The following is a 56,024-nucleotide window of genomic DNA, read 5'->3' on the forward strand; positions in this document are numbered from 1 at the left end:
GCCAGGACATCGGTGTTCCTGATGCCGCCAGCCTGAAGAAACTGATGCTGGAGAATGATATAGAGGCGCCGAAAGGCGATTCTGGCTCATTGGTGATGTTCGAGTGCAATACGCTGCACGGCTCCAATATCAATATGTCCTGCTGGCCGAGAAGCAATCTGTTCTTCGTCTATAACAGTGTCGAGAATACCCTCCACGATCCCTACTGCGGCAACAAGCCTCGCCCCGAGTTCCTGGCCACGCGCAAGGACTACAGCCCGCTCACACCTGTCGAAGGAAAGCGTCAGGAAGAGTGAGAGCCGACGCCACCTACCTCTCCGCCATCACAGGCACTGTCACGCGCTTACCTGGCCATCGTCGCTGGGGCTCGAGATCTTCCAGCAGCAAACGCCACCTTGATACACAAGGTGGCATTTTCGTCGGTGTTGGTGGAGGCGGCGGGAATCGACCCCCGGGTCTGTAGAGAGCGCCGACCTCGCCCTTGGCTCACCTTTGACCTTTGTATCTTCCGGGTACAAAAAAGCCACCTTCAGATGAGGTGGCTTTTTCGTCGGTGTTGGTGGAGGCGGCTGGGATCGAACCCCTGGGTCTGTAGAGAGCGCCGACCTCGCCCTGGGGTCGTGGACCTTGCAGACACAAAAAAACCTCCACAAGGGAGGTTCTTTCGTCGGTGTTGGTGGAGGCGGCGGGAATCGAAGCCCGGGGCTGTAGAGAGCGCCGACTTCGCCCTAGAGGCTTCTTTATCCAGGGGGCTGAAACGAAAAATGCCACCTTTGGGAAGGTGGCATCTTTCTGGTGTTGGTGGAGGCGGCGGGAATCGAACCCGCGTCCGCCGACACTCGCCCATTGGCTCTACATGCTTAGTTCCGTCATTTGATTTAACGCCTCGGGCTCCGACGGGCAGGATCCCGAAACGCGATTCCTCGAAAGTTTAGCGATTGACGAGAGGACAGCGCCAACCGCGATCTCACCTATCTTGGCTCGTAGCCCATTGGCAACGGATGAGCACGTCGCCGCCGGGTAGGACTAGAAGCTAGCAGTTTTTACGCTGCCAGCGCGCCCTGAGCGTAGTTTTCGTCGTTTGCGACTATTTAATCGTGATGTTGGATTTACGAGATACATCACGCTCTCGGCATGCACCTCAGGGGTTGTCATCAGCGTCGAAACCATGTCGCCCCCGTAACGCCCCGCCAGTGTACCAAAGATCCGGCGGTCTGTACTACATCTGACGGCTCAGGCGCGGTTTTGTTCCCGCATGACGCGGCCCTTCTGACGCTGCCAGTCGCGATCCTTCTCGGTGGCGCGCTTGTCGTGGAGCTTCTTGCCCGTCACCAGCGCCAGCTCACACTTCACCCGGCTGCCTTTCCAGTACAGCTTCAGCGGCACACAGGTGTGCCCCTTGTCCTGGGTGCGCGAGAAGATCTTGGCGATCTCCTTGCGGTGAAGCAGCAGCTTGCGCGTGCGCGTGGGGTCCGCCACCTCGTGGGTGCTGGTGGTGTTGAGCGGCATGATATGGCTGCCGAGCAACCAGGCCTCGCCGTTCTTCACCAGAATGTAGGTGTCGGTGAGCTGGGCCTTGCCGGCACGCAGGCTCTTGACCTCCCATCCCGCCAGCACCAGCCCGGCCTCGAAGGACTCGTCGATATGGTATTCGAAGCGCGCCTTCTTGTTCTGGGCGATGGTGTTGTTGCCGGGACCCTTGTCCTTTCCCTTCTTGCTGGCCATGGAACCTCTTGATGTCTGAATCGGTCGTGGAAGCGGTGTCGTAACCGATGCGGCCCGATGTGTAGCCTTCCGGGGCGACGCCAGGCGGTTGCCACGGCGGCGCTGCCCGTCGGTCCCCCTTTCGGCTGTCTCTAGTTCTGCCGGGGAAGCGTGCTACCATTTGAGGCCGAAATAACCGCTCATGATACGCCCTGGGCTTCTGGAAGTCAGCGGAGAGGTCAATGCCAACCGTCAATCGGTCCGCCATGGTGCGGCACACCCCCAAGCAGATGTTCGATCTGGTCAACGATTTCGAGCGCTATCCGGAGTTTCTGCCGGGCTGTCGTCGCGCGCGGCTGCTGGAGAAGGACGAATCGCACCTGATCGGCGAAATGACCCTGGGGCGGGCCGGCATCGAGCAGACCATCGTCACCCGAAATGACCTGCACGAGCCTGACCGTATCGAGCTGTCGCTGGTAAAGGGGCCGTTCAAGCGACTGGACGGACGCTGGAAATTCATCACCATGGGCGAGAACGTGTGCAAGGTCAGCCTGGAGATGGACTTCGAGTTCTCCAGCCGGCTGCTCGGCATGGCCTTTGGCAAGGTCTTCCAGCAGATCGCGGGCCAGCAGGTTGATGCCTTCACGCGGCGTGCCGATGAGCTCTATGGCCGCTGACAGCGCGAGACCCTCGGCTCCTCGTGTCGAGCCGGCACCCGCTGATCACTCGGCGGGGCCAGATATAAAGGAAGACGCAAGCGACGAGGTGCTTCGCGTGGAAGTGGCCTTTGCCTTGCCGCACAAGCAACGTCTTGTCGCGCTGCGCGTCGCCAAGGGCACGACCGCCAGCGAAGCGCTGGCGTTGGCCGACCTGCCGTCGCTGTTTCCCGAGCTGCCTGTGGAAACCTTCAGCGAGGCCAGTCTCGGTATCTTCGGCAAGGCGTTGAAAGAACCCTCACGGCAGATACTACGTGACGGTGATCGCGTAGAGGTCTATCGACCGTTGAAGATCGATCCCAAGGCGGCGAGGGCAGAGAGGGCGGCTCGTAGCCGCTCTTCCTCCTAGGGGCCCTGGGCGGCCGGGGCAGGTGCGTCGCCGTCTGAGCGACGGCGCTGCGCATGGAAGCGCCTAGGTGTAGAGCCCACCAGGCGTAGAACCAACCAGGGTGGCCGTTGTGGCCACCCTGATGCGTGTTCTCGCTGGCGCCAACGGCTTACTCGCGCTCGGGATCCACGGTGCGGTTGTAGATCGGCTCGATATTGGCTTCGCCCTCGGGGTTATCGTCGCCGCCGCCGCTGGTGGGGCCTACGCCGTAGCTATGCTTGCCTGCCACGTCCGGGTTCATGCTGAAGTCGCCTTCCCGGTCGATATTGACCAGGTTGTTGCCGGCGAAGGTAAGGGTGACGCGTCTTTGCATCACGTCACCGTAAGCTTCGTCGAGACGGTAGACGTAGTCCCACTGGTCGGCGCTGAACGGGGCCTCCAGCAGCGGCGAGCCCATGAGGTTGATGACCTCCTGTCGGGACATGCCGGGGCGCAGCTGTTCGACCATGCTGTTGGTCACCAGGTTGCCCTGTGCCAGGTCGCGCTTGTACACGCTGAAGTAGGTGCAGCCGCTGGTCAGCGCCAGGGCCAGTGAAAGGGTGACAATTCCGGTCAACTTTTGCATTTGCGCCTGTTCTTCACTATCGTGGGGTCGGTCGATCATACCCGACCCTACCTGATACTGCGAAGAGCAACCATGGCCGACAAGAACCATGAATTGCGCAAGGCTGGACTGAAAGTCACTCTGCCGCGCGTAAAGATCCTGCAGATCCTCGAATCTGCCACCGATCAGCACCACCTCAGCGCCGAGGATGTGTACAAGACGCTTCTCGAAGCGGGCGAAGACGTGGGCCTGGCGACGGTGTATCGCGTGCTGACTCAGTTCGAGTCGGCGGGCCTGGTGATCCGACACAATTTCGACGGTGGCCATGCGGTCTTCGAGCTCTCTCAGGAAGAGCATCACGACCATATGGTGTGCCTGGAAAGCGGTGAGATCATCGAGTTCTTCGACGAGACCATCGAGCGTCGTCAGCAGGAGATCGCCGAAGAGCACGGTTTCGAGCTCGTCGATCACGCGCTGGTCCTCTACGTCAGACCCAAGGGTTCCAAGGCGACGCGCCAGGAAGGCATCGCCAAGAAGTAACGGGTCCCTCTGCGCGTAGCGCTGAGCAAGAGCCTCTGCCCCCCCCCCCGGGGCGGAGGCTTTCTCGTGTCTGGAAGATACGATCAGCGCTGTGCGGTCAGTGGATAGACAAAAGCGCCACGTCCCCGTCAGTTGGGGGGCGTGGCGCTTGCGTTGTTGGCTCACTGTAAAATGCTGCTTTTTCTTGCGGACTGCTCGTCAGTATCGCTTTTTTGTGCTGTTTGGGTTCGCCAGGCCTAGTGGTGCGCCCGCTGGCTTGCGTCGAGCATCTCGCGGGCATGGGCCAGGGTCTGGTCCGAGAGTTTGACGCCGCCGAGCATGCGCGCCAGCTCGCCGACCCGCCCGGCTTCGTCCAGATGCGCCATGCGGGTGCGGGTGGAATCCTTGCGCGCCTTCTTCTCGATGTGCAGATGGTGGTGGGCCTGGGCGGCGACCTGGGGCAAGTGGGTCACCGTTAGTACCTGGCCACCCTGGCCCAGTCGCTTGAGCAGCTGGCCGACGATCTCGGCGGTGGCACCGGATACCCCGACGTCGACCTCATCGAACACCAGGCTGGGGATGGTGGAGTGCTGGGCGGCGATCACCTGGATGGCCAGGCTGATACGCGACAGCTCGCCACCGGAGGCTACCTTGGCCAGCGGGCGTGGCGGCTGGCCGGGGTTGGCGGCGATCAGGAAGCGCACCCGGTCCATGCCCTCTGGGGTAGCGGCATCGCGCCGACTGACGTCGACCTCGAAGCGGGCCTTGCCCATGGCCAGAAACGCCAGTTGCTGCTGGACTTCCTTGCCGAAACGCTTGGCGGCCTTGTGGCGAGCGGCGCTGACGGTCTCTGCCAGGGCACGCCATTCTGCCTTGAGGGCGTCGGCCTTCTCGGTCAGCGCCTCGAGGTCCTCGTCACCGCCCTCCAGTCCCTGAAGTTCTGCCGTCAGGCGCTGGTGCAGGGCGACGATCTCGTCGGGCAGTACATGGTGCTTGCGAGCGATGCGATGAGCCTCGCCCAGGCGCTGTTCTACCCAGGCCAGGCGCTCCGGGTCCAGCTCCACGTCGGCGACCACCTGATGCAGTTCGCGGCCGGCTTCCTCGAGCTGAATGCTGGCGTCACCGAGCAAGGCGATGGCGTTGGCCAGGGCTCCCTTGTCGCTGCCGGGCAGGGCGGCCAGGCGCTGGCTTGTCTGGTGGAGCAGGGGCAGGGCGCCGCCTTCCTCGCCATCGCAGCAGTCGAGGGCGAACTGGGTCTCCGCCAGGCGCGATTCGGCGTGGGCCAGCAGCTCCTGTTCACGTTCGAGCTGTTCGAGCTCGTCTTCGCCCAGGCCGAGTTGGTCGAGTTCTTCCACCTGATAGCGCAACAGCTGGCGACGGGCGCGGATTTCATCGCCGTCGTCGGCCAGCCGTTTCAGTTGTCGCCGGGTGGACTGCCACTCCCGATAGAGCTCGGCCAGTCGGCTCACCGATTCACGGTGGCCGGCCAGGTCGTCGAGCAGGCGCAGGTGGGTGTCCTCGGCCAGCAGGGCCTGGTGGGCGTGCTGGCCGTGGATCTCGATCAGGGTCTCGCCCAGCGACTTGAGGTCGGCGATGGTGGCTGGCTGGCCGTTGATCCAGGCCTTGGAGCGACCGCTTTTAGTGACCACGCGACGCAGCAGGCAGTCGTCATCGGGCAGTTCTCGGTTGGCAAGCCAGGCCCGGGCGTTGGGCAGATTGGCAATGTCGAAGCGCGCGCTCAGGTCGGCTCTGGACTGGCCGTGGCGCACGCTGCCGGCGTCGGCGCGTTCGCCGAGACACAGGCCCAGGGCGCCAAGCAGGATCGACTTGCCGGCGCCGGTCTCGCCGGTGATGGCAGTCATGCCGCCCTCGAGCTCGAGTTCGAGGTGGTCGACGATGGCGAAGTCCTGGATCGAGAGTTCGGTCAGCATGCGTGCCTCCTGGTGGCGTCATCGAGCGGTGCGACGGTCAGTGCAAGGGTGGCGGTCGTACAGGGCGATGGGTGCGGCAATCGCACGCGCAATCGCTAGAGCATCGATATGGCGCAATGGGTGGGGGTTGTCATTACTGTTTATCCATCCATGTGGTGTCTGTTTATACAGTAGTCCAGGCGCGCCCTCAATGCATCCTTGCGCAGCAACTTCAGTGGTTGCGGGTCAGCGCTGCGGCAAATCCTGGGCCTGCCGGGGAAAGTCTGATCAGGATCTGCGTCTTTCCCCTTGAGATTGTTGTGGCCAACCCCATATACCTCTGCAACCTCTGGTCCCCGGACCAGCCACTGTAAAGGCGGTGCTACCGCAATTGTTGGACTTCTTCAGGAGGCTGCACATGGCCAAAGATCCCCAGACCCCGTTGGATGACGAACTCGCTCGCCAGGAGCAGGAAGGCGAGCCGGAGCAGGCGGTCGATGCTGCCGAGGCCGTCGAGGGCGAACTCGAGGACATCGTCGATCAGGCTGAGGATGAGGCACAGGCCGAGGCCGTGGAAGGCGGTGACAACCCCGAGGCCGAGGTGCTGGCGGCCCGCGTCGAGGAGCTCGAGCAGAGCGTGACCGAGGCCAAGGACCAGGCCCTGCGTGCCGCCGCCGAGGCGCAGAACGTGCGCAGGCGGGCGGAAGCCGAGGCCGAGAAGGCGCGCAAGTTTGCGCTGGAGAAGTTCATCAAGGACCTGCTTCCGGTGGTCGACAGCCTGGAAAAGGCGCTTGAGGCCATGGGTGAGGACGCCTCCGAGGTGCATCGCGAGGGTGTCTCCATGACCCTGAAGATGCAGCTCGACGTACTGGCCAAGTTCGGCGTCGAGATCGTCGAGCCCCAGGGCGAGCCGTTCGACCCGCAGTACCACGAGGCCATGGCCATGGTGCCGAACCCCGAGGTCGACCCCAACACCGTCATCGACGTGATGCAGAAGGGCTACGTGCTCAACGGACGCCTGGTGCGCCCGGCGATGGTGGTAGTGAGCCAGACGGCCGGCTGAAACATCCGGCCCACGGGGCCTGACCGATACGGGTTGTCGACAGGAGTTGAACATGGGGCCTTGAAATCGGCGGAGACGCCCCCCAGATAGTCGGCAACCCCGCGGTGAACGCCGCAAGCCAAACTTCAGTTACGCAAGACACGAATTCGAGGATTTCCTATGGGACGCATCATCGGCATTGACCTTGGTACCACCAACTCCTGTCTGGCCGTGCTCGACGGCGACAGCGCCAAGGTAATCGAGAACGCAGAAGGCGCACGTACCACCCCGTCCATCATCGCCTACACCGATGATGGCGAGACCCTGGTGGGTCAGGCGGCCAAGCGTCAGGCGGTGACCAACCCGGAAAACACCCTGTACGCGATCAAGCGCCTGATCGGCCGTCGCTTCAAGGACGACGTCGTCCAGAAGGACATCAAGATGGTGCCCTACACCATCACCGAAGCCGACAACGGCGACGCCTGGGTCGAGGTCAAGGGCAAGAAGCTGGCACCGCCCCAGGTCAGCGCTGAAGTGCTGAAGAAGATGAAGAAGACCGCCGAGGACTACCTGGGCGAAGAAGTGACCGAGGCGGTCATCACCGTGCCGGCCTACTTCAACGACAGCCAGCGTCAGGCCACCAAGGACGCGGGTCGCATCGCCGGTCTCGAGGTCAAGCGCATCATCAACGAGCCGACCGCGGCTGCCCTTGCCTATGGCATGGACAAGTCACGCGGTGACAAGACCATCGCGGTCTACGACCTGGGTGGCGGTACCTTCGATATCTCCATCATCGAAGTGGCCGACGTCGACGGCGAGACGCAGTTCGAGGTGCTGGCCACCAACGGCGACACCTTCCTGGGTGGTGAGGACTTCGACCTCAAGCTGATCAACTACCTGGTCGACCAGTTCAAGGCCGACAGCGGTATCGACCTGTCCGGCGACAACCTGGCCATGCAGCGCCTGAAGGAAGCCGCCGAGAAGGCCAAGATCGAGCTGTCCAGCGCCCAGCAGACCGACGTCAACCTGCCTTACATCACCGCCGACAACACCGGTCCCAAGCACCTCAACGTCAAGGTGACCCGGGCTAAGCTTGAGTCGCTGGTGGAAGAGCTGGTGAGCCGTTCACTGGCGCCGTGCAAGACCGCACTGTCCGACGCCGGCCTGTCCGCCTCCGAGATCGACGACGTCATCCTGGTCGGTGGCCAGACCCGTATGCCGATGGTTCAGGCCAAGGTCGCCGAGTTCTTCGGCAAGGACGCCCGCAAGGACGTCAACCCGGACGAAGCCGTGGCCGTGGGTGCTGCGATCCAGGGCGGCGTGCTTGGCGGTGACGTCAAGGACGTGCTGCTGCTGGACGTGACCCCGCTGACACTGGGTATCGAGACCCTGGGTGGCGTGATGACGCCGCTGATCGAGAAGAACACCACCATCCCGACCAAGAAGACCCAGGTGTTCTCCACCGCGGACGACAACCAGACCGCCGTGACCATTCACGTGCTGCAGGGTGAGCGCAAGCAGTCCAGCGGCAACAAGTCGCTCGGTCGCTTCGACCTGTCGGACATTCCGCCGGCGCCGCGCGGTGTGCCGCAGATCGAGGTCGCCTTCGACCTGGACGCCAACGGTATCCTCAACGTGTCCGCCAAGGACAAGGCCACCGGCAAGGAACAGTCCATCGTCATCAAGGCCTCCAGCGGCCTGTCCGACGACGAGATCGAGCAGATGGTCCGCGACGCCGAGGCCCACGCCGACGAGGACAAGAAGTTCGAGGAACTGGTGGCGCTGCGCAACCAGGCCGACGGCATGATCCACGCCTCTCGCAAGACCCTCGATGAAGCCGGCGACAAGGCCTCCGAGGAAGAGAAGCAGGCCATCGAGAGCGCCATCAAGGAGCTCGAGGAAGCGCTGCAGGGCGACGACAAGGATGCCATCCAGGCCAAGCTCGACGCCCTGACCGAGGCCTCCGGCAACCTGGCGCAGAAGATGTACGCCGAGCAGGCGGACGCTGGCCAGCAGGCGGGTGACGCCGACGCTGGCGCCAAGAAGGAAGATGACGTGGTCGACGCCGAGTACGAAGAAGTCAACGACGACCAGAAAAAGCAGTAACCACGACATCTGAACCTCGGATGACGCCAACGCGGGAGCCGGACTCCCGCGTTGGTGTTGCTGAGCGTCGCGACGGAGGCGGACAGACCCATGTCCAAGAGAGACTACTACGAGGTACTAGGTGTCGAGCGCGGTGCCGATCAGAAGGACATCAAGAAGGCCTATCGGCGCCTGGCACAGAAGTACCACCCGGACCGTAACCCGGACGATGACACCTCAGCGGAAAAATTCCGTGAAGTGTCCGAGGCCTACGAGGTCCTGACCGACAGCGAGAAGCGTGCGGCCTACGACCAGTTTGGCCATGCCGGCGTCGACGGCCAGGGCGGTGGTGGCTTTGGCGGCGCCGGGGCTGGCGGCTTCAGTGACATCTTCGGTGATGTCTTCGGTGACATCTTCGGCGGTGGCGGCGGACGTCGTAACCCCAATGCGCCCCAGCGGGGCAGCGACCTGCGCTACAACCTCGAGCTTGACCTCGAGAGCGCGGTGGCCGGCACCAGTGTCGACATCCGTGTGCCGCGTCACATCGAATGTGAGCGCTGCGACGGCGAAGGTGCCGAGCCGGGTTCCACCAAGGAAACCTGCCCGACCTGTCACGGACACGGTCAGGTGCGCATGCAGCAGGGCTTCTTTGCCGTGCAGCAGACCTGCCCGACCTGTCACGGCAGCGGCCAGCACATCAAGGTGCCGTGCCACGCCTGTCATGGCGAAGGTCGCGTGCGCGAGACCCGCACCCTTTCGGTGAAGATTCCGGCCGGCGTCGATTCCGGCGATCGCATTCGTCTCAATGGCGAGGGCGAAGCCGGTATCAACGGCGGTCCGCCCGGGGACCTGTATGTGCAGGTCGCGATCAAGCCGCACCATATCTTCGAGCGCGAAGGGCGTCACCTGCAGTGTGAGGTACCGATCAACTTCGTCGACGCCGCCCTTGGCGGTGAGCTCGAAGTGCCGACGCTGGATGGTCGGGTGAAGCTGAAGATTCCGGCGGAAACCCAGACCGGCAAGCTGTTCCGGCTGCGCGGCAAGGGTGTCAAGCCGGTGCGCGGCGGCCCCGCCGGCGATCTGTTGTGCCGGGTGGTGGTGGAAACCCCGGTCAAGCTCAGCGAGGAACAGAAGGATCTGCTGCGCAAGTTCCAGGACAGCCTGGGTGGCAGCAACGCCCAGCACTCGCCGAAGAAGTCGAGCTTCTTCGACGGGGTGAAGAAGTTCTTCGAGGATATGAAGCTGTAAGTCGCGTACCCTCGGGCCAGGAGTAATCCTGCGCCGACCAGGGCTTAGTGACGATGATCGACCCCCGACGCCTGGCGCCGGGGGTCGATTTTTTTGTCGGCAGCACAAGGGCTGTCAGCGGGGCGTCGCGCTCGGGTGGTTCTCGTGGGCGCTTTTGCTGGGCGGCTTGATTGGGTGGGGCAGGGCTTGTGGACAGCGCGGCTCTTCTGAACAGGGACGATGATCATGAGTGATAGGGATAGGCCCTTGGCGGGCATCTTGCTGCGCATCGCCTCCGGGGTGCTGTTCGCTGCCATGCTGGTCTGCGTGAAGTGGGTGAGCGACGAGGTGCCCTTGGGCCAGGTAGTGTTCTATCGCTCCGCCTTTGCGCTGTTGCCGATCGTGCTGTTTCTGGCCTGGCGTCGAGAGTTTCCGGCGGGGCTGGCGACCCGTCGCCCCTTGGGCCATCTGTTGCGCTCGAGCCTCGGCGCCGCTTCGATGTTTGCCACCTTTGCGGCCCTGGCGCGTCTGCCCGTAGCCGAAGCCACCCTGCTGGCGCAGCTGGCACCGGTACTGATGGCGATCGGCGGCGTGGTGTTGCTGGGCGAGCGCCTTACCCCGTCGCGGGCGCTGGCACTTGTGCTCGCCTTGGGCGGGGTGGCGGTGCTGGTGGTGCCGGATATCGGTAACGCCGACAAGGCCGGGCAGTTGTCGGGCTACGCGCTCGGTGTGCTGGGGGCGTCGTTGACCGCTGCGGCGCTGGTCACGGTGCGGCGCATCTCGCGCACCGAGGGCGCCGGTGCCATCGCCTTCTACTTCGTGCTGGCCTGCACCCTGGCGGGGCTTGCGACTCTGCCGATGGGCTGGGTGGCGCTGCCGACCCAGACGCTGACGCTGCTGATCCTGGCCGGGTTGCTGGGCGGCGCGGCGCACATCTGCATGACCTTGGCGCTGCGCTTTGCCGAGGTGTCGAGGCTTGCCCCCTTCGAGTACATCGCCCTGGTGTGGCCGGTACTGGCCGATCTCTGGCTGTTTGGCCAGCCGTTGTCGAGCGGCTTTCTGCTGGCGCTACCTCTGCTGCTCGGCGGTGCCGCCCTGGCCGCCATGGAAGGTCGTCGCCTGGGGTGGCCGCGCCGGCGCTCGCCGCCCGGGAACGGCTAGGCCTGCGTGGGTACGATGAACAGCAACACGCCGTTGCCTGATGCTGAGGATGCTTAGGCGATATTATTCTGCGATACATTCGCATTCGCAAAAAACGGTGAAAAGTATGGTGGAATCCCGAGCCTTCGTCGAGACCGCATCAGGGCAACGCTTGATCAATCGCCTGTGCAAGCACTGGGCCCACAAGCTCGAGGTGGATGCCGAGAGCGGTCACGTGGTGTTCCCAGGCGGCGAGTGCTGGATGAAGGCGTCCGACTCGCAGCTCAGCGTCGACCTCCAGGCCGAGGACGCCGAGCGGCTGGAGCGCCTCAAGGACGTAGTGGCCAGCCACCTGGAGCGGATGGCGGGCAAGGAGCCGCTCAGCGTCGTCTGGCAGTGAGTTTGGCTGGACGCGATCGGCGCTATAGCCAGCCGGTGCGACGGAAGCGTCGGTAGAGCGCGCCACAGCACAGCACCATCATCCCCAGCGCCAGCGGATAGCCCAGCCGCCAGTCCAGTTCGGGCATATGGGTGAAGTTCATCCCCCAGATGCCGGCGAGGATGGTCGCCACCGCGAAGATCGCCGCCCAGGAGGCCAGGCGCTTGTGCACCTCGCTCTCGTCGATGGCCACCATCGACAGGTTGACCTGGATGGCGGTAATGATGGTTTCGCGAATGGTGTCGATGGCCGCCTCGATACGATGCAGGTGGTCGTAGACGTCGCGGAAGTAGTCCTGGGTCTCGTAGCACAGCGCCGGGACGCGTCCGCCGAACAGATGGGAGCTGGCTTCGGCCAGTGGGGTCACCGCGTGCTTGACGCACATGGTGCGGCGCTTGAGCTGATACAGTCGCTCCAGGCTGGCGCGGGCGCTGCCGCGCACGAAGATCTGGTCCTCGATGCTTTCCAGTTCGGCCTCGAGTTCTTCGAGTACCGGAAAGTAGCGGTCCACGACCACGTCCATCAGCGCATAGAGCACGAAGGCCGGCCCCTGCTTGAGCAGTTCGGGCTCGCGCTCGCAGCGGGCGCGCACGTCGGTGAATCCACGCCCGGAGTGCTGACGTACCGACAGTACATAGCCGGGACCGGCAAAGATGGCCAGCTGGCCATGCTGCACCTCGCCCTGATTGACGCTGATCACTTGGGTGACGACGAACAGAGCGTCGCCGTATTCCTCCACCTTGGGGCGCTGTTCGCCGACCAGGGCATCCTCCACGGCCAGTTCATGCAGCGCGAAGATGTCCTGAAAGGTGGAGAGCTCCTCGGCGTCCGGGTCGTGCAGCGCCACCCAGACAAAGCAGTTCGAGCGCGAGCGGTAGTCATCGATCTCGCCTCTGTCGATGTTGCAAAGACGCCGTCCTTCTTCATACGCCACGCAGTTGACGATCATCGTTGTCCCCTTGCGGTTGTTATCGTGGTTCTGAGGAAAAGGTAGACGCTACGTCGCGGTTGCCGACTGCATGTTGCGCCCAGGCGACCATCGCTGTTCGGCGTTGTGGGCATGAGGGGCTTGGCATTTTGCGTCGGAATAACTATCTTCAAGTGAAGATACTTTTCTTGGAGATAAGTGATATGCAGGTTCCGTCCTCCGGGCCGAACGATGCCATCGATCGACTGATGGCGGAGTGGTGCAGGGTTCTCCCGGATCGCGACCCTGGCGACATGGGCATCTTTACCCGGCTGTATCGCGTGCTGAAGCATGTCGACCGTCGGGTTCAGGCGGTATTCCGGCAGCACGGCTTGAAGGAAGGCGAGTTTGACCTGCTGGCGACCCTCTACCGGCGCGACGTGCACGAGGGGCTGACACCGAACGCCCTGTGCGAGGCGGTGGTGCTGAGTTCAGGGGCCATGACCCACCGCCTCGATCGGCTCGCCAGTCGTGGCCTGGTGGAGCGTGTTGCCAACCCTGAAGATCGTCGCAGTGTACTGATTCGTCTCAGTGAGTCGGGAAAGGCCATGATGCCGGCGCTGCTGGACGCCTACCTGGCTGAACTCGCTTCGATGCGCGCCACCCTGGCAGATGATCAGGCGGCAGGCCTGGCGGCTGGTCTACGCCAGTTGCTGTTGGCGCTGGAAGGGGAGGTCAGCCGTGATGACGACTGATTGCCGGGTGTCCAGCGATAGCAGTGTGTGGTGGGCCCACGCCGGGATGCTGGTGTGGGCGACGCTGGTGGGGCTGTCCTTTCCGGCGGTGGGGATGTTGAGTGAAGGGCTTCCGCCACTGTCGCTGACCGCACTGCGCTTCGTGATTGCCGCTCTGGCGGTGTTGCCGCTGGTGTGGGGTGCGCCTGGTCTCCGGCCGAGTCTGGCCGGGCTCGGGCTCTATGGGTTGATGGGGCTCTGTCTGGCGAGCTTCTTCGGCACCATGTTCTGGGCGGCGCACCTGACCACGGCGCTGTCCATGGCCACGCTGTTCGTCAGCGTGCCGCTGCTGGCCTACGGCCTGGGCCGGCTGGTGGGGGTCGAGCATCGAGCCCTGGCGCTGCTGGCCTTGCTGGTACTTGGCGCCGTCGGCGCCGTGGGGCTGGCCTGGGCCGAGGCCGGTGGCTCCTTTGCCCGGATGCAATTCGGCGTGGGTGAAGCCGCCTTCTTCGCTGGTTGCATCGCCTCGGCGATGTATCCGGTGTTGTCCAAATTGGGGTTGGCGAAGGGCTGGCTATCTGAACACGCGGGGGTGCGTACCCTGTGGAGCCTGGTGATGGGGGCACTGCTGATCGGGTTTTCGGGTCTGGTCTTCGGGGATCCGGCCGCGCTGGGCCGAATGACGCTGTTCGATCTGGCGGTGGTGGCCTATCTCGGGCTCTTCTCCAGCGGAATGACCTTCTGGCTGCAGCAGCGGGCGACCGCCATCCTGACCCCGGCGGCGGTTACCGCCTACGGCTATCTGGTGCCCTTTGTGTCGATGCTGTTGCTGTTTGCCCAGGCGCCTGAACGCCTTGCACTCGAATGGCTGCCGGGCAGTCTGCTGGTCGTGCTGGCCATCGCGCTGCTGCTGCGGCGGGACGTCAAGCTGCGCAGCCAGGCGTGAGCAGGCGAGTTTTACTCAGACATCTTTGCATCATTGGGCAAAGAGGTGGGCGGTGTACGGATTTGGCTTAGTGCGGTGTGGTGGTGGTTATATGAAGCTGTAAAGGTGGGGCAAAGGCGCATCAATGCCAAGGAGCCCCCCATGCCGTCAGCCAGCCCCCTTCTCGGCGCACAAGCCGTTTCCCCTTGTCAGCAGCCTGGCGACCGCGGCCTTGCCAACGACGTCTTCTCCGAGGCGCTGAGCGAGCGCTATGACCAGCTGGCCCGCGACGAGCGATACGGCACCTTCACCGGTTCCGTTCTTCACTATCTCAATCTGGAAGAAGATCTGGTCGGCAAGCGTCTTCTTGATGTGGGCTGTGGCAACGGAGCGCTGGCGGCCGAACTCAAGGGCAAGGGTGCGCAAGAGGTGCTGGGTATCGACATCAGTCCCTCCCAGGTCGCGCTGGCCAGCCGGCGCCACCAGGCACCGGGCCTCGGCTTTCGGGTCGAGGACGCCTATCGCAAGCTTGTTCTGCCGGAGGCGCCCTTCGATACCCTGGTCAGTGTCTTCGCCTTCCACTTCATCCAGCATCAGGCCATGCTCACCCGTGCTTGCCGAAACCTGTTCGAGGCGCTCAAGCCCGGTGGCCTGCTGGTGTGGCTCGATATCACCCACGACTATGTGCTTGACCCGGCGCGTATGGATCGCCTCGAGGCGTTGACCAGCTATCGCTACGACCCAGGCGTCGCCCCGGGTGAGCGGCCCCGGCCCTGGAGTCTGGTGCCTGGTCAGGTGCGCGCCGGTGACGACGTCTTGCCGGTGGACCACGTCGCGATCCCCGGGCGTACCGTGGTCAAGACGCTGCAGTCGGTCGGCTTCTCCCGGGTCAGGCGCGAGCCGCTGCGCTTCACCGATGCTGAGTCGGCCTGGCTGTGGGGCCCTGACGGGTTCAATCACCACCTGTTGGTGGCCCGCCGCTGATCAGCGGGCAGTGACATCACCGGCCGTTGGCACGGGCAGATCCAGTGTCGAGAGAGAGCGCCTTATCGGTCAGTCGAAAGCAGGCGAGCAGGTTGCGCTGCAGGGCGCTGAAGTTGTCGTCGCTGACCATCAGCAACTCACCACCGGGCAATCGCGCCAGCCCCTCCATATTGTCGACGCGCCAGCCTTCTCCGGCCGACAGGCTGGCCAGGCGTGTCACCCGTACCTGCGGCGGTGGCAGCAGCTCCACCAGGCTTAAGCTGATGGTCAGCGGACGTGGCGGGGAAAAGGCGCGTTCCAGCGCCAGCAGCCGCGGTGGCGAATTGGTGACGGTGTCGCCCAGCGCCAGCAGCTCGGTCAGGGCGCTGTCGGCCGGTGAGGCCAGTGGGTAATGCCACCGGCGCGTGTCGCTACCGTCCTCTGCCAGGCTGAACAGAAGGGTGTGCCTGACGCCATCTTGCGCGTTCATGTCGTCGGGGGGTGACTCCAGGCCCGCCACCAGCCCGATGCCCGGCACTCGGGCCAGCGCTTCCAGGCTTTCGTTATCACCGGCGTTGTGGCTGGCCGTGGAGCGCAGTGGTTCGCCTTTCGGCATCCCGTCGAGAGCGAAACGCTGCACGCGATGATCCTGCTCGAAGCCGATCAGTAGTTCGGTGTTGCCGGTGACGCCATCATCGGCGCCCGCCAGCACCAGCGACTCGGCGTCTGCGGCCTTGCCTTCCAGCGGCGTACCGTCCTGCGCCTTCAATCGGTGGCTGGCGAGTGGGCGCAGGTCCACCAGCCGGCCATCTTCAAGTACTGGCCTTGCCTGGTGTACGCGCCCGCGATCGGATACCAGGTGCAGCAGGTTGTCGTCTGTGTCCCAGGCCATGGCCGAGAGACCACCCAGGGGAACGCTGGTGTTGTTTTCGGTGGGACGCCACTGGCTCGGTAGTGCCAGGGTGCCGCACATGCTCAGCCCCGGCTGGGCGGGGGCCTCGCCCTGCAAGCTGGTCGGCTTGACCTGGGCGGTGCAGCCGCCAAGCCACAGGGACGCTGCCAGCGTGCTGATAAGGGGCAATCGGAGCATTTTTCTGAACGGCATGGGGCGGTCCTGTCGGGCGGGAATGTCAGCGTGAAGGCCAGGGCGAGGCAAGAGGGAGCGACGTTGGTATACTGCGCCGAATCCCTTTACATTTTGGCGTATCTACGTTGATCCGCCTGTCTGTTCGAACTCTCGTTTCTCCAGGAGATTGCATGAGCCGTACCGCCCCCCGTATCGCCATCGTCGGCGTCGCCGGCCGCATGGGCCGCACCCTGGTCAACGCCGTGATGCAGGACGACGACGCCGTCCTCGCCGGCGGCATCGTCGAGCCGGGCAGTTCGCTGGCTGGCGCCGATCTGGGCGAGCTGGCCGGCGTCGGCCGCCAGGGCGTGGCGGCGGTGGACTCCCTCGAGGCCATCGTCGATGACTTCGACGTGCTGATCGATTTCACCGCGCCCAAGGTGACCCTGGCCAACCTGGCTTTCTGTGCCGAGCATGGCAAGGCCATCGTCATCGGCACCACCGGCCTGTCCGATGACGAGCAGGCCGAGCTCGACGATTATGCCGAGCGAGTGCCCACGGTGTTTGCGCCCAACATGAGCGTCGGCGTCAATCTGACCCTGAAGCTTCTGGAGACTGCAGCGAAGGCGCTGGGCGACGAGGGCTATGATATCGAGGTCATCGAGTCCCACCATCGTCACAAGGTCGATGCGCCGTCCGGTACCGCCCTGCGCATGGGCGAGGTGGTCGCCGGGGCGCTGGATCGCAACCTCAAGGAGCACGGGGTGTTCGAGCGGGTAGGCCAGTGCGGTCCTCGCGATCCCAAGGAAATCGGCTTCGCCACGGTGCGTGCCGGCGATATCGTCGGGGAGCACACCGTGATGTTCGCTACCGAAGGCGAGCGCATCGAGATCACCCACAAGGCGTCCAGCCGCATGACCTTCGCCCGGGGCGCGGTGCGCGCAGCACGCTGGGTCGCCGAGCGTGAGGCGGGACGCTACGGCATGTCCGACGTGCTGGGCCTGGACTGAGGTTTGTAGGCCTCTGGCGGCGTCGGGGTGCGGTGTTGCCCATGGCAAAGTGCTTGCTCCGGGGTAGTCAGCCCGGCCCAGATGCTGTAACATTCCAAAAATTTTGGCCGGGCCGGGCATGAAAGTGTCGCGTCGAGAGCGTTCAGTACGTCTCTCGCAGCATAGGTGCCGGCTCTGCATTCCGAGCGAATGACAACAAGCGGGATGAAACCGGTCAAACACCGGGTTTCGTCCCGCTTTTTTACGGCCCGGCTCCTTGTGTGCTTGACGCACGATGGGCCGGGTCGGTGCCGAATGGCCTGGCGACAGGTCGCCGACGCCGGCGAGCGTATGGCGGCGGTCGTAGATACCTTGACGAGCTTTGGGAGGACGTAGCGTTGAACAAACCCGCAATCTTGGCCCTGGAAGATGGCAGCGTATTCCACGGCACGGCCATTGGCGCTGATGGGCAGACCAGTGGTGAGGTGGTGTTCAATACGGCCATGACCGGCTATCAGGAAATTTTGACCGACCCCTCCTATTCCCGACAGATCGTCACCCTCACCTATCCCCATATCGGCAATACCGGCATCAATCCCGAGGACGTCGAGTCCGCCAGCATCGCCGCCGCGGGCCTCGTCATCCGCGATCTGCCGCTCGTCGCCAGCAACTTCCGATCTACCCAGAGCCTCTCGGACTATCTCGCCAGCCAGAACGTGGTGGGCATCGCCGATATCGATACCCGCCGGCTGACTCGAATCCTGCGCGACAAGGGTGCCCAGAACGGTGCCATCGTGGCAGGCGACGAGGCCCTGGGTGACGACGCCGAAGCGCGCGCCCTGGAAGCCGCCCGCGCCTTCCCCGGGCTCAAGGGCATGGACCTGGCCAAGGTGGTGTCCTGCAGCGAGCGCTACGTCTGGAACGAGGGCGAGTGGACGCTGGGCAAGGGCTACGCCGATACCGAAGGGGCCGAGCGGCCCTTCCATGTGGTGGCCTACGACTACGGCGTCAAGTTCAACATCCTGCGCATGCTGGCGAGTCGCGGCTGCAAGCTGACCGTGGTGCCGGCCCAGACCCCGGCGTCCGAGGTGCTGGCGCTCGACCCCGACGGCGTCTTTCTGTCCAACGGACCCGGCGATCCCGAGCCGTGTGACTACGCCATCGACGCCATCCGCGAGATCCTCGAGACCGAAGTGCCGGTGTTCGGCATCTGCCTGGGCCACCAGTTGCTGGCGCTGGCCAGCGGTGCCACTACGGTCAAGATGAATCACGGCCACCACGGCGCCAACCATCCGGTGCAGGATCTGGACAGCGGCCACGTGATGATCACCAGCCAGAACCACGGCTTTGCCGCCGACGAGACCACGCTGCCGGATAACCTGCGCGCCACCCACCGCTCGCTGTTCGACGGCACCCTGCAGGGGATCGAGCGTACCGACCGTCCGGCGTTCAGCTTCCAGGGCCACCCCGAAGCGAGCCCCGGCCCCCGCGATGTGGCGCCGCTGTTCGACCGCTTCATCGACATGATGCGCAGCCGTCGCTAAGGCGCCGACACAGACTCCGGTTCATCGTCCAATTTTCTTGCGGGGAGCACCATGCCCAAGCGTACAGACCTGAAAAGCATCCTTATCATCGGCGCTGGCCCCATCGTCATCGGCCAGGCCTGCGAGTTCGACTATTCCGGCGCCCAGGCCTGCAAGGCGCTGCGCGAAGAGGGTTTTCGCGTCATCCTGGTCAACTCCAACCCGGCCACCATCATGACCGATCCGGCCATGGCGGATGCCACCTACATCGAGCCGATCACCTGGCAGGCGGTGGAGAAGATCATCGAGGCCGAGCGTCCCGACGCCGTGCTGCCGACCATGGGCGGCCAGACCGCGCTGAACTGCGCGCTGGATCTCGATCGCCACGGCGTACTGGAAAAGTACGGCGTGGAGATGATCGGCGCCAACGCCGACACCATCGACAAGGCCGAGGACCGCGATCGCTTCGACAAGGCGATGAAGAACATCGGTCTCGAGTGCCCCAAGGCCAAGGTCGCCCACAGCATGGATGAGGCCTGGGAGATCCAGGGAGAGCTGGGCTTCCCGGTGATCATCCGGCCGTCCTTCACCATGGGTGGCTCCGGTGGCGGCGTGGCCTACAACAAGGAAGAGTTCAAGGAGATCTGTGGGCGCGGCTTCGAGCTTTCGCCGACCCACGAGCTGCTGATCGACGAGTCGTTGCTGGGCTGGAAGGAATACGAGATGGAGGTCGTTCGTGACAAGAACGACAACTGCATCATCGTCTGTGCCATCGAGAACTTCGACCCCATGGGCGTGCACACCGGTGACTCCATCACCGTGGCGCCGGCCCAGACGCTGACCGACAAGGAATACCAGATCATGCGCGACGCATCCCTTGCGGTGCTGCGTGAGATCGGTGTCGAGACCGGTGGCTCCAACGTCCAGTTCGGCGTGGACCCCGAGACCGGCCGCATGGTGGTCATCGAGATGAACCCGCGGGTGTCGCGTTCCTCCGCCCTGGCCTCCAAGGCCACCGGCTTCCCGATCGCCAAGATCGCCGCCAAGCTGGCGGTGGGCTACACCCTGGACGAGCTGCAGAACGACATCACCGGCGGTCGCACCCCGGCGTCCTTCGAGCCGTCCATCGACTACGTCGTCACCAAGATTCCGCGCTTCACCTTCGAGAAGTTCCCCCAGGCCAACGACCGTCTGACCACCCAGATGAAGTCGGTGGGCGAGGTCATGGCCATCGGCCGCACCTTCCAGGAGTCGCTGCAGAAGGCGCTGCGTGGCATGGAGACCGGCAACGACGGTCTCGATCCCATCGTCACCGAGTTCAGCGACGAGAACATGGCGCTGATCAAGGGCGAGCTGCAGGCCGCCGGCGCCGAGCGTATCTTCTTCATCGCCGATGCCATGCGCTCCGGCATGTCGGTGGCAGAAGTGTTCGAGCTGACCAACATCGACCCCTGGTTCCTGGTGCAGCTCGAGGATCTGGTCAAGATCGAGCAGGATCTGTCCAGCCGTCCGCTGTCGTCGCTGGACGCGCGCGAACTCTATCGTCTCAAGCGCAAGGGCTTTGGCGATGCTCGCCTGGCCAAGGTGCTGGGCGTGTCCGAGGACGATGTGCGCAGGGCGCGCCATGACGCCGGTATCCGTCCGGTCTACAAGCGCGTCGACACCTGCGCCGCCGAGTTCGCCTCCGACACCGCCTACATGTACTCCACCTACGAGGAGGAGTGCGAGGCCGAGGTCAGCGATCGTAAGAAGATCATGGTGCTGGGCGGTGGCCCCAACCGTATCGGTCAGGGCATCGAGTTCGACTACTGCTGCGTCCACGCCGCCTTCGCCATGCGCGACGACGGCTACGAGACCATCATGGTCAACTGCAACCCGGAGACCGTGTCCACCGACTACGACACCTCCGATCGTCTGTACTTCGAGCCGGTGACCCTGGAGGACGTGCTCGAGATCGCCGACAAGGAGAAGCCGGTCGGGGTGATCGTGCAGTTCGGCGGTCAGACGCCGCTGAAGCTTGCACGTGCGCTCGAGGCCGCCGGTGTGCCGATCATCGGTACCACCCCGGACGCCATCGACCGCGCCGAGGATCGCGAGCGCTTCCAGCAGATGATCGACAAGCTGGGCCTCAAGCAGCCGCCCAACGCCACCGCCAGAAGCTTTGACGAGGCCTTCAGCAAGGCCGAGGCGATCGGCTACCCGCTGGTGGTGCGCCCGAGCTACGTGCTCGGTGGGCGCGCCATGGAAATCGTCTATGACGCCAGCGAGCTGGAGAACTACATGACCCACGCGGTCAAGGTCTCCAACGACTCGCCGGTGCTGCTCGATCACTTCCTGAGCGCCGCCATCGAGATCGACATCGACGCGGTGTCCGACGGTGAGCAGGTGGTGATCGGCGGTATCATGCAGCACGTCGAACAGGCTGGTGTGCACTCAGGCGACTCCGCCTGTGCGCTGCCGCCGTACTCGCTGCCGGCGGAAGTGCAGGACGAGATGCGCGAGCAGGTCAAGCGCATGGCCGTGGAGCTTGGCGTGAAGGGCCTGATGAACGTCCAGCTGGCCTGGCAGGACGGCGAGATCTACGTCATCGAGGTCAACCCGCGCGCCTCGCGCACCGTGCCCTTCGTGTCCAAGTGCATCGGTACCTCGCTGGCCCAGGTGGCGGCCCGTTGCATGGCCGGCGTCAGCCTCAAGGAGCAGGGCTTCGAGCGCGAGATCGTGCCGCACTTCTACAGCGTCAAGGAGGCGGTGTTCCCGTTCAACAAGTTCCCTGGCGTCGACCCGATCCTGTCGCCGGAGATGAAGTCCACCGGCGAGGTAATGGGGTCCGGCGACACCTTCGCGGAGGCCTTCTACAAGGCCCAGCTCGGTGCAGGTGAGGCGATTCCGGCGCTGACCGGCGATCGCAAGGCGTTCCTGTCGGTTCGCGAGCCGGACAAGGCGGGTGTTATCGAAGTGGCGCGTTCTCTGGTAACATTGGGCTTCACACTCTGTGCGACCCGAGGAACGGCGGCAGCCCTTGAACAGGCTGGTCTGCCCGTCGAGGTCGTCAACAAGGTTTACGAAGGCCGGCCACACATCGTCGATTCCATCAAGAACGACGAGATCGCCTATATCGTCAATACCACCGAGGGCCGCCAGGCCATCAATGACTCCTCGGTGATCCGCCGCACCGCACTCGCCCGCAAGGTTCCCTATGCCACGACGCTGGCAGGGGCCAGTGCCGTTTGTTTGGCGCTCGAGTACGGCAATGCCGTGACCGTGCGGCGGCTACAGGAACTGCATGCAGGAGCGAATACATGAACAAGGTCCCGATGACCGTCGCCGGTGAGCAACGCCTGCGTGAAGAGCTCGAACAGCTCAAGAGCGAGGCTCGCCCGACAGTGATCGCTGCCATCGCCGAAGCGCGTGAGCACGGCGACCTCAAGGAGAACGCCGAGTACCACGCCGCGCGTGAGCAGCAGGGCTTCATCGAGGGGCGTATCCAGGAGATCGAGGGCAAGCTGTCCAACGCCCAGGTCATCGACGTCACCAAGCTGCCCAAGACCGGCAAGGTGATCTTCGGCGTGACCGTCGAGCTTCTGAATCTGGATACCGACGAAGAGGTGACCTACCGCATCGTCGGTGAGGACGAGGCCGACATCAAGCAGCGTCGCATCTCGGTCACCTCGCCCATCGCCCGTGCCTTGATCGGCAAGGAAGAGGGTGAGGTCGTGCTGGTCCGCACCCCCGGTGGTGAGGTCGAGTACGAGATCACCGGCGTCGAGCACATCTAGACCCGGCTCCTTCGATCCAGACGACACCGCCCCGCCAGGATTCCTGGCGGGGCGGTGTCTTTTCTGGCGACTGGCTCGTCGGCGCCCGGTGGTGGCGCAGCGACGCCGGTGCGTCAGTGGCGGCCGTGGTGGTTCTCGAAGCGCGTGATGTTGGACAGCTTCGGGTTGGCCTTGGGGTTCTTGCGGTACAGCAGGGCCACCTTGCCGATCTTCTGGATCAGCTCGGAGCGGCTCTGGGCGACGAGTTCGTCGAGCACTGCGGTGCGGTCGTCGCGGTCGGGGATCGCGAGCTTCACCTTGACCAGTTCGTGGTCGTTCAGGGCTCGTTCGAGCTCGGCCAGCATGCCCTCGGAAATACCGTTCTCCGAGGCCGTCACCACCGGGTCAAGGTGGTGGCCGATGCTGCGCATTGCTTTCTTTTGTGCCTGTGACAAGCTCATGGTATCTTGCTTCATTCCGTTTTGGCCGTAGGGCGCGTGACAGCACATGGTACGGGGATTCCCCGTGCGGTGAAAGCGCTTGTGCATGACAATCTCCAGGCAGCCGTTCGCCGGCGGTGGCAAAGCCGCTCGATGCGTCGTGCAGCCCGCCCCTCGGTTCCTGCGGCGAGCCTCCCCGCCACGCGGTTCGGCTCCGGCGGCCATGCCGGGTGTCCGCAGCAAATGCACTTCGAGCAACGCCCGTCCGGCAATTGTTCAGGAAATCTTCTTTCAGGTGGCTCAGTGGCAGCATCCCGTCCCCCCTCCGGTAAAAAACCCTCATCCGGCAAGAGCAGCGCGAGCAAGACCAGCGCCAGCTGGTTGAAGGAACACTTCGATGATCGCTACGTTCAGCAGAGCTGGCAGGACGGCTACCGTTCCCGGGCCAGCTATAAGCTGGTGGAGCTGGACGACAAGGACAAGCTGTTCAAGCCGGGCATGACCGTCATCGATCTGGGTGCGGCGCCAGGCGGCTGGAGCCAGATCGCCGCAGAGCGTGTCGGTGACGCCGGCGTGGTCATCGCCTCGGACATCCTCGAGATGGACGCCCTGGCCGGGGTCGACTTCGTACAGGGTGACTTTACCGAGGAAAGCGTGCTGGAAGAGGTGCTGGCAAGGCTCGGTGATCGCCCGGTGGACCTTGTGATGTCGGACATGGCCCCCAATATGAGTGGTATGGCGGCCATCGATCAGCCCCAGGCAATGTACCTGGTGGAGCTGGCGCTCGACCTGGCTCGTCAGACGCTGCGTCCCGGGGGTACCTTCCTGGCCAAGGTGTTCCAGGGCGAAGGCTTCGACGAATATCTCAAGGAGCTGCGCGGCGCCTTTCAAAAGGTGGTGACGCGCAAGCCGGGGGCATCGCGGGCACGCTCCCGCGAGGTCTACCTGCTGGCCCAGGGATTCAAGGGCTGAGCTTCGGCGCCGGTCGACGTCTGATAGACCGTGCCTACCGGAGCGATACCGGCAAAAGTGGCCTGGCTGTGCCAGTCTTGAGGCATGGTACAGGCAGGAAAGGACACATGATGGCGTGCGATGGCCTGCCAGGCAGTCATCGCATCGACATTTTTTCGGCATTTTCCGAGGGTGAGTCCCGGCGGAAGGGGCGCTTGCGCCGCTTCGTTGGATCCGATCAGGCTGGCTGAACCAGGCCGGGTCATGTAGTGTCGAACCCTTAGGCACCTAGGCCGACAGATTCTTGCAATTGAGGGTGGTCCCTTGAACGACATGGCGAAGAACCTGATTCTGTGGTTGGTCATCGCGGCGGTGCTGCTGACGGTGTTCAACAACTTCAGCGTCGAGAACGCACCCAACCAGATGAACTACTCCCAGTTCGTCGAACAGGTGCAAAACGAGCAGGTACGCAGTGTAACCATCGACGGTTACACGATCAGCGGTGAGCGCAACGATGGCTCCAGCTTCCAGACCATCCGCCCCTCGGCGGAGGACCCGAAGCTGATGGACGATCTGTTGTCCAACAATGTCACCGTAGTGGGCAAGAAGCCGGAACAGCAGAGTCTGTGGACGCGACTATTGATCGCGAGCTTCCCGATTCTGCTGATCCTGGCCATCTTCATGTTCTTCATGCGCCAGATGCAGGGCGGTGGTGCCGGCAAGGGCGGCCCCATGAGCTTCGGCAAGTCCAAGGCCAAACTGCTGTCCCAGGATCAGATCAAGACCACCTTCGCCGACGTGGCGGGGTGTGACGAGGCCAAGGAGGAAGTCGAGGAACTGGTCGACTTCCTGCGTGATCCGACCAAGTTCCAGCGGCTGGGTGGCACCATCCCCCGCGGTGTCTTGATGGTCGGGCCTCCCGGTACCGGCAAGACCCTGCTGGCGAAGTCCATCGCCGGCGAGGCCAAGGTGCCGTTCTTCTCGATCTCGGGCTCTGACTTCGTAGAGATGTTCGTCGGTGTGGGTGCATCCCGTGTGCGCGACATGTTCGAGCAGGCCAAGAAGCAGGCACCCTGCATCATCTTCATCGACGAGATCGACGCCGTGGGTCGTTCGCGCGGCGCCGGCATGGGCGGCGGCAACGACGAGCGCGAGCAGACGCTGAACCAGCTGCTGGTCGAGATGGACGGCTTCGAGGCCAATGAAGGCATCATCGTCATCGCCGCCACCAACCGTCCCGACGTGCTCGACCCTGCGCTGCTGCGCCCGGGCCGCTTCGACCGTCAGGTGGTGGTGCCGCTTCCCGATATCCGTGGTCGCGAGCATATCCTCAACGTGCACCTGCGCAAGGTGCCGCTGGCCGATGACGTCAAGCCGACCTTCATTGCCCGTGGTACCCCTGGCTTCTCCGGTGCCGACCTGGCCAACCTGGTCAACGAGGCCGCGCTGTTTGCCGCTCGTCGCAACAAGCGTCTGGTCGGCATGGAAGAGCTTGAGCTGGCCAAGGACAAGATCATGATGGGGGCTGAGCGCCGCTCCATGGTCATGACCGAGAAGGAAAAGCTCAACACCGCCTACCACGAGTCGGGCCACGCCATCATCGGTCTGGTGATGCCGGAGCATGACCCGGTCTACAAGGTGACCATCATTCCGCGTGGCCGCGCCCTGGGTGTGACCATGTTCCTGCCGGAGCAGGATCGCTACAGCCTGTCGCGCCAGCAGATCATCAGTCAGATCTGTTCGCTGTTCGGCGGCCGCATCGCCGAGGAGATGACGCTGGGGCCGAACGGTGTCACCACCGGCGCCTCCAACGACATCAAGCGTGCCACCGAGCTTGCCCACAACATGGTGGCGAAGTGGGGCCTGTCCGAGGAGATGGGGCCGATCATGTACGACGAGGACGAGTCTCACCAGTTCCTCGGCGGCCCGGGCCAGGGCGGTGGCAAGCTGAAGTCGGGCGAAACCACCTCGCGTCTGGACAAGGAAGTGCGCAAGATCATCGACGGCTGCTACGAGCAGGCGCGTCAGATCCTCGAGGACAATCGCGACAAGCTCGACGCCATGGCCGAAGCGCTGATGCAGTACGAGACCATCGACGCGGATCAGCTCAAGGACATCATGGACGGACGCGATCCACGTCCGCCCAAGGACTGGGATGAGCCCGGTTCCGGCGGTGGTTCCCCGGTCACCGGTGATCCCGAGCCGTCGAAGGAGCCGGAGTCCAGCGCCGACACCAACGACGGGGACGAGGAAGAGGATGACAAAGGCTCCGGCCGTCGCCCCTCCGACCCCCTTGGCGGCCCCGCCGGTAGCTGACGGCCCGCCCGCTCACAGAGGCGCCCCGCGGGGCGCCTCTGGCGTTGCATGACCCGCCTCTCGTATTAGTATTCTTTGGTGAATACCCAGATTTTCCCAGGACATCCTCTTCGATGGACGCTCGTTACCCCGCTGTACTGCCCTGTGGTCGACACCGCCTCGATCTGACCTTTCCCCGCATCATGGGGATCCTCAACGTCACTCCCGACTCCTTTTCCGACGGTGGCCATCACGTGGTCATCGACGACGCCCTGCGCCATGCCGAACAGATGCTCGCCGAGGGTGCCGCCATCATCGACGTGGGCGGCGAGTCCACGCGACCTGGTGCGACGCCGGTCACCGCGCAGCAGGAGCTCGACCGGGTGATCCCGGTGGTCGAGGCGCTGGTACGGGAGCTGGATGCCCTGGTGTCGGTGGATACCTCGACGCCGGAGGTCATGCGCGAAAGCGCCCAGGCCGGGGCTGGCATGATCAATGATGTGCGCAACCTGCGTCGTGAGGGCGCCGTCGCGGCGGCGACCGGCACCGGGCTGCCGGTGGTGCTGATGCACATGCTCGGCGAGCCGGGCGACATGCAGGACGCGCCCCGTTATGACAGGCCGGTGGAGGAAGAGGTGGCAGACTTTCTCGAAAGGCGCATCGCCGAGTGCGAGGTCGCCGGTCTCAAGCGAGAACGGCTGTTGCTTGACCCAGGTTTTGGCTTCGCCAAGACCGTGGAGCATAATCTTCGCCTATTGCATCGCCTGGAGCGCCTCGAAGCCCTGGGGCTCCCGCTGCTGGTGGGGATGTCGCGCAAGAGCATGATCGGCAAGGTGCTCGACCGTGCGGTCGAGGAGCGCCTGTCCGGCGGTCTGGCCTTGTCGGCACTGGCGGTGGAGCGAGGCGCACGGATACTACGCGTTCACGATGTGGGGCCCCATGTGGACGCGGTGAACATGACCTGGGCCGTTCTCGAGGAAGGAGAACACCATGGCTAGACGCTATTTTGGCACGGATGGCATTCGCGGCACTGTCGGTCAGGCGCCGATCACGCCGGACTTCATGCTCAAGCTGGGCTGGGCCACTGGCCGCGTGCTCGAGCCGCGCCGTCAGCGGGCGCGGGTGCTGATCGGCAAGGACACTCGTATCTCCGGCTACATGTTCGAGTCGGCCCTCGAGGCGGGGCTGTCGGCGGCGGGCGTAGACGTCATGCTGCTCGGTCCGATGCCGACGCCGGGTATCGCCTACCTGACGCGGACCTTTCGCGCCGATGCGGGCATCGTCATCTCCGCTTCCCACAACGCCTACCAGGACAACGGCATCAAGTTCTTCTCGGCCGAGGGTGCCAAGCTGGGTGATGAGATCGAGGAGCGCATCGAGCGCGCACTGGATGAGACCCTGACCACGGTGTCACCGGGGGAGCTGGGCAAGGCCAGCCGGGTCGACGACGCCGCCGGGCGCTATATCGAGTTCTGCAAGTCGACGATCCCTGACCGGGTCAACCTGCACGGCCTGCGTATCGTGCTGGACTGCGCCCATGGCGCGACGTATCACATCGCGCCGGCGGTGTTCAAGGAGCTCGGGGCCAAGGTCAGCCTGGTCGGGGCCGAGCCCGACGGCCTCAATATCAACCAGGAGGTGGGCTCGACCCATCCCGCGGCGCTGCGCGCGGCAGTGATTCAGCAAGGCGCCGATCTGGGTATCGCCTTCGATGGCGACGGCGATCGCGTGCTGATGGTGGACGCCGACGGTCACGAGATCGACGGTGACGACATGCTCTACCTGATCGCCAAGGACCGTCACGAGCGTGGCGAGTTGGGCGGTGGCGTGGTCGGTACCCTGATGAGCAACTTCGGGCTGGCCGCCGCGCTGGAGTCCATGGGCGTGCCCTTCGAACGTGCCAAGGTCGGCGATCGCTACGTGATGGAGCGCCTGGCCGCCAACGACTGGCAGCTGGGTGGCGAGTCCTCGGGGCATATCGTCTGTCGCCACGTGCAGACCACCGGCGATGGTATCGTCTCGGCGCTGCAGGTGCTGTCCTACATGGTGCGTGAGGAAAAGCCGCTGTCACGTCTGCTGCACGGCTTCGAGAAGGCGCCTCAGTCGCTGGTCAACGTGCGCCTGTCGGCGGGCGTCGACGCCAAGGCGGTGATGGCCGACCCGAGTCTCGAACAGGCCACCCGTGCGGTCGAGGCCGAGCTTGGCGATGAGGGCCGCGTGCTGCTGCGCCCCTCGGGTACCGAGCCGCTGATTCGCGTCATGGTCGAGGGGCGCCCTCATCTGGATGTCGAAGGGCTGGCCAGGCGTCTGGCCGATGACGTGCGTGAGCTGGTCGGCTGAACCCTGATCTCACCGCCCGGTTTCGCGGTGCCATGACGCGAGGCCTGGTGGACCCTGATGCCGGCGAGAGCGTCTTGTCGGCTTGCTCCAGCGCGGGACCGAAGGCTTCGATCCCGCGGCAAATCTTGTCTTGACAGGGCCGCTCCTATACCATTTCGGCCCACCTTGAAAGAGGATGTTCCATGCGTGCACCGCTGATCGCCGGCAACTGGAAGATGAATGGCTCGCTGAGCCTGATCGATACCTTCGCCGAGGCGCTGTCCGGCGCTGAATTGCCGCAGGCGGTGACGCTGGCCCTGGCGGTTCCCTTTCCCTATGTCGGGGTGGCCAGGGAACGGTTGCCGCAGAGCGTCAGGCTGGCCGGCCAGACCCTGAGCGACCAGCCGAGCGGAGCCTTCACCGGCGAGGTGAGCGGCGCCATGCTTGCAGACGTCGGCGCCGACATGGTGCTGGTCGGACACTCCGAGCGGCGCACCCTGTTCGGTGAAGACGACGCGGCGGTGCTGGCACGGGTGCAGGCCGCGCTGGGTCAGGGGCTGACGCCGGTGCTGTGCCTGGGGGAAACCCTGGAAGAGCGCGACGCCGAGCGTACCGAGGCGGTGGTGCTCGGTCAGCTCGAGGCGGTGATGGAAGCCCTCGACGGTGACGAGCGCGCGCGCCTGGTATTGGCCTACGAGCCGGTCTGGGCGATCGGCACCGGTCGTACCGCAACGCCTGAGCAGGCGCAGCAGGTGCATGCGGCGATTCGTGCACGACTCGAACGTTACGATGGCGCCCTGGCGGCGTCCATGCAGGTTCTCTACGGCGGCAGCATGAAGCCCGACAACGCGGCGGAATTGCTGGCCCAACCGGACATCGACGGCGGCCTGATCGGCGGAGCATCGCTGAAGGTCGACGATTTTCTAGCCATTTGTCAGTCAGCAGGTTGAATCCATGCAAGTTGCCATTCTCATGATCCATGTGGCGATCGCCATCGCCCTGGTCGTTCTTATCCTGCTGCAGCAGGGCAAGGGCGCCGATGCCGGCGCCTCCTTCGGTGGCGGTGCCTCCCAGACCGTCTTCGGTTCCCGTGGCAGCGGCAGTTTCCTGTCCAAGGCGACCGGGGCGCTGGCGGCGTGTTTCTTCGCCACTTCCCTGACCCTGGCCTACTTCGCCTCCGAAGCGGGCAATTCCGCGCCAGAAGCGGGTATTCCCGACGCCGAGGTGATCGAGCAGCAGAACAGCGCGCCGACCCTGGATGACGAAAGCACCCAGAACAGTGCGCCTGCGCTTGAGGAAGAAAGTCAGGAAAATTCTGCGCCTACGCTTGACGAAGGTTCAAGCGACGTGGATAATGCAGCGCCAGTGCTGGAGGACAGCCAAGGCTGATCTCCGGAACTCCCCTAGCCGAAGTGGTGGAATTGGTAGACACGCTATCTTGAGGGGGTAGTGACCTTACGGTCGTGCGGGTTCAAGTCCCGCCTTCGGCACCATCCTCGTCTTCTGCAATGACGGCGTGGATGACAAGCTCTCCCGGTGATGACCGGTGATCTTCTCTCAGGGTTGGCGGTTCGGTGAAATGCCTTGACGCCCTGGTCAAGGCGCAGTATAATCACCGGCCTAGATTGATGCGGGGTGGAGCAGTCTGGTAGCTCGTCGGGCTCATAACCCGAAGGTCATCGGTTCAAATCCGGTCCCCGCTACCATCTTCTTGGCAGGCATGCAGGTATCCTCAAGGGGCATGCGAACTTCTGCCAGATGGTGACAGGTTTCTTGGAAAAAGCCCCTTCCTGTGAAGGGGCTTTTTGTTAGCAGCTTGCCGGGGCTCGCCCGGCGGCGCGAACGCCAATCAGCCACCTGACTTTCCTGTTCACTCCCGGCCAGGTGCTGATGCAACGGCTGTAGGAGCTTTCATTCGTGGCGACCAAAGATGCTGCGCTCAATGCGTTGATCGAACCGGTGGTAACGGCCATGGGGTTCGAGCTCTGGGGTATCGACTATCTGTCCCAGGGAAAACATTCCCGTCTGGTGATTTACATCGATCACGCCGATGGCGTCAGTGTCGACAACTGTGCCGATATCAGTCGACAGGTCAGCGCCATCATGGATGTCGAGGATCCCATCGCCGGGGAGTACCGTCTCGAGGTGTCTTCGCCCGGGATGGATCGTCCGCTGTTCCGTCTCGATCAGTTCTCCCGTTACGCTGGCCATCACGTGGCTCTGAAGCTGCGCGCTCCTTTCGAGGGTCGGCGCAAGTTCCAGGGCGTGCTCGCCGGAACCGAGGGTGACGAGGTGCTGGTGCAGATCGACGGTGAGGAATACTGCTTTCCGATCGACGGCATCGATCAGGCGCGGGTGGTTCCTCAGTTTGACGAGTGACGCTCACTGATGCGCGACGACTGATGCGCGACAAGAGAGAACAAGGATCGGTTTTTTGGCGAGGCTTTAAGGCATGAGTAAAGAAATTCTGGCGGTCGTTGACGCGATCTCCAACGAGAAGGGTGTCCCCCGCGAGGTCATCTTCGAAGCCGTCGAGGCGGCGCTGGCCAGTGCCTCGCGCAAGCGCTTCGAGGATGAGGAAGCCAGCGTCCGCGTACACATCGACCGGATGACCGGCGAGTACGAGACCTTCCGCCGCTGGGTGGTGGTCGAGGACGATGACTTCGACGGACCCGACGCCGAGATCAAGCTGACCTTCGCCGAAAAGCGGGATCCGCCGCTGGGCCTGGGTGACGTGGTCGAGGAGCGCATCGAGAATGCGGCCTTCGGTCGTATCGCCGCCCAGACCGCCAAGCAGGTCATCGTGCAGAAGGTGCGCGAGGCCGAGCGTGCCGAGGTCGTGCGCATCTATGCCGAGCGTGAAGGTGAACTGGTCGCGGGTATCGTCAAGAAGACGACACGTGACGGCCTGATCATTGACCTGGGCGACAACGCCGAGGCCTTCCTGCCGCGCAGCGAGATGATCCCCGGTGAGCGCTACCGCATGAACGAGCGGGTGCGCGCACTGCTGGTCAAGGTCGACGCCGAGGCGCGTGGCGCCCAGTTGATCCTGTCGCGCACCAACCCGCAGATGATCATTGAGCTGTTCAAGATCGAGGTTCCCGAGATCGCCGAGCAGCTTATCGAGATCAAGGGTGCGGCGCGTGATCCGGGCTCCCGGGCCAAGATCGCGGTCAAGACCAACGACCGTCGCATCGACCCGGTGGGCGCTTGCGTCGGCATGCGCGGTTCGCGCGTGCAGGCGGTGTCCTCGGAGCTGCAGAACGAACGCGTCGACATCGTGCTGTGGGACGACAATCCCGCACAGCTGGTGATCAACGCCATGGCCCCGGCCGACGTCGCCTCCATCCTGGTGGATGAGGATGCCCACGCCATGGACGTGGCCGTCGCCGAGGACAACCTGGCCCAGGCCATCGGCCGTAGTGGCCAGAACGTGCGTCTCGCGTCCGAGCTGACCGGCTGGCGTATCAACGTCATGACCGAAGCCGACGCCGAGGCCAAGCGCGACCAGGAAATCGACAGTCTGGTCGAGCACTTCGTTCAGCACCTGGACATCGATGATGATGTCGCTCGGCTGCTGGTCGAGGAAGGTTTCACCTCGCTTGAAGAGGTGGCCTACGTACCGGTCGAGGAAATGCTGGAAATCGAAGAGTTCGACGAAGACCTCATCGAGGAGCTTCGAGCTCGCGCCAAGGACGAGCTCTTGAACCTGGCCATTGCCTCCGAGGAGGAACTGGACGGAGCCCAGCCGGCGGATGATCTGCTGGAGATGGACGGAATGGAGCGCCATCTGGCCTTCATCCTGGCCAGCCGTGGCATCAAGACCATGGAAGATCTGGCTGAACAGTCTGTCGATGATCTGGTGGACATCGAAGAGGTGGACGAAGAGCGCGCCGCGGCATTGATCATGACCGCCCGTGCGCCTTGGTTCGAGAGCGAACAGTAACAGGGTCACGGGCTGAGGAGGGTCGTAATGTCAGAGATGACCGTTAAGGATTTTGCAGCGAAGGTGGGGCGTGAAGTGCCCCGTCTGCTGGAACAGATGAAAGAAGCCGGACTCGAGCACAAGTCGGAAGCCGACGCCGTGTCCGAGGAAGACAAGCGCAAGCTGTTGGACTTTCTGACCAAGAGCCATGGCGGTGGCAGCGGTGTGGGCGCGGCTGCGCGCAATCGCATCACCCTGACCCGCAAGACGCGCAGCAAGATCAAGACCAGCGAGCGCGGCAAGACCATCGAGGTCCAGGTCCGCAAGAAGCGCACCTACGTCAAGCGTGACGAGGCCCAGGAAGAAGCCCCGGCGCCGGTCGAGGACCACGGTCCGCGTCAGCTGGTCGGCGACATGGCCGATTCCCGTGCACGTCGCGAGGCCCAGGAGGCCGAAGAAGCCAAGCAGCGCGCCGAGCAGAAGGCGAGCCAGGACGCCGAGCAGGCCGCCAAGGCCAAGCGCGAGGCCGAAGAGGCCGCCGTCGTGCCCGACATTCCGGTGCCCGAGCTCGACACCTCTGCCCCGGCTGGCGACGAGCCGCCGGCGCCGCCCAAGGAAGGTCGTGGCGACGTGCGTCGTGCCGCCGTCAAGAAGGCCGCCGCCAAGACCGGCAAGAAAGGCCGTGGCGAGCGTGACGACGACGATCGCAGCGACCGCGAAGAGCGTCGTCGTGGCGGTGGCAAGAAGGCCAAGCGCGCCGAGCGTCGTGGCAGCCGTCGTGGCGGCAGCCAGGGCAACGGCAAGCATGGCTTCCAGAAGCCGACCCAGCCGATCGTGCGTGAGGTCTCGATTCCCGAGTCCATCTCGGTGGCCGAACTGGCCGACAAGATGTCGATCAAGGCCAACGAGGTCATCAAGGCCATGTTCACCATGGGCGCCGCGGTGACCATCAACCAGACCATCGACCAGGACACCGCGGCTATCGTGGTGGAAGAAATGGGCCACACGCCCAAGCTGGTCAAGGACGATGCCCTCGAGACCGAAGTGCTCGAAGCCATCTCCTACGAGGGCGAGGAAATCACCCGCTCTCCGGTGGTCACGGTCATGGGTCACGTCGACCACGGCAAGACCTCGCTGCTCGACTACATTCGTCGTGCCAAGGTGGCCACCGGTGAAGCCGGCGGTATCACCCAGCACATCGGTGCCTACCACGTCGAGGACGACAGCGACGGTGTGACCTTCCTCGACACCCCTGGTCACGCGGCGTTTACCGCCATGCGTGCCCGTGGTGCCAAGGCCACCGACGTGGTCATCCTGGTGGTGGCGGCCGACGATGGCGTCATGCCCCAGACCATCGAGGCGGTGGAGCACTCCAAGGCTGCCGAAGTGCCGATGGTGGTCGCGGTCAACAAGATCGACAAGCCGGAAGCCGATCCCGACCGGGTCAAGAATGAGCTGTCCCAGCATGGCGTGATCTCCGAGGAGTGGGGTGGCGACACCCAGTTCGTCCACGTCTCCGCCAAGTCTGGCGAAGGCATCGAGGAGCTGCTGGAAGCCGTTCACCTGGTCTCCGAGGTGCTCGAGCTCAAGGCGGTCCCGAGCGCACCCGGCAAGGGTGTGGTGGTCGAGTCTCGCCTCGACAAGGGCCGTGGCCCGGTGGCCACCGTGCTGGTCCAGAACGGTACCCTGAAGAAGGGCGACATCGTACTGGCCGGTCTGCACTACGGCCGTGTGCGTGCCCTGACCAACGAACTCGGCAAGCAGGTCGACGCCGTGGGTCCCGCCATGCCGGTGGAGATCCAGGGTCTCGATGGCACCCCGGAAGCCGGTGACGACTTCATGGTCGTGGCCGACGAGAAGAAGGCGCGTGAAGTCGCCAACTTCCGCCAGGGCAAGTACCGCGAGATTCGCCTGGCACGCCAGCAGAAGGCCAAGCTGGAGAACATGTTCTCCCAGATGGGCCAGAGCGAGGCCGCCAAGGTCAACATCGTGCTCAAGGCCGACGTCCAGGGTTCCCTGGAAGCGATCAAGGGCGCCCTCGAGGAGCTGTCCACCGACGAGGTGCAGGTGTCCGTGGTGTCCTCCGGTGTTGGCGGTATCACCGGTACCGATGCCAACCTGGCACTGGCCAGTGAGGCCATCGTGGTCGGCTTCAACGTGCGTGCCGATGCGGCCGCCCGCGAGATCATCGAGCGTGAAGGTCTGGAGCTGCGCTACTACAGCGTCATCTACCACCTGATCGACGAGGTCAAGCAGGCCATGAGCGGCATGCTCGAGCCCGAGTGGAAGGAAGAGATCGTCGGTATTGCCGAGGTCCGTGACGTCTTCCGCGCGCCCAAGATCGGTGCCGTGGCTGGCTGCATGGTGGTCGAGGGTACGGTCTTCCGTAACAAGAAGATCCGCGTGCTGCGCGACAACGTGGTCATCTACGAAGGCGAGCTCGAGTCGCTGCGCCGCTTCAAGGACGACGTCCAGGAAGTGCGCAACGGCATGGAGTGTGGCATCGGGGTGAAGAACTACAACGATGTCCAGGTCAACGACAAGATCGAGGTCTTTGACCAGGTCAAGGTCGAGCGCACGCTGTAAGCGTTCGAGGAGTCGTCATCCATGCGCGAATTCAAGCGTACCGACCGAGTGGCCGACCAGCTCCAGAAGGAGCTGGCGGTCCTGATCCAGCGCGAGGTCAAGGACCCGCGCCTGGGGATGGTCACCGTGAGCGGGGTCGAGGTCAGTCGTGACCTCGGCTACGCCGACGTCCATATCACCCTGCTGGGTGAGCAGGACCCGGAACGGATCAAGGAAAACCTCAAGGTGCTCAAGCGCGCCGGCGGTTTCCTCCGTAGCCAGGTGGCGCGTCGCATCAAGCTGCGTCACGTGCCGGAACTGCGCTTTCACTATGACGAAAGCGTGGTGCGTGGTCAGCACCTGTCATCGCTGATCGAAGAGGCGGTGGCCAGCGATCGCTCTCGCCAACCCGAGGGGGATGACGAGAACGACAGCGGCGAGGACGGGGCCAAGGACTGATGGCCCGTCGTCGTCGAGGACTGCCGATCGATGGTGTACTGCTGCTGGACAAGCCCAAGGGCATGTCCAGCAACTTTGCACTGCAGCGGGCGAGGCGCCTGTACCAGGCCCAGAAGGCCGGTCATACCGGTACCCTGGACCCCATGGCGACAGGTCTTCTGCCGGTGCTGTTCGGTGAGGCCACCAAGTTTTCCAACCAGCTGCTCGAGGCCGACAAGGTGTACCGCACCCGGGTCGAGCTCGGGCAGAGCACCGATACCGGTGACGCCGAAGGCGAGGTCATCGCCGAGGCGCCGGTGCCGGCGCTGGAGCACAGCGACGTCGCGTCGGTAGTGGCGAATTTCATCGGCGAGCAGGATCAACTGCCGCCGATGTATTCCGCGCTCAAGCACCAGGGGCGCAAGCTCTACGAACTGGCGCGAGAGGGCAAAAGCGTAGATCGTGCAACCCGGCGGATAAGGGTGTATGATGCTCGGCTACTTTCCGCCAGCCTCGAGGGCGAGTCCCCAGGATTCGACCTGGAGGTCCGGGTCAGCAAAGGCACCTATGTGCGTACGCTGGCCGAGGACATGGCCAAGGCGCTGGGTTGCGAAGGGCATATCTCGCGGCTCAGACGGCTGAAGACCGGCCCCTTCGATGCCGACGGCATGGTCGATTTCGACACGCTCGAGGCCCAGGACGACGGCCAGCGCCAAGCGCGCCTGGCACCGATCGACAGTCTGCTTCAACACCTCCCGGCTCATCGCCTCAGTGAGGCAGGTGTCCAGGCCCTGCGCTTTGGACGCCCGGCACGCGGTGAGCTCGAGGGCGGCGATTCGGCCATGGCCGAGGAGTCGTTGTATCGCCTCTATCAGGGTGAGTCCTTTATCGGTCTCGGTCTGGTCGAGCCTACCGGGGATATCGTGCCCCGGCGCCTTCTGAGCACGTTCGTCGCGGGCTCAGGGCAAGACTGACCCCCTCAAGGGGTTGCGGCAGCTGGAGACTGCAAATATGCGTGGTCTCCGACATTCATCATTCAGGCATATTGCTTACTGGAGAGACAGATGGCACTTACCGCCGAACAGAAGGCCGAAATCGTCAACGAATACGGCCGTGGTGACAGCGACACCGGTTCCCCCGAGGTTCAGGTGGCCCTGCTCAGCGCCAACATCAACGGCCTGCAGGATCACTTCAAGACCAACAAGCAGGATCACCACTCCCGTCGTGGCCTGATCCGCATGGTCAACCAGCGCCGCAAGCTGCTTGACTACCTCAAGCGCAAGGACTTCGAGCGCTATCAGTCCCTGATCCAGCGTCTGGGTCTGCGTCGCTAAGACGCAAGCGCGACAAGGCTTCCTTCGGGAAGCGGCGTCAGATAACGGGCAGCCCCACGGGGCTGCCCGTTGTCGTTGGTGGTACAGCGTTGTGCGCGGTCGCGGCAGGCAGCGGCGGCCACTTGAAACTCCCTTGACCTTTGTGGTGGCCCTCACGGGCTTGACCCCCTAAAATAGGCGCCGAGTCAAAAACGACCCAAACATCGAAAAGTAAAGGAAGTCGCCGTGAATCCGGTCAAGAAGACGTTTCAGTACGGTCGCAGCACCGTCACCCTGGAAACCGGGCGCATCGCCCGCCAGGCCACCGGTGCCGTGATGGTCACCATGGACGACACCGTGGTGCTGTGCACCGTGGTGGCCAGAAAGGAGGCCAACCCGAGCCAGCCTTTCTTCCCGTTGTCTGTCCACTACCAGGAAAAGACCTACGCGGTCGGCAAGATTCCCGGCGGCTTCTTCAAGCGTGAAGGGCGTCCCACCGAGAAGGAAACCCTCACCTCGCGACTGATCGACCGTCCGATCCGTCCGCTGTTTCCCAAGGGCTTCATGAACGAAGTCCAGGTCATCTGTACCGTGCTGTCCACCGATCGCAACCACGATCCGGACATCGCCGCGATGATCGGCACCTCGGCGGCGCTGGCGATTTCCGGCGTGCCCTTCAATGGTCCCATCGGCGCCGCTCGCGTGGGCTTCAATGAAGAGCGTGGCTACTTCCTCAACCCGACCGTCGAGGAGCTCGGCGGCTCCGAGCTGAACATGGTCGTGGCCGGTACCGAGAAGGCCGTGCTGATGGTCGAGTCCGAGGCCGAAGAGCTGCTCGAGGACGAGATGCTGGGCGCCGTGCTGTTCGGCCACCAGGAGATGCAGACCGTCATCCAGGCGATCAACGAGCTGACCGCCGAGGCCGGCAAGGCCAAGTGGGAGTGGCAGCCCGCCGCCGAGAATACCGCGCTCAAGGAAGCCCTGGCCCAGGGCTTCGAAGCCAAGGTCGGCGAAGCCTACCGCATCACCGACAAGATGCAGCGCCAGGATGCCCTGTCCGCACTCAAGGCCGAGGCCGTCGAGAAGCTGGCCGGTGACGAAGACGGCAAGTTCGAGGCCTCCGAGGTCGAAGGCGCCTTCGCCGGTCTCGAGAAGCGCGTGGTACGTGCCCGCGTGATCAAGGGCGAGCCGCGTATCGACGGCCGTGACCACAAGACCGTGCGTCCGCTGGCCATCGAGGCCGGTACTCTGCCCAAGACCCACGGCAGCGCCATCTTCACCCGTGGCGAGACCCAGGCGGTGGTGGTCGCGACCCTGGGGACCCTGCGTGACTCCCAGCTGATCGAGTCGCTGGAAGGCGAGCGCAAGGACCGCTTCCTGCTGCACTACAACTTCCCTCCGTACTCGGTGGGCGAGGCCGGTTTCATGGGCGGTCCCAAGCGTCGCGAGATCGGCCACGGTCGTCTGGCCCGTCGTGGTGTCCAGGCCATGCTGCCGGCGGAAGAGGACTTCCCCTACACCATTCGCGTGGTCTCCGAGATCACCGAGTCCAACGGCTCCAGCTCCATGGCCTCTGTCTGCGGCACCTCGCTGGCACTGATGGACGCCGGCGTGCCGATCAAGGCACCGGTGGCGGGTATCGCCATGGGCCTGGTCAAGGACGCTGATGGCTACGCCGTGCTGACCGACATCCTCGGCGACGAGGATCACCTCGGCGACATGGATTTCAAGGTGGCCGGCAGCGCCGAGGGTGTCACCGCCCTGCAGATGGACATCAAGATCGAGGGTATCGACGAGCAGATCATGGAAACGGCCCTGAACCAGGCCCATGAGGCGCGCATCAGCATCCTCGAGCAGATGAACACCGTGATCGCCGAGAGCCGTGCCGAGGTCTCCGACAACGCGCCCTCCATGGCCACCATCAAGATCGACCCGGACAAGATCCGCGACGTCATCGGCAAGGGTGGCGCCACCATCCGCAAGATCTGCGACGACACCGGCGCCTCCATCGACCTGGACGACGACGGCACCGTGCGCATCTACGCCGAGGACAAGAAGGCCGCCAAGAAGGCCATCGATACCGTGCTGGCGATCACCGCCGAGGCGGAAATCGGCAAGCTGTACCGTGGCAAGGTGGTGCGTATCGCCGACTTCGGCGCCTTCGTCAACATCATGCCGGGTACCGACGGCCTGGTGCACATCTCCCAGATCGTGCCCGAGCGCGTCAATGACGTGCGTGACTACCTCAATGAGGGTGACGAGATCGTGGTCAAGGTGCTCGACATCGACAACCGCAATCGCGTCAAGCTGACGATCAAGGAAATGACCGAAGAAGAGAAGGCTGCCTTCGAAGCCGAGGAAGCCGAAACCGAGATCTGATCGCACTCGGTGTCTGACGCCCCCGTCGCTGACGCCACGGGGGCGTTTTTGTGTGTGTCCCGCTGATCTCGGCCTGTCGGCGCGATCACCGGGCGGTAATGAGATGGACATGACGCAACTCGATTCCTCTTCGGCCGCGCCCGCCAAGGCCACCACCCGTCGCCGCGACTGGTGGGCCGTGGTCAGTGTGATGGCCGGCATCTTTCTGCTGGTGACCGCCGAGCAGCTCCCCATCGGGCTGTTGTCCCAGCTCGCTTCCTCGCTGGACGTCAGCGAGGGCAAGGCGGGTTTGATGATCACCGTGCCCGGCGTCGTGGCGGCGTTCGCCGCGCCGCTGTTGCCGGTGGCGGTGGGGCGGCTCGATCGTCGCTACCTGCTGACCGGGCTGATGGCCCTGATGGCCCTGGCCAGTGTCCTCGGTGCGTTGATGGACAGCTTTGGCTGGCTGCTGGCCACCCGGGTGCTGATCGGCTGCTGCATCGGTGGCTTCTGGGCCATCGCCGGCGGACTCGCCGGCAGACTGGTGGCGCTTGAGCAGGTACCGCGGGCGATGTCGCTGATCTTCAGCGGCGTCGCCGCGGCTACGGTGCTGGGGGTGCCGGCGGGGACCTGGCTGGGCGACGTCAGTGACTGGCGCACCGCCTTCGCCGCTCTTGGCGGGCTGAGTGTGGTGGTGTGCATCGGGCTGTGGCACCTGTTGCCGAGCCTGCCCGCCCGCAAGCCGGTACGACTGGCGAGTCTTGGTGGCCAGCTCAGAGTGCCCGGCGTGTGCATCGGCGCCCTGGCGACCGCGCTTATCGTGGTCGGCCATTTTGGCGCCTACACCTTCGTCAGCCCGATCCTGCAGCGTCTTGGCGGGGTAGCGCTGGGCGATGTCTCTCGCCTGCTGCTGCTGTTCGGCGCGGCGGGGCTCGCCGGCAACTTCATTGCCGGTAGCCTCGCCGGTCGCCGGCCCTACCTCACGGTGCTGCTGATACCCTTGGTGCTGGCGGCCACGACCCTGGCCTTTCCCTGGCTGGGTATCCGCCCGTTCAGCGCCACGGTGTTGCTGATGCTGTGGGGGCTGGTGTTCGGCGGTATCTCGGTCAGCCTGCAGACCTGGATCCTGCGCTCGGCCACCAATCCCGAGGCGGCCACCGCCATGATGGCCTTCGTGTTCAACCTGTCGATCGGCCTCGGCGCCCTATCCGGCGGCCAGGTGGTGGATGCGCTCGGACTATCGGCGGTGCTGCTGGCGGCGGGAGGGCTGTTCGTGGCGGCGGCGCTGCTGATCGCGGTGACCCCTGCGCGGGTGGTCAGCCGGCAGGAAACCAGGCCGCCCGGAACGTCTTCGCGGACTTGATCCCGGGCATGGCGCAGGGCGTCAGCCCTTATGGCGAGTCGTGGCAGAGGGTAACCTCGGCTCGCTTTCGTTCTTGTTGTTTGATGATGGACTTACCGTGAGTCGAGGAGCCTCGATGTCTTCTTCCCTTGTTGTGCCAGCGAGCCTGCGTGGCTGGCTGGTGCTGGTGGCGGCCGTCGCCGTCTTTGCTGCGGGTATCTGGCCCGTGATCGCGCTGGTCAATCAGGCGCGGCTGGTGCTGGGCCTGCCGGCGCTGGTGGCCTGGAGCTACCTGATCCTGGTCGGCTGTACGCTGACGATGCTGCTGGGCAATCGTCTGCTCCATCGGGGTCAGGACGAAGCCGGCGAGCAAGCTGGCAATGGCGAAAAAGGCGCAAGGATCGGAAAGGTGGGAGAGGGCGAGGTCGACGATGAGTGAGTGGTTGCCGCTGAGTCTGACCCTTGGCTATGTCCTGCTGGCCCTGATCATCGGTCTGGGCGGTCGCGCCGGGCGCTCGTCGAACGCGCTGGAGGAGTGGGGCGTGGCCGGGCGCAGCATGGGCCCGGTCACACTGTATCTGTTGATCGCCGCCGGCAGCGTCAGTGCCTACACCTTCATGGGGGCGCCGGGCTGGGCCTACGCCAAGGGCGTGCCGGTGTTCTACGTGGTGGTCTACCTGGGCTATCTGGCACTGGTGGCCTGGTACTTCGGCCCCCGGGTGTGGGCCTTCGGTGCCCACTTCGGCCATGTTACCCAGGCCAGTGCCATCGCCGATCGTTACCAGAGCCCGGGGCTCGGTGCGCTGGCGGCGCTGGTGATGGCGATCGGCTCCTTGGCCTACGCGGTGCTGCAGACCATCGGCTCGGCCTACATCCTCAACGTGATGAGTGGTGGGCGCATCCCGATCTGGCTGGGGGTGGTGATCGTGCTGGGCGCCATTGCGGTCTATCTCACCCTGCGCGGACAGCGGGCCATCGGTCGTACCAACGTCTTCCAGGGCATATTGATGTTCGCGGTGGCCTGGTCCGTCGGTCTGTGGGCCACCCACAGCGCCACCGGTCAGTGGGGATTTGACGAGGTGTACCGTCAGGCCCTCGCCGAGCGCCCGGCGTTTCTGACCCTTCCCGGCGCCGGTGGCGACATGAGCTTTGCCTTCTGGACCACCTCGATCATCATCTCGATGCTGTCGTTCATGCCGCCGGTGTGGACCCAGTGGATGAGCGCCACCTCAGCGCGCACCCTACGGCTCTCTGCCACCTGGCTGCCCAGCTACTATCTGGTGATCCTGCCGCTGGTCACGGTGGGCTTTATCGGCGTCTTCGCCCTGCCGGGGCTCGAGCGTGCCGATACCGTGGTGCTCGAGTACGCCATGGCCAACTTGCCAGTGCTGCTGGTAGGCCTGCTCGGCGCCGGTACCCTGGCCGCCTCGATGTCCTCGTCCGAGCCCTTTATCCACTCGGTGGCGCTGAGCCTCAGCCGCGACGTGATCGGACCCTGGGCCGGCTTCAGCGATGAGCGTGCCGGGCGCTGGGCCAAGCGCTTGATCGTGCCCTTGATGGCGCTGGTGATTGCGCCGCTGGCGATCGCCGAGCCGGGTAGTCTGGTGATGATCCTGCTGATCGGTCTCGGCTTCGCCTCCCAGGTGCTGCCGGCTTTCATCGGCATGTTCTTCTGGCCCCGGGCCAACGCTCGCGGCGTGACCGCCGGCATCCTGGCGGGCTTTGTGGTGACGGTGGCCTGCATCACCCTGTGGCCGCATCCGCTGGGCATCCATGCCGGCTTCTGGGGGCTGTTGGTCAACCTGCCGGTGTTCGTCGTGACGAGCCTGGCAAGCGCCCCTACCGATCGTGCCGTGGTCGAGCGCTTCTTCCGACTGGCGGCGCCCGCCTGGGCGGAAAAGCGGTGGGGAGCCCACCGGGAAGAGCGTCATGGCCGAGCGACAAGAGGAAGGGCGGTAGACAACGGGGTGTGAGCCCTGGCGCCCGAGGCGACAGCGAGCGCGTCCTGGGGGCGCTCAACGTGGCATGAAAAAGGCCCCTGCTGGGCAGGGGCCTATGTGGGCAGTGCTTACTTCGCAAGTGCTAACTTGGCCAGTGCTTGATTGGCGAGGGCCTGTCGGTCAGCGCCTTCTTGCGTCGAGACACCGATCAGCGCTCGATAGCCAGCGCCACGCCCTGACCGCCACCGATACACAGGGTAGCAAGGCCCTTCTTGGCGTCGCGGGCGATCATCTCGTGGACCAGGGTCACCAGCACGCGGCAGCCGGAGGCGCCGATCGGGTGGCCAAGGGCGATAGCGCCGCCGTTGACGTTGATCTTGTCGGTATCCCAGCCGAGTTCCTTGTTGACCGAGATGGCCTGGGCGGCGAAGGCCTCGTTGGCCTCGACCAGATCCAGCTCATCGATGCTCCAGCCGGCCTTCTCGAGGCAGCGGCGGGTGGCCGGGGCCGGGCCGATGCCCATGATCGCCGGGTCGACGCCGGCGTTGGAGTAGGCCTTGATGCGTGCCAGCGGCTCCAGGCCGAGCTCCTTGGCCTTGTCGGCGGAACACAGCATGACCACGGCGGCGCCATCGTTGAGCGAGGAGGCGTTGCCGGCGGTCACGCTGCCGTCCTTCTTGAACGCCGGACGCATGGTGCCGAGTTTTTCTGCGGACACTTCGCGCGGGTTCTCGTCGGTGTCGAAGACCACCGGGTCGCCCTTGCGCTGGGGAATCTCGATCGGCACGATCTGGCCCTTGAAGCGGCCTTCCTTGATCGCGGCGGCGGCCTTCTGCTGGGAGGCGGCGGCGAAGGTGTCCATCTCCTCGCGGGTGACACCGTACTTCTCGCCGAGGTTCTCGGCGGTGATGCCCATATGGTAGTTGTTGAAGGCGTCCCACAGGCCGTCATGGACCATGGTATCGATGGCCTTCCAGTCACCCATGCGCTGGCCGTTGCGTGAATTGGGCAGCACGTGCGGGGAAGCCGACATGTTTTCCTGACCGCCGGCGATGATCACCTCGGCGTCGCCGAGCATGATCGCCTGGGCGCCCAGATGCAGGGCCTTGAGGCCGGAGCCACAGACCTTGTTGATGGTCATGGCGGGCACGGCGTCGGGCAGGCCTGCCTTGATGGACGCCTGACGGGCGGGGTTCTGGCCGACACCTGCGGTCAGCACCTGCCCCAGCAGGACCTCGTCGACCTGTTCCGGCTTGACGCCGGTCTGTGCCAGCACGTCCTTGATCACGGCGGCGCCAAGGTCGCTGGCGGGAATGCCGGCGAGGGAGCCACCGAAGGCGCCAACGGCGGTACGGCGTGCAGCAACGATCACCACTTCTTGCATGGAGTGTCTCCTGACTTTAAGGGGCTGTCCCGTCAGCATAGGGAGCCTTGTGCAACGCGGCAATCCCTGTATGCCCGGTTTCGACGGGGGACTTTAGTATAGCGATCAAGATCAATTCGCGAGCCGTTGTGGTCAATCGCGCATAGAGCACCGACGATCGCTAAAGTAGCAAAGAGTGGCGAAAAGACCACCGGTTGGCCTGGGGGGGGCTGGACGAGTGTCTCGCAGCGCCCTGGCCCGGTCACTCGGTGGCGGCGACGCCCCGCTGGTGGCCTCGCCGCTCCAGGTTCAAGCGCTCGATGGCTGTCACCAGTTCGCTGGCGTGGGTGATGGCGATGGCGCCCTCCGGGGTGTGCTCCTCGTCGGGAAAGTGGTTGATGTGGATGACCTGCATGCCGGCCTTGAGTCCGGCTTCCACCCCTACCGCAGCGTCGTCGATCACCACGCAGTTCTCCGGTTCGGCGCCCATGCCTTCGGCGGCGGCGAGATACAACCCGGGGTCCGGCTTCCACACCTGCAACTCGTAGGCGCTGTAGAGATTGTCGCCGAAGTGCGGCGCCAGTCCACTGGTTGCCATGGCCAGGCGGATCTTGGCCAGCGGGCCGTTGGAGGCCACCGCCTTGGGGTGGCCGGAAAGCGCTGCAAGGGCTTCCGGGATGCCCGGAACCGGGGTCAGCTCGGCCTTCATGCGCGCGGCCATATTGTCCCGCAGGCGATCCTCCATGACGTCGCGCCGGGCGTCATCGAGGGCGCCGAAGCGTTGCTCGAGTTCGAGCACGATGTCGAGAAAGCGCACGCCGCGAAACTCCTCCATGTACTGCTCGGGCGTGAACGGCAGGCCGAAGTCGGGGAAGGTCTCAGCCATGGCCCGGGCGAGCAGCGGCTCGCTGTCGACCAGGGTGCCGTCGGAGTCGAACAGCAGGCAGAGGGGGGCGGTGGTGTCGGACATGGATACCTCAGAAAAGGAGGAAGGCCGCGACAGTGGGGACGGTCGCGGCGGATGATGATCAGACGAAATCCGGCGCGATCAGGCGCGGGATTGCCAGAACGATGTCGGGAAAGACGATCAGCAGCAGAATCACTGCCAGCATTACCGCTAGATACAGCAGGGTGGTGGCGAGCGCTTTCAGCAGCGGAATGCCTCCGATCTTGGCGGAAATCATCAGGCAGAGTCCATAGGGCGGCGTAATGAGGCCGAGCCCCAGCGCCATGACGCCGATGACACCGAATTGCACCGGATGCACCCCGGCCTGCATCGCCAGCGGCTGGAAGATCGGTGCCATGATGGCCATGGCGGGCAGCGAATCCATGAAGGTGCCGATGAGCAGCATCACCAGCGTCATGATGATCAACAGGGTCACCGGGTTGGTGATGTTGACGCCTTCCATCAACTTGGGCGGGATCTGATAGAAGCTGATTAGATAGCCGAAGATGGCCGCGCCCACCAGACTGAAGAGCGAGAGCGAGCACAACCGCACGGTATCGGTCGAGGCATCGAGAACCTGGCGAAAGCTCAGCTCCCGGTAAACGATGAAACCCAGTACCAGAGCGTAAAGCACGGCGATTACCGCCGCTTCGGTGGGGGTTACGATACCCAGGGTAATACCGCCGATGATCACCACCGGGATGCCTGCGGCGAGTAGTCCGTCCTTGCTGGAGCTGGCCAGTTGGCGCCAGCTGGCTCGGGGGCGTACCGGCACCTGGTAGCGCCGCACGTAGCCCATGTTCATCAGCAACTGGGCGACGCCAATCATTACCCCCGGAAGAATCCCGCCCAAGAAGAGCCCGGCGATGGAAGTATTGGTCAGGGCGCCCCATACGATCATGTTGATCGATGGAGGAATGATGATGCCCATGACTGAGGATGCGGCGGTCACGGCCACAGCGAAGTGCGTGGGGTAGCCTTCACGCTGCATGGCCGGGATCAGCACGGTACCGACACCGGCACTGTCGGCGGTGGACGAACCCGACACGCCGGCGAACAGCATGCTGACCATGACGTTGACGTGGGCAAGCGCCCCCTTGACGTGACCGACGAGACGCATGCAAAGAGTGATCAGGCGGTCGGTGATGCGTGCGGCGTTCATCAGATTGCCGGCCAGCAGGAACAACGGCACAGCCAGCAGCACAAAGGAGTCCATGCCGTTGTACATGCGCTGGAACATGACCCAGTAGGTCAGGCGAGGATCGAGGATGACCATGCCTACTGCGGTCAGCACCAGGGCCATGGCGATGGGTACACCAACAACGATAAGCACGCCGAGCAGGCCAAACAGCAGCCATGGCAGGATAAAGATGGCATCCATGGAGATCATGATGGCCTCCCGGCGCCGGTACTCTGTTGAGGCGCATCCAGGTCGAGATGGTGTTCTTGCTGGGCCGCTATGGCCTCCTGCACGGGATCTGGCGTGTTCATGGCGGCTTCCATGGCATCAAGGCCGTCGAGCACGGCCCGGGCCAGACGCTCAAGTGCGAATAGCACAATGAACAGGCCACAGACCATAAAGGCCGAATAGACGAAGATCATTGAAAGCCCCGAGGCGGTAGCGCTGCGGCGCAGGCCTGAGGCGGCGAATTCCTGGCCATACACGACGAAGATGACACCGACTGCAAGGCATGCCAGGTCACGGATCCAGCGGGTTAGGCGATCGGCACGAGTGCCACGGGGAAAGGCCTCGAGTACGAAGTGGTCGGCGTGAAGCACGCCGATGGCGGTTCCCAGCATGATCATCCACTGGAAGGCAAACCGGCTGAATTCTTCGGTCCAGTAAAGGCGTGGCAGCAGCGGCAGGTTCCGGCTGACGATCTGGTAGATGATCATGGCGATAAAACCGAACAGCAACGCCAGCAATATCCAGTGCAGTAGTTTCTCGAGCGCGCGATTCGCGCGCGAGAGCACGTTCAGGAAGAGCCTCATGGTCTCATCCTCTTGAAGGTAGGCACCGGGGCTTGCCCCGGTGCGGGGGGGAGGTTACTCGGCGTTGACGATCATTTGATGCAGCTCGGTCAGGCCCATCTCCTCGATCACCTCGGCCAGCGGCTCACTGACGATTTCCTGCATCTTCTCGCGGTCGAGTTCATGCAGGGTCGCACCTTCTTCGACCAGCAGGTCGAGCGCCTCGGAGTCCTGATCGAGCTGTACCCCGCGGGCATAGCTTGCGGCCTGGTAAGCCGCATCCATGACCGCCTCCTGTTGCGCTTCGTCCAGCCGGTCCCAGGTCATCTCGGACATGGTCAGCAGGCGCACGGTGATGTCGTGTTCGGAAAGGCCGATGTGCGGCGCCACCTCATGGAAGCGCATACGGTGGATCCACTCCGCCTCGTTGAGCAGGCCATCGATGGCGCCCAGTTGCAGGCCGGTATAGATTTCCTTCCAGGCCATCACGGTGGGCTCGGTGCCGAGGGCAGACCAGGCGGTGATCAGCGGCTTGGTGGGGTTGGTGCGAAGCTTCATGCCCTCGAGATCTTCGAGGCTGTCGAGTGCCCGACTGGAGACGATCTGGCGCTTGCCACCGCCGAAGAATGCCAGCACCTTGACTCCGGTCTCGGCGGTGATCTGGTCGGCAATCTCACGGCCAACCTCACCGTCGAGCACGGTTTGCCAGTGCTCCTGGTCGCGGTACAGGAAGGGAATGGAAAAGACGTTGGCGGTATCCGAGAAGTCGGTGATCAATCCCGGGTTGATGATCGACATGTCGAGGGCACCCGCCATCTGCTGCTCGAACATTTCTGTCTCGTGCCCGAGCACGGAGTTGCCCATGATCTGCACTCCGAGGTCGGTGTCGGACTGTTCGAGCAGTTCCTTAAAGCGGGTGGCACCGAGATGGTAGGCAGTGTCCTCGGTGCCGCCGTGACCGAAGCGCAGATCGAAGGCTTGGGCGCTGGCACCGAGGCCGAGCCCGGCGAACAGGGTAGCGCCGACCAGCAGACCGTGGCCGAGGCGCGCAATGGAGGTGCGGGAAAGGGGCTTGGGGGTATGAGTCATGTAAACCTCGATTTATTGTGTTGTCAGGCGTTGGCCGATTCAGGGGATGGGGCCGGCGACCCCATGGATCTTCAGTCGTTCAGCACTTCGTCGTTGACTGGACTCAACGGGCGTTCGCCCTTGAGCGCCAGGCGGATATTGTCCACCGCGCGCTGGGCCATGGCGGTACGCGTCTCGTGGGTGGCCGAGCCGATATGGGGCAGGGCGACCACATTGGCCATGTGCGGCAGCGGTGAATCTGCGGGCAGCGGCTCCTGCTCGTAGACGTCGAGGCCGGCGGCGTGCAGGGTGCCGTCTTGCAGCGCCGCGATCATGGCGGCTTCGTCTACCACCTTGCCACGGGCCAGGTTGACGAAGATGGCGCCGGGCTTCATGCGCTGGAACTCGGCGGCGCCAAAGAGCTTTTCGGTCTCGCGGGAGAGCGGCACCGTGACGCAGACGAAATCGGCCTGCTCGAGCAGCTCTTCCAGCTCGCGTCGCTGGGCGCCGAGTTCTCGCTCGAGCTCAGGCTTGGGTGAGGCCTTGGTATAGAGGATCTTCATGCCGAAGCCCAGGGCGCCGCGGCGGGCGATGGCGGCGCCGATGCGGCCCATGCCGACCATGCCCAGGGTCTTGCCGTGGACGTCGCTGCCATAGAGCGGCTTGCCGATGCTTTCCTTCCAGTTGCCTTGCTTGACCAGCTCGGCCAGTTCGACGGCTCGCCGTGCGGTGCTCATGATCAGCAGAAAGCCCGTATCGGCGGTGGTCTCGGTCAAGACGTCAGGGGTGTTGCACAACAGGATGCCGCGGCGGGTCAGCTCGTCGAGGGGATAGTTGTCGTAGCCCACCGAAATACTGGCGATAGCCTCGAGGTTCGGCGCCCTGTCGAGCAGCGAGGAGGTGATCTTGAGGCTTGAACCAACCAGGCCATGAGCCCGTGACAGGGCGTCGACAAAGGCCGGGTCCTCGGTATGCGAGACGCCCGGCAGGTAGTCCACGTGGAACTCCTCGCGCAGGGCGTCGAGCTGCTCTTGGTTGATCTCGCGAAATACCAGGATGCGTTTGGTCATGGGGTGCTCTTGTCGTTGTGGTGCGGTGGGTTGCCGGCCGTCCTTTTCGGCATGGGGCAGCCGGGGGCCGCGTCGGGTGACGTCTGCCGAAGGCAAGGGGGCCTTCGGCAGTCGGCGCGTCAGGCCGCGGTTGCGGCTTCCAGTTGGTCCAGGCGATCGCGGTCGGGGAGTCCTTCCATGTCGCCCGGTACCTGGACCTGCTCGGCGCCGATAAGGTTGGCGCGCTTGAGCGCCTGGCGTGGATCGAGACCATCGAGCATGGCGCTGACGAAGCCCACGGCGAAGCCATCCCCGGCGCCGACGGTATCAACCACCGTCTCCACCGGGACGCCGGCCACGGTGAATGCTTCGTCTTGCCCTGTCAGGGTGCCGCGGTAGTAGCTGCCCTCCGGGCCTAGCTTGATCACCACGGCATCTGCACCCTGATCCAGGTAGAAGCCGGCGATATCGTGGGCGCTGGTCTGGCCGGTCAGCAACTGGCCCTCGGACAGACCGGGCAGCACCCAGTTGGCCTGGGCGGCCAGGCCGTTGAGGGTGTCGCGCATCTCGCTTTCGCTGGCCCACAGGGTCGGACGCAGGTTGGGATCGAAGGACACGCTGGTGCCATGCTGGCGGGCCTTTTCGAGCAGAAACTGCGAGAGTTCACGGCAGCTGGCGGACAACGCAGGCGGGATGCCGGTTGCGTGCAGATGGCGCAGGGTGCTGAAGTCGACGTCCTGGGCGTCGGCCGGCGACAGCTTGCTGGCGGCGCTGTTGTGGCGACGGTATTCGACTCGGGGATCCGCGCCGCCCACCGCGCGCTCCTTGAACACCAGACCGGTGGCGTGCTCGGCGTCGGTGATCAGGTGGCGACAGTCGAGGCCTTCGCGCTCCAGGCTCGCACGCAGGTAGCGGCCAAAACAGTCTTCGCCGACCCGACTGAGCCAGCCCACCTTGAAGCCCAGCCGTGACAGGCCGATGGCCACGTTGGTATCGGCGCCCGCACAGCTGCGCGAAAAGCGCTCGACCTCGGCCAGGTCGCCCGGGGCGTCGGCGGCGAACAGCGTCATGGCCTCGCCGAAGGTAAGGATGTCAGGAGTGTTCTGGTTCATGAGGAGGTCTCTGAGGTGGAAGACGAAGAGGACACTGAGGAAGGCTCCGCAGTGACGGAAGGGGTGGCAGCGGGCTGGGTGGAGCCCCTTGCCGTCAGCGTCGGGGCGAAGGTCGCACGCTGCGGCGCCTGCCGAGGCCCGACGGCACGGGCGCGCAGGCAGTCGACGGCGGCCTGACCGATGGCACCGGTGGGCTGGGCAAGGGTGGTGATGCCCGGTTCGGTCAGGTCACACCACTCTAGCTCGTCGATGCCCATCAGCCCGATCTCTCCCAGGAGGTAGCCGAGGGCCTTCATGCGTCGGGTCAGTGCCAGGGTTACCTGGCCATTGGCGCAGAGGATCGCCGGGCGGGAATCGCCTGCGTTATCGACAAATCGAGCCAATGCCTGGTCCAGGCGTTGGCGATCGCCAAGCTCGATGACAAGGGTGTCGCCGGATAGCGAGCCGTCACGGCAGCGCTGGTTGAAGCGCTCCAGACGAGCTTGACGAGAGCTGGCCTGGGCCGGCGGTTCGGTAATGAACAACAGGCGCCCGTAGCCCTGTTCGCGCAAGTGCGCGATGGCCATGTCGATGGCGGCGTCGTTGTCGAGCCCTACCTCGTCGGCATGGACGTCGGCGAGGCTGCGATCGAGCAGTACCAACGGCGTGCCGCTGTCGGCCAGCTGGGCGAGGGCGTCGCTGTGGCGGCCGGTCGCGTTTACCACCAGGCCCTCGATACGGTAGGACGACAGCAGCGCCAGCTGCTGGCGCTCCTGCTCGAGGTCGTTATCGCTGTTGCACACCATCAACGACAGTCCCGCCTGACGACAGGCCTGTTCGACGCCATGCATGATCGCCACCGAAAAAGGATTGCGGATATCGGCCACCAGCATGCCGACCAGGCCGGAGGGGCCTCCCTTGAGGCCCCGGGCCATGGGATTGGGCTGGTAGCCCAGCGCTGTGGCGGCAGCGACGATACGCTCGCGCATGGCCCCGGACAGCCGCTCTCGTTCACCGCTGTAGTAGCGCGAGACGCTGGTCTTGGAGACGCCAGCCTGGCGGGCGACTTCGAGGATGGTGGCGGGTCGACGGCGGTCATTCATGGGGCGGCTCTTGGATAAGATGGCATCGTCCGTTTACAAGGGCGACGCTGGCGAGCCCTGTCGAGGTGAGCAGGCCGGGTGATGCGACAACGGCAGGACGTCGAGAAGTCCGTATGGGAACGTTCCCATTGGCTGACAAGCTTAGGCGCTAAAGGCCGAAGCCAGCAACAAGGCGTGCCTTAGACAAAGGTCTTGAGGTGATGTAGAGCAATGAAAAGGCCCGACAATTGCCGGGCCTCAGGGTATATGCAGCGGAATTTAGCCGCTGGAGAGCATGGCGTGTCTGTCGCGATCCTTCTGCAGCCGTGAGATGACCGTCGGCAGCTGGAACATGCTGGTGATCATGTGGGCGCCTTCGGGCGTTTCTTCGGCATCGGCGAAGCGATTGAGGTGGACCACGGTCATGCCTGCGGCCAGGGCCGCGTTGACGCCGACGATGGCGTCATCGATGGCGATGCAGTCCTCGGCGGCGAAGCCCATGATGCTGGCGGCATGCAGGTACAGGCAGGGGTCCGGCTTCCAGCAGTTGGCCGTGTAGCCGCTGAACAGGCGATTGCCGAACACCTCGGTCAGGCCCACGGTGGCAAGCGAGGTGCGCACCTTGTTTTCGGGGCCGTTGGAAACCACGCCCATGGGGTAGTGCGACAGCGCGGCGAGGGCCTCGGTGGCACCGGCGATGGGGGTCAGGTCGGTGGCCAGGCGGCGGTTGAGGTTGGCGCGCATGCTCGCTTCCAGCACCTCGAGGTGGTCCGGATCGACCTGACCATGTTGTGCCTCGAGGGTGGCGACGATGTTGCGAAAGCGCGCGCCGCGAAAGTCGCCCATATAGTCCTCGGCCCGGAACGGCAGTCCGGCGGCGGAGAGGCTGACGGCCATCTCGGCGGCCAGCAGGGGTTCACTGTCCACCAGGGTACCGTCACAGTCGAACAGCAGGCAGAGGGGGCGAGCCATGGAGGCGACCTCGCGATTCGTTGCGTTATCGAACAGTGTTGCAGATTTCTGCGGAGTCTGCCTGTGTTCGAAGTCGAAAACCACAATTTTTGAACACTGTTTTTTCACGCTGCGCAGTCCGCACTATTGCGGTGCGGAAATGGGGGATTTGAGGCGGCGAGGACCTCTTCGCTATGCTGAAACACTGCGGTGTTCGAAACACCACATTCTCGGGGCGGGATGGCCCCGGCCATGGTTCAAGGAGGTACTCATGAAAGAAGAGACACTGTGGTCCATCGTGGGATCCGCGGCCGCGGTGGGGGCCAGCGTGATGTCGCGCAAGGCCGCCAAGCGTGCCTATCAAAAGGTATCGGACAAGGAACCGCCGGAAAATCCGGATCGCGACGACGTCGAGTGGCGCGAGGCGATCCTGTGGGGAGCCGCTACCGGCGTTATGGTCGGCGTGGCCCGCGTAGTGGGCCGTAGCGCCGGGCGCAAGGCGCTGGACAAGACCCGCAAGGGCGGGCGTTCTGCCAGGCTGCTGCCCGGCAAGCGTTGATCACAGTACAGCAAGGGGCGTCGCCCACCGCCCCTTCCTGGGTCAACCCGCCATGCCCTTGAGCACCTGGGCCGCGATGTGACCTGCTTCGCTGTGGTCGGGGATCGCCATGAAGGCGCTCTGGGAATAGGCGGGGTCGGGATAGCGGTAGAAGCCTTCGCCACTGGGCAGACCGAGCTTTCCGTTGGCAAGAAAATGCTGATGGAGGAAGTCGGCGTTGGCCCGCATTTCGTCGTTGTCGTCGACCTCGCCCCAGTGGTGGCTGACGTCGAAGCACGTCTTCATGCCGATGATGTCCATCATGCCGCAGGGCCCCGCTGCAGAGCTCCACATTTTCATGAAGGTGCGGTCGATCATCTCGGCGCTGCCGACGCCCTCACGCAGCAGGGTCAGGGAAGCTGTCAGCAGTGGCACCAGCCAGCTGTTGATCAGATAGCCGTTGCGCGGCTTTTCGACCGGGATGGGGATCATGCCGATGTCGATGGCGAAGCGCGTAACCGACTCCAGGGTAGTGAGTGATGTGCGCGGGTGAGCCATCACCTCGGCCACATTCATGATCCACACCAGGTTGGCGAAGTGCAGCGCGCAGTAGCGCTCCGGGCGTCCGCTGTCATCGGCGAAGTCGGCGGGCAGCAGGGTCGAGGAATTGGTTGCCACCAGGGTCTCGGGGCCGAGCAGCGGTGCCATGGTCCGGTACAGCTGGCGCTTGATCTCGGGATCCTCGGGTACGGCTTCGATCACCAGTTCGGCGTCGGCCACCGCTTCGGCCAGGACGCTGGTGTAGGCGAGCCGCGCGCGGGTGGCGGCGATGGCTTCGGGCTTGGCGCCCACGTCGGCCTGATAGATGCCGGCGTAGTGGTCATGGCTTGCGCGGCAGCGCTGCAGCGCCGTGTCGTCGATGTCATAGACGATGACATTCTTGCCCTTGAAGGCGCTGTGCCAGGCGATCTGGCCACCCAGGACGCCGCCACCCAGCACGCACAGCCTGTGTGGTCCATTTTCGAGAGAGGAGGAAAGGCTCGGGGGCATGTTCAGTCTCCGTGCTGGATCAGAATCTTGGCGTGATCGCCGGGATGGCGAAGCGTCTCGAAGGCCGCAGGGACCCCGTCGAGGGTGACGCGGTCGGTGATCAAGGGGGCGGCATCGAGGCGGCCGTCGGCGAGGTCGGTGAGGGTGGCAGCGAACTCCTCGGGGCGGTAGCCAAACGAGAAGCTGAGGTCCAGCTCCTTGCCAATACCGACGATCGGCTCGATCTGGTCGGTCTGCATGCAGACGCCGACCACCACCAGCCGACTTCTTGGTGGCAGGTCGAGCATGGTCCGGGCGATCAGACCGGGCACGCCGACACACTCGAAGGCCACGCAAGGCCTGGGCTGAGCGCCGATCGACAGCATTGCCATGGGGCCGTACATGTCGAAGCCCTGTGGCGCTTCTGCGGCCTCGAGCCAGCAATCAAAGGGGGCACGTTCGGCCGGATCGACAACGATATCGGCACCCAGGCACTCGGCCAGTTGGCGCCGATGGGGGGAGAAGTCGGTGGCCACCACCGGGCCAAAGCCGGCCGCCTTCAGTGCCATCACCACCGACAGGCCGACCGGACCGCAGCCGATCACGATCGGCACTTCGCCTCCGGCGAGCCGGGCTCTGGCGACGGCGTGGCGGCCGATGGCCAGTGGCTCGGTCAGTGCCGCCAGTTCGCTGGGCAAATCGCCGGGCACCTCCAGCAGACTGTGTTCCTGAAGGCGCATCAGCTCACCGAAGCCGCCGGGGTAGGCGTTGGCATAGCCGATGTGATGAAAGCCTTGGGCGTTGACCGCGTAGGGCACCGAGCAGACGCGGGTTCCGGCCTTGTATCGCTTGTCGCAGCCGGGGCCGTGGTCGAGGATCTCGGCACAGAATTCGTGGCCGAAGACCACGCCCTGCTCCGGTTCGAAGGCCACCGGAACGCGGCCCTTGCGAAGCCCCGCCAGCGCATCGTGACAGTGATCTGCCATGTGCAGATCGCTGCCGCAGATACCGCAGGCCAGGGTCTTGACCAGTACTTCTCCCGCTTCCGGCGTCGGGTCGGGCAGTGACTCGAGGCCGAGTCGCTCATTGCGCAGGACGATCGCGCGCATGGGGAATCTCCTTGGCGTCGATGACGGGCCCCGCGGCACCTGCCTGGCGGGACACATACCGAGCGCAATTGTTGTAGGGAGTCTTGTCGATTGACGCCGCGTGGAGGCGTGATCTTGGCGGGCTAGCGCGGCGCGTCGGTGTAGTGCGGTTGGGGAGGCGTGACATAGCGCGCCGGGTCGAGGCCGCGCTCGGTGATCAGCGCATCGATGAGCCCCATGATGCTGCTGGCGTCCATCAGCCCCAGATAGTTGCCTTGCTGATCGAAGTTGACGTTGGCGCCCTCGACGACCATGAAGGTGTCGGTGATCCCGTCATTGTCGGCGGGAGTGGCGAAGGTATGGATGGAGCCGCCGGGCTCGTACAGGTAGCAGCCGGCGGTCTGGGGTTGATCGGGATACTCGAGATAGTGCCAGCGTCCCGACAGGGTGAAGAAGTGCACCGTACCGGTGTGGTAGTGCTTGGGCAGCACCACACCGGGTTTGAACTTCACCCGCAGCACCCAGACGCCGTTGTGCGGGTCGAGAAACAGCGGCTGGACGTCGACGCCGGGGATGCCTGGCAGCGCGTCTTCATAGATGGGGAGTTCCTGGGTATCCAGGGTCAACAGGGCATCATGGGTCGAAATCTGGAAAGGAAATGGCATCTTGTTGTCGCTCTTTTCGTGGATGGATCAAAGAAACGTCTTCGAAGCATCATCCTCGTCTGCCAGACATCCTCCGATTTGACATTTGATGACAAGGATTTGACCTTGCACGACACTTAGGGCTAGACCTTAGATGGAGAGGGCTAGGGCTTGTCTGAAAAGTGCCTGCGCTCGGTAATACGGCGTTAAAAATCGGATCAAAATGCTCATTTACACCCCGTAAACTGCGCTTTCTCACCGATTTTTGCCTTGTCTAACCTTCGCTCGTCGACTTTTCGGACAGCGCCTAGGCCAAGCGCGCTGGAGGCAAGAGCCCCAGGATCAACCGCCTCGAAAACGATGAACCGCTTCGAAAATTGAAGAGAGAATCAGCATCCGAGCAACGTAGGTGGTAAGGAAGTCAGGCTGAGGGAGAGAGCATGGCCGACTATTCGCGAGCGTCGTCACTGCACGGTTTCGCCAACTTCGCGCGCCAGCAGGGCATCGACCCCGAGGCCCAGCTTGCCAGGGTGGGACTATCGCTCTCGTTGCTGGAGTCGCCGGAAAGCATCATCGAGTTCTCGAGTCTGGCGATGCTGCTCGAAAACTGTGCCGAAGCATCCGGAGATTCGCTGTTCGGCCTGAAGTTCGGCCAGTACCAGGGAGTCGATATCTTCGGACCCTTGCTCTACCTGATTCAGAATGCCGCCACGGTCGGCCTGGCGCTGGAGGCGCTGGCAGA

The 56,024-nt window shown here is 64.2% G+C and carries 52 protein-coding genes, 2 tRNA genes and 1 other RNA gene (2 of these 55 running past the window's edge); 36 read left to right on the forward strand and 19 right to left on the reverse strand.

The window, feature by feature from the left end; genetic code table 11:
• Window positions 1-296, forward strand: partial view of an ectoine hydroxylase gene (gene thpD, locus NFG57_RS01030; RefSeq protein ID WP_213227508.1) — the 3' portion only. Its footprint begins 631 nt before the window's first position; 296 of the gene's 927 nt are visible here — the last part of the coding sequence; its start codon lies off the left edge, out of view; the stop codon is at window positions 294-296.
• 503 nt (window positions 297-799) lie between these two features.
• On the opposite strand, the gene ssrA is transcribed toward thpD, so the two are convergent.
• Window positions 800-1,179, reverse strand: a transfer-messenger RNA (tmRNA) gene (gene ssrA / locus NFG57_RS01035).
• A gap of 54 nt (window positions 1,180-1,233) precedes the next feature.
• Window positions 1,234-1,725 carry an SsrA-binding protein SmpB gene (smpB, locus tag NFG57_RS01040; RefSeq protein WP_045992293.1) on the reverse strand — a complete coding sequence of 164 codons (492 nt, stop codon included), beginning with the start codon at window positions 1,723-1,725 and terminating at the stop codon, window positions 1,234-1,236.
• A gap of 221 nt (window positions 1,726-1,946) precedes the next feature.
• Here smpB and NFG57_RS01045 point away from each other — a divergent pair, with 221 nt between their 5' ends.
• Together NFG57_RS01045 and NFG57_RS01050 are read left to right on the forward strand one after the other, a co-directional pair.
• On the forward strand, window positions 1,947-2,381 hold the full coding sequence (locus NFG57_RS01045; RefSeq protein ID WP_045992292.1) for a type II toxin-antitoxin system RatA family toxin: 435 nt from the start codon (window positions 1,947-1,949) through the stop codon (window positions 2,379-2,381).
• Between the two features lie 88 nt (window positions 2,382-2,469).
• Window positions 2,470-2,769 carry an RnfH family protein gene (locus tag NFG57_RS01050; protein ID WP_045992291.1) on the forward strand — a complete coding sequence of 100 codons (300 nt, stop codon included), beginning with the start codon at window positions 2,470-2,472 and terminating at the stop codon, window positions 2,767-2,769.
• Between the two features lie 148 nt (window positions 2,770-2,917).
• Here NFG57_RS01050 and NFG57_RS01055 read toward each other — a convergent pair whose 3' ends face one another.
• Window positions 2,918-3,373 (reverse strand): outer membrane protein assembly factor BamE, encoded by a 456-nt coding sequence (locus NFG57_RS01055; protein ID WP_045992301.1) that lies wholly within the window; start codon window positions 3,371-3,373, stop codon window positions 2,918-2,920.
• Window positions 3,374-3,445: 72 nt separating this feature from the next.
• On the opposite strand from NFG57_RS01055, the gene fur reads away from it, so the two are divergent.
• The gene (gene fur, locus NFG57_RS01060) at window positions 3,446-3,892 is read left to right on the forward strand and encodes a ferric iron uptake transcriptional regulator (protein WP_045992290.1); all 447 of its coding nucleotides are present in this window, start codon (window positions 3,446-3,448) and stop codon (window positions 3,890-3,892) included.
• Window positions 3,893-4,128: 236 nt separating this feature from the next.
• Here fur and recN read toward each other — a convergent pair whose 3' ends face one another.
• Window positions 4,129-5,802: a DNA repair protein RecN gene (gene recN, locus NFG57_RS01065; RefSeq protein WP_348815168.1), complete on the reverse strand. Its 1,674-nt coding sequence runs from the start codon at window positions 5,800-5,802 to the stop codon at window positions 4,129-4,131.
• A 397-nt stretch (window positions 5,803-6,199) separates the two neighbouring features.
• On the opposite strand from recN, the gene grpE reads away from it, so the two are divergent.
• The 5 genes from grpE to NFG57_RS01090 all read left to right on the forward strand — a co-directional run bounded on the left by grpE (window position 6,200) and on the right by NFG57_RS01090 (window position 11,675).
• The gene (grpE, locus tag NFG57_RS01070) at window positions 6,200-6,844 is read left to right on the forward strand and encodes a nucleotide exchange factor GrpE (protein ID WP_348815169.1); all 645 of its coding nucleotides are present in this window, start codon (window positions 6,200-6,202) and stop codon (window positions 6,842-6,844) included.
• 159 nt (window positions 6,845-7,003) lie between these two features.
• Entirely contained in the window at window positions 7,004-8,929 is a 1,926-nt protein-coding gene (gene dnaK, locus NFG57_RS01075; RefSeq protein ID WP_348815170.1) for a molecular chaperone DnaK, read from the forward strand.
• Between the two features lie 90 nt (window positions 8,930-9,019).
• Window positions 9,020-10,156, forward strand: coding sequence for a molecular chaperone DnaJ (gene dnaJ / locus NFG57_RS01080; RefSeq protein ID WP_045992286.1), 1,137 nt, complete (start codon window positions 9,020-9,022; stop codon window positions 10,154-10,156).
• A gap of 225 nt (window positions 10,157-10,381) precedes the next feature.
• Window positions 10,382-11,296, forward strand: coding sequence for a DMT family transporter (locus tag NFG57_RS01085; RefSeq protein ID WP_348815171.1), 915 nt, complete (start codon window positions 10,382-10,384; stop codon window positions 11,294-11,296).
• A gap of 106 nt (window positions 11,297-11,402) precedes the next feature.
• Complete coding sequence (locus NFG57_RS01090) at window positions 11,403-11,675, forward strand: DUF2218 domain-containing protein (RefSeq protein WP_045992284.1); 273 nt, start codon at window positions 11,403-11,405, stop codon at window positions 11,673-11,675.
• Window positions 11,676-11,697: 22 nt separating this feature from the next.
• On the opposite strand, the gene corA is transcribed toward NFG57_RS01090, so the two are convergent.
• A complete protein-coding gene (gene corA / locus NFG57_RS01095) occupies window positions 11,698-12,663 on the reverse strand; it encodes a magnesium/cobalt transporter CorA (protein WP_045992283.1) in 966 nt (321 codons plus the stop codon).
• A 182-nt stretch (window positions 12,664-12,845) separates the two neighbouring features.
• Between corA and NFG57_RS01100 the strand changes: the two genes are divergently transcribed.
• From NFG57_RS01100 to NFG57_RS01110, 3 genes are all read left to right on the forward strand, one after another.
• Window positions 12,846-13,376: a MarR family transcriptional regulator gene (locus NFG57_RS01100; protein ID WP_348815172.1), complete on the forward strand. Its 531-nt coding sequence runs from the start codon at window positions 12,846-12,848 to the stop codon at window positions 13,374-13,376.
• Window positions 13,366-14,301 carry a DMT family transporter gene (locus NFG57_RS01105; RefSeq protein ID WP_348816154.1) on the forward strand — a complete coding sequence of 312 codons (936 nt, stop codon included), beginning with the start codon at window positions 13,366-13,368 and terminating at the stop codon, window positions 14,299-14,301. Before NFG57_RS01100 ends, NFG57_RS01105 begins: the two co-directional genes overlap by 11 nt.
• A 141-nt stretch (window positions 14,302-14,442) precedes the next feature.
• Window positions 14,443-15,264: a class I SAM-dependent methyltransferase gene (locus NFG57_RS01110; protein WP_222516171.1), complete on the forward strand. Its 822-nt coding sequence runs from the start codon at window positions 14,443-14,445 to the stop codon at window positions 15,262-15,264.
• Window positions 15,265-15,280: 16 nt separating this feature from the next.
• Here NFG57_RS01110 and NFG57_RS01115 read toward each other — a convergent pair whose 3' ends face one another.
• A complete protein-coding gene (locus NFG57_RS01115; RefSeq protein WP_348815173.1) occupies window positions 15,281-16,348 on the reverse strand; it encodes an esterase-like activity of phytase family protein in 1,068 nt (355 codons plus the stop codon).
• 152 nt (window positions 16,349-16,500) lie between these two features.
• Here NFG57_RS01115 and dapB point away from each other — a divergent pair, with 152 nt between their 5' ends.
• From dapB to greA, 4 genes are all read left to right on the forward strand, one after another.
• A complete protein-coding gene (gene dapB, locus NFG57_RS01120) occupies window positions 16,501-17,319 on the forward strand; it encodes a 4-hydroxy-tetrahydrodipicolinate reductase (protein WP_287163525.1) in 819 nt (272 codons plus the stop codon).
• A 377-nt stretch (window positions 17,320-17,696) separates the two neighbouring features.
• Window positions 17,697-18,842, forward strand: a complete 1,146-nt coding sequence (gene carA / locus NFG57_RS01125; protein ID WP_108131794.1) for a glutamine-hydrolyzing carbamoyl-phosphate synthase small subunit — start codon at window positions 17,697-17,699, stop codon at window positions 18,840-18,842.
• Between the two features lie 51 nt (window positions 18,843-18,893).
• On the forward strand, window positions 18,894-22,124 hold the full coding sequence (carB, locus tag NFG57_RS01130; protein WP_108131793.1) for a carbamoyl-phosphate synthase large subunit: 3,231 nt from the start codon (window positions 18,894-18,896) through the stop codon (window positions 22,122-22,124).
• Window positions 22,121-22,597: a transcription elongation factor GreA gene (greA, locus tag NFG57_RS01135; RefSeq protein ID WP_108131792.1), complete on the forward strand. Its 477-nt coding sequence runs from the start codon at window positions 22,121-22,123 to the stop codon at window positions 22,595-22,597. Before carB ends, greA begins: the two co-directional genes overlap by 4 nt.
• Window positions 22,598-22,710: 113 nt before the next feature.
• Here the strand turns inward: greA and yhbY are convergent, their stop codons facing one another.
• A complete protein-coding gene (yhbY, locus tag NFG57_RS01140) occupies window positions 22,711-23,037 on the reverse strand; it encodes a ribosome assembly RNA-binding protein YhbY (RefSeq protein WP_045992299.1) in 327 nt (108 codons plus the stop codon).
• A 282-nt stretch (window positions 23,038-23,319) separates the two neighbouring features.
• Here yhbY and rlmE point away from each other — a divergent pair, with 282 nt between their 5' ends.
• The 18 genes from rlmE to NFG57_RS01230 all read left to right on the forward strand — a co-directional run bounded on the left by rlmE (window position 23,320) and on the right by NFG57_RS01230 (window position 42,495).
• Window positions 23,320-23,988, forward strand: coding sequence for a 23S rRNA (uridine(2552)-2'-O)-methyltransferase RlmE (gene rlmE, locus NFG57_RS01145; protein WP_260425397.1), 669 nt, complete (start codon window positions 23,320-23,322; stop codon window positions 23,986-23,988).
• 303 nt (window positions 23,989-24,291) lie between these two features.
• Window positions 24,292-26,283, forward strand: coding sequence for an ATP-dependent zinc metalloprotease FtsH (ftsH, locus tag NFG57_RS01150; RefSeq protein ID WP_348815174.1), 1,992 nt, complete (start codon window positions 24,292-24,294; stop codon window positions 26,281-26,283).
• 182 nt (window positions 26,284-26,465) lie between these two features.
• A complete protein-coding gene (gene folP / locus NFG57_RS01155) occupies window positions 26,466-27,260 on the forward strand; it encodes a dihydropteroate synthase (RefSeq protein WP_348816155.1) in 795 nt (264 codons plus the stop codon).
• Window positions 27,253-28,602: a phosphoglucosamine mutase gene (gene glmM / locus NFG57_RS01160; RefSeq protein WP_108450011.1), complete on the forward strand. Its 1,350-nt coding sequence runs from the start codon at window positions 27,253-27,255 to the stop codon at window positions 28,600-28,602. The genes folP and glmM overlap by 8 nt, the downstream gene beginning before the upstream one ends.
• A gap of 182 nt (window positions 28,603-28,784) precedes the next feature.
• Window positions 28,785-29,531, forward strand: a complete 747-nt coding sequence (gene tpiA, locus NFG57_RS01165) for a triose-phosphate isomerase (protein WP_045992271.1) — start codon at window positions 28,785-28,787, stop codon at window positions 29,529-29,531.
• A gap of 4 nt (window positions 29,532-29,535) precedes the next feature.
• Window positions 29,536-29,970 (forward strand): preprotein translocase subunit SecG, encoded by a 435-nt coding sequence (gene secG / locus NFG57_RS01170; protein WP_045992270.1) that lies wholly within the window; start codon window positions 29,536-29,538, stop codon window positions 29,968-29,970.
• Between the two features lie 17 nt (window positions 29,971-29,987).
• Window positions 29,988-30,074: transfer RNA gene (locus tag NFG57_RS01175), tRNA-Leu, on the forward strand.
• 136 nt (window positions 30,075-30,210) lie between these two features.
• Window positions 30,211-30,287 (forward strand) — tRNA-Met (locus NFG57_RS01180).
• Between the two features lie 211 nt (window positions 30,288-30,498).
• Entirely contained in the window at window positions 30,499-30,960 is a 462-nt protein-coding gene (gene rimP, locus NFG57_RS01185; protein ID WP_045992269.1) for a ribosome maturation factor RimP, read from the forward strand.
• A gap of 73 nt (window positions 30,961-31,033) precedes the next feature.
• Window positions 31,034-32,527 carry a transcription termination factor NusA gene (gene nusA / locus NFG57_RS01190; protein WP_108131788.1) on the forward strand — a complete coding sequence of 498 codons (1,494 nt, stop codon included), beginning with the start codon at window positions 31,034-31,036 and terminating at the stop codon, window positions 32,525-32,527.
• A gap of 27 nt (window positions 32,528-32,554) precedes the next feature.
• On the forward strand, window positions 32,555-35,092 hold the full coding sequence (gene infB, locus NFG57_RS01195) for a translation initiation factor IF-2 (RefSeq protein WP_045992267.1): 2,538 nt from the start codon (window positions 32,555-32,557) through the stop codon (window positions 35,090-35,092).
• A gap of 21 nt (window positions 35,093-35,113) precedes the next feature.
• Entirely contained in the window at window positions 35,114-35,530 is a 417-nt protein-coding gene (gene rbfA / locus NFG57_RS01200) for a 30S ribosome-binding factor RbfA (RefSeq protein WP_108131787.1), read from the forward strand.
• Window positions 35,530-36,483, forward strand: a complete 954-nt coding sequence (gene truB / locus NFG57_RS01205; RefSeq protein WP_348815175.1) for a tRNA pseudouridine(55) synthase TruB — start codon at window positions 35,530-35,532, stop codon at window positions 36,481-36,483. The genes rbfA and truB overlap by 1 nt, the downstream gene beginning before the upstream one ends.
• Window positions 36,484-36,573: 90 nt before the next feature.
• A complete protein-coding gene (rpsO, locus tag NFG57_RS01210) occupies window positions 36,574-36,843 on the forward strand; it encodes a 30S ribosomal protein S15 (RefSeq protein ID WP_045992264.1) in 270 nt (89 codons plus the stop codon).
• 225 nt (window positions 36,844-37,068) lie between these two features.
• Window positions 37,069-39,201 carry a polyribonucleotide nucleotidyltransferase gene (gene pnp / locus NFG57_RS01215; RefSeq protein ID WP_108131785.1) on the forward strand — a complete coding sequence of 711 codons (2,133 nt, stop codon included), beginning with the start codon at window positions 37,069-37,071 and terminating at the stop codon, window positions 39,199-39,201.
• A gap of 109 nt (window positions 39,202-39,310) precedes the next feature.
• Complete coding sequence (locus NFG57_RS01220; protein WP_108131784.1) at window positions 39,311-40,543, forward strand: MFS transporter; 1,233 nt, start codon at window positions 39,311-39,313, stop codon at window positions 40,541-40,543.
• A 115-nt stretch (window positions 40,544-40,658) separates the two neighbouring features.
• The gene (locus NFG57_RS01225) at window positions 40,659-40,961 is read left to right on the forward strand and encodes a hypothetical protein (protein ID WP_222569900.1); all 303 of its coding nucleotides are present in this window, start codon (window positions 40,659-40,661) and stop codon (window positions 40,959-40,961) included.
• Window positions 40,954-42,495: a sodium:solute symporter family protein gene (locus NFG57_RS01230; RefSeq protein WP_348815176.1), complete on the forward strand. Its 1,542-nt coding sequence runs from the start codon at window positions 40,954-40,956 to the stop codon at window positions 42,493-42,495. The genes NFG57_RS01225 and NFG57_RS01230 overlap by 8 nt, the downstream gene beginning before the upstream one ends.
• 175 nt (window positions 42,496-42,670) lie before the next feature.
• On the opposite strand, the gene NFG57_RS01235 is transcribed toward NFG57_RS01230, so the two are convergent.
• The 9 genes from NFG57_RS01235 to NFG57_RS01275 all read right to left on the reverse strand — a co-directional run bounded on the left by NFG57_RS01235 (window position 42,671) and on the right by NFG57_RS01275 (window position 52,004).
• Window positions 42,671-43,846 (reverse strand): acetyl-CoA C-acetyltransferase, encoded by a 1,176-nt coding sequence (locus NFG57_RS01235; protein ID WP_108450007.1) that lies wholly within the window; start codon window positions 43,844-43,846, stop codon window positions 42,671-42,673.
• Between the two features lie 241 nt (window positions 43,847-44,087).
• Complete coding sequence (locus NFG57_RS01240) at window positions 44,088-44,795, reverse strand: HAD-IA family hydrolase (RefSeq protein WP_108450006.1); 708 nt, start codon at window positions 44,793-44,795, stop codon at window positions 44,088-44,090.
• A 58-nt stretch (window positions 44,796-44,853) separates the two neighbouring features.
• Complete coding sequence (locus tag NFG57_RS01245) at window positions 44,854-46,161, reverse strand: TRAP transporter large permease (RefSeq protein WP_348815177.1); 1,308 nt, start codon at window positions 46,159-46,161, stop codon at window positions 44,854-44,856.
• Complete coding sequence (locus NFG57_RS01250) at window positions 46,158-46,763, reverse strand: TRAP transporter small permease (protein ID WP_108131779.1); 606 nt, start codon at window positions 46,761-46,763, stop codon at window positions 46,158-46,160. The genes NFG57_RS01245 and NFG57_RS01250 overlap by 4 nt, the downstream gene beginning before the upstream one ends.
• A 54-nt stretch (window positions 46,764-46,817) precedes the next feature.
• Window positions 46,818-47,831 (reverse strand): TRAP transporter substrate-binding protein, encoded by a 1,014-nt coding sequence (locus NFG57_RS01255; RefSeq protein ID WP_108131778.1) that lies wholly within the window; start codon window positions 47,829-47,831, stop codon window positions 46,818-46,820.
• A 71-nt stretch (window positions 47,832-47,902) separates the two neighbouring features.
• Window positions 47,903-48,880, reverse strand: coding sequence for a D-glycerate dehydrogenase (locus NFG57_RS01260; protein ID WP_108131777.1), 978 nt, complete (start codon window positions 48,878-48,880; stop codon window positions 47,903-47,905).
• Window positions 48,881-48,999: 119 nt separating this feature from the next.
• On the reverse strand, window positions 49,000-49,971 hold the full coding sequence (locus tag NFG57_RS01265) for a sugar kinase (protein WP_348815178.1): 972 nt from the start codon (window positions 49,969-49,971) through the stop codon (window positions 49,000-49,002).
• The gene (locus tag NFG57_RS01270; protein ID WP_348815179.1) at window positions 49,968-51,053 is read right to left on the reverse strand and encodes a LacI family DNA-binding transcriptional regulator; all 1,086 of its coding nucleotides are present in this window, start codon (window positions 51,051-51,053) and stop codon (window positions 49,968-49,970) included. Before NFG57_RS01270 ends, NFG57_RS01265 begins: the two co-directional genes overlap by 4 nt.
• A 258-nt stretch (window positions 51,054-51,311) precedes the next feature.
• Entirely contained in the window at window positions 51,312-52,004 is a 693-nt protein-coding gene (locus NFG57_RS01275) for an HAD-IA family hydrolase (RefSeq protein ID WP_045992255.1), read from the reverse strand.
• A 250-nt stretch (window positions 52,005-52,254) separates the two neighbouring features.
• Here NFG57_RS01275 and NFG57_RS01280 point away from each other — a divergent pair, with 250 nt between their 5' ends.
• Complete coding sequence (locus NFG57_RS01280) at window positions 52,255-52,542, forward strand: DUF4235 domain-containing protein (RefSeq protein WP_052704310.1); 288 nt, start codon at window positions 52,255-52,257, stop codon at window positions 52,540-52,542.
• Window positions 52,543-52,584: 42 nt separating this feature from the next.
• Here the strand turns inward: NFG57_RS01280 and NFG57_RS01285 are convergent, their stop codons facing one another.
• The 3 genes from NFG57_RS01285 to NFG57_RS01295 all read right to left on the reverse strand — a co-directional run bounded on the left by NFG57_RS01285 (window position 52,585) and on the right by NFG57_RS01295 (window position 55,303).
• Window positions 52,585-53,571 (reverse strand): 3-hydroxyacyl-CoA dehydrogenase, encoded by a 987-nt coding sequence (locus tag NFG57_RS01285; RefSeq protein WP_348815180.1) that lies wholly within the window; start codon window positions 53,569-53,571, stop codon window positions 52,585-52,587.
• A gap of 2 nt (window positions 53,572-53,573) precedes the next feature.
• Entirely contained in the window at window positions 53,574-54,659 is a 1,086-nt protein-coding gene (locus tag NFG57_RS01290; RefSeq protein ID WP_348815181.1) for a zinc-binding dehydrogenase, read from the reverse strand.
• A gap of 122 nt (window positions 54,660-54,781) precedes the next feature.
• Entirely contained in the window at window positions 54,782-55,303 is a 522-nt protein-coding gene (locus NFG57_RS01295) for a 2,4'-dihydroxyacetophenone dioxygenase family protein (protein ID WP_108449999.1), read from the reverse strand.
• Between the two features lie 419 nt (window positions 55,304-55,722).
• Between NFG57_RS01295 and NFG57_RS01300 the strand changes: the two genes are divergently transcribed.
• A protein-coding gene (locus tag NFG57_RS01300) for an AraC family transcriptional regulator (protein WP_108131769.1) crosses the window boundary here: on the forward strand, window positions 55,723-56,024 show its 5' portion. The gene runs 718 nt beyond the window's last position; 302 of the gene's 1,020 nt are visible here — the first part of the coding sequence; the start codon lies at window positions 55,723-55,725; its stop codon lies beyond the right edge, outside the window.

Source organism: Halomonas sp. H10-59, from assembly GCF_040070555.1.
GTDB lineage: Bacteria > Pseudomonadota > Gammaproteobacteria > Pseudomonadales > Halomonadaceae > Halomonas > Halomonas litopenaei.

Excerpts from the sequence above, each read along its gene's own strand:
- dnaJ (WP_045992286.1), top strand. The coding sequence starts at position 9,020 with ATGTCCAAGAGAGACTACTACGAGGTACTAGGTGTCGAGCGCGGTGCC.
- infB (WP_045992267.1), top strand. The coding sequence starts at position 32,555 with ATGTCAGAGATGACCGTTAAGGATTTTGCAGCGAAGGTGGGGCGTGAA.
- dapB (WP_287163525.1), top strand. The coding sequence starts at position 16,501 with ATGAGCCGTACCGCCCCCCGTATCGCCATCGTCGGCGTCGCCGGCCGC.
- NFG57_RS01250 (WP_108131779.1), bottom strand. The coding sequence starts at position 46,763 with ATGAGGCTCTTCCTGAACGTGCTCTCGCGCGCGAATCGCGCGCTCGAG.
- NFG57_RS01260 (WP_108131777.1), bottom strand. The coding sequence starts at position 48,880 with ATGACCAAACGCATCCTGGTATTTCGCGAGATCAACCAAGAGCAGCTC.
- NFG57_RS01235 (WP_108450007.1), bottom strand. The coding sequence starts at position 43,846 with ATGCAAGAAGTGGTGATCGTTGCTGCACGCCGTACCGCCGTTGGCGCC.
- NFG57_RS01045 (WP_045992292.1), top strand. The coding sequence starts at position 1,947 with ATGCCAACCGTCAATCGGTCCGCCATGGTGCGGCACACCCCCAAGCAG.
- dnaK (WP_348815170.1), top strand. The coding sequence starts at position 7,004 with ATGGGACGCATCATCGGCATTGACCTTGGTACCACCAACTCCTGTCTG.
- rbfA (WP_108131787.1), top strand. The coding sequence starts at position 35,114 with ATGCGCGAATTCAAGCGTACCGACCGAGTGGCCGACCAGCTCCAGAAG.
- secG (WP_045992270.1), top strand. The coding sequence starts at position 29,536 with ATGCAAGTTGCCATTCTCATGATCCATGTGGCGATCGCCATCGCCCTG.
- NFG57_RS01290 (WP_348815181.1), bottom strand. The coding sequence starts at position 54,659 with ATGCGCGCGATCGTCCTGCGCAATGAGCGACTCGGCCTCGAGTCACTG.
- NFG57_RS01285 (WP_348815180.1), bottom strand. The coding sequence starts at position 53,571 with ATGCCCCCGAGCCTTTCCTCCTCTCTCGAAAATGGACCACACAGGCTG.
- NFG57_RS01275 (WP_045992255.1), bottom strand. The coding sequence starts at position 52,004 with ATGGCTCGCCCCCTCTGCCTGCTGTTCGACTGTGACGGTACCCTGGTG.
- NFG57_RS01255 (WP_108131778.1), bottom strand. The coding sequence starts at position 47,831 with ATGACTCATACCCCCAAGCCCCTTTCCCGCACCTCCATTGCGCGCCTC.
- folP (WP_348816155.1), top strand. The coding sequence starts at position 26,466 with ATGGGGATCCTCAACGTCACTCCCGACTCCTTTTCCGACGGTGGCCAT.
- recN (WP_348815168.1), bottom strand. The coding sequence starts at position 5,802 with ATGCTGACCGAACTCTCGATCCAGGACTTCGCCATCGTCGACCACCTC.
- smpB (WP_045992293.1), bottom strand. The coding sequence starts at position 1,725 with ATGGCCAGCAAGAAGGGAAAGGACAAGGGTCCCGGCAACAACACCATC.
- fur (WP_045992290.1), top strand. The coding sequence starts at position 3,446 with ATGGCCGACAAGAACCATGAATTGCGCAAGGCTGGACTGAAAGTCACT.
- NFG57_RS01240 (WP_108450006.1), bottom strand. The coding sequence starts at position 44,795 with ATGTCCGACACCACCGCCCCCCTCTGCCTGCTGTTCGACTCCGACGGC.
- NFG57_RS01270 (WP_348815179.1), bottom strand. The coding sequence starts at position 51,053 with ATGAATGACCGCCGTCGACCCGCCACCATCCTCGAAGTCGCCCGCCAG.
- NFG57_RS01230 (WP_348815176.1), top strand. The coding sequence starts at position 40,954 with ATGAGTGAGTGGTTGCCGCTGAGTCTGACCCTTGGCTATGTCCTGCTG.
- grpE (WP_348815169.1), top strand. The coding sequence starts at position 6,200 with ATGGCCAAAGATCCCCAGACCCCGTTGGATGACGAACTCGCTCGCCAG.
- truB (WP_348815175.1), top strand. The coding sequence starts at position 35,530 with ATGGCCCGTCGTCGTCGAGGACTGCCGATCGATGGTGTACTGCTGCTG.
- NFG57_RS01225 (WP_222569900.1), top strand. The coding sequence starts at position 40,659 with ATGTCTTCTTCCCTTGTTGTGCCAGCGAGCCTGCGTGGCTGGCTGGTG.
- yhbY (WP_045992299.1), bottom strand. The coding sequence starts at position 23,037 with ATGAGCTTGTCACAGGCACAAAAGAAAGCAATGCGCAGCATCGGCCAC.
- corA (WP_045992283.1), bottom strand. The coding sequence starts at position 12,663 with ATGATCGTCAACTGCGTGGCGTATGAAGAAGGACGGCGTCTTTGCAAC.
- rpsO (WP_045992264.1), top strand. The coding sequence starts at position 36,574 with ATGGCACTTACCGCCGAACAGAAGGCCGAAATCGTCAACGAATACGGC.
- glmM (WP_108450011.1), top strand. The coding sequence starts at position 27,253 with ATGGCTAGACGCTATTTTGGCACGGATGGCATTCGCGGCACTGTCGGT.
- NFG57_RS01085 (WP_348815171.1), top strand. The coding sequence starts at position 10,382 with ATGAGTGATAGGGATAGGCCCTTGGCGGGCATCTTGCTGCGCATCGCC.
- tpiA (WP_045992271.1), top strand. The coding sequence starts at position 28,785 with ATGCGTGCACCGCTGATCGCCGGCAACTGGAAGATGAATGGCTCGCTG.
- NFG57_RS01110 (WP_222516171.1), top strand. The coding sequence starts at position 14,443 with ATGCCGTCAGCCAGCCCCCTTCTCGGCGCACAAGCCGTTTCCCCTTGT.
- NFG57_RS01295 (WP_108449999.1), bottom strand. The coding sequence starts at position 55,303 with ATGCCATTTCCTTTCCAGATTTCGACCCATGATGCCCTGTTGACCCTG.
- NFG57_RS01245 (WP_348815177.1), bottom strand. The coding sequence starts at position 46,161 with ATGATCTCCATGGATGCCATCTTTATCCTGCCATGGCTGCTGTTTGGC.
- greA (WP_108131792.1), top strand. The coding sequence starts at position 22,121 with ATGAACAAGGTCCCGATGACCGTCGCCGGTGAGCAACGCCTGCGTGAA.
- NFG57_RS01105 (WP_348816154.1), top strand. The coding sequence starts at position 13,366 with ATGACGACTGATTGCCGGGTGTCCAGCGATAGCAGTGTGTGGTGGGCC.
- NFG57_RS01090 (WP_045992284.1), top strand. The coding sequence starts at position 11,403 with ATGGTGGAATCCCGAGCCTTCGTCGAGACCGCATCAGGGCAACGCTTG.
- NFG57_RS01220 (WP_108131784.1), top strand. The coding sequence starts at position 39,311 with ATGACGCAACTCGATTCCTCTTCGGCCGCGCCCGCCAAGGCCACCACC.
- NFG57_RS01055 (WP_045992301.1), bottom strand. The coding sequence starts at position 3,373 with ATGCAAAAGTTGACCGGAATTGTCACCCTTTCACTGGCCCTGGCGCTG.
- nusA (WP_108131788.1), top strand. The coding sequence starts at position 31,034 with ATGAGTAAAGAAATTCTGGCGGTCGTTGACGCGATCTCCAACGAGAAG.
- NFG57_RS01100 (WP_348815172.1), top strand. The coding sequence starts at position 12,846 with ATGCAGGTTCCGTCCTCCGGGCCGAACGATGCCATCGATCGACTGATG.
- NFG57_RS01265 (WP_348815178.1), bottom strand. The coding sequence starts at position 49,971 with ATGAACCAGAACACTCCTGACATCCTTACCTTCGGCGAGGCCATGACG.
- NFG57_RS01280 (WP_052704310.1), top strand. The coding sequence starts at position 52,255 with ATGAAAGAAGAGACACTGTGGTCCATCGTGGGATCCGCGGCCGCGGTG.
- NFG57_RS01115 (WP_348815173.1), bottom strand. The coding sequence starts at position 16,348 with ATGCCGTTCAGAAAAATGCTCCGATTGCCCCTTATCAGCACGCTGGCA.
- carB (WP_108131793.1), top strand. The coding sequence starts at position 18,894 with ATGCCCAAGCGTACAGACCTGAAAAGCATCCTTATCATCGGCGCTGGC.